Here is a 57,671-nt window from a genome sequence, read left to right as displayed (position 1 = left end):
TCGCCCTGCTCGACGGCGAAGCCGATTCCGTCCACCGCGGTGTGGTCGCCGTAGCGCTTGACGAGGTCTTGTACCTCGATGATCGCCATGCCGTAGAGCCTGCCGCCGGCGGGGACGCGCCGGATCGACCACGGGGGCGGAGATCGTCGCGGACGCGGTAGACCCTCGCCATCCTCCGATCGGAGGATGGCGAGGGTCGTGGGCGGGCGGGTATGGGCCCTTCACCGCTCCGGGTCGGTCAGCCCCGATTGCCAGCGCTCGCGGCGTTCCTCGGCGCTCTGGTCCCACCACGGGGCGCCGCGCTCGCCCAGCGCCACCTTCGCGGCGTGAACCCGGCTGCGCGCCCGCGCTTCCGCTTCTCCGTCACCCGCGCGCAACGCCGCACCGACGTCACGCCGGGCCGCCATGAGGGTCCGCCTCAGCTGCGCCGCCACGTCCTCCGGGATGTCGGGATCGGTGGCCCGCCACCGCCTGCCGTTGATCACCACGTACCGGCCGTCCGGGGTGCGCTCTTCCACCTCGCCAGGATCGCCCAGGCCGAGCGGGTGCGCAGGCGGGAGCGGCCACCGTCCGCCGTCTGGTCGCACTCGCGGCAACCCGGCCCACGGCGCCCCACGGCCTGCTTAAGGTGTCGGAATGGCGGAGGACGGGTTCGTCGAAGTGCACGGGGCCAACCGGGGCAACAACGTGTTCCTGCGCCTCTTCGCCGTGGCGCTGATGGTCGCCGGACCGATCGTCTACGCGGCCAACGACGGCGCCACCGGCGGCATCGTGCTCACCGCGGTGCTGCTGCCGTTGGGCATCGCCGTGTGGCGCGGCATCACGCGCGCCAAGCGGCGGCTGCTGCGCCTGGACGAGGTGGGACTGCCCGCGACCGCCGCGGTCCTGACCGTGGAGCCGATCAGCGAGGACTCCACGATCCGCGTCCGGCTCCTGATCAGGGGCCCGGACGTGCCCGAGTTCATCATCGAGCACGACGCCAGGTACCACCCCAGCCTGAAGCCGGGGAACAAGCTCGTCGCTGCGGTCGATCCCGACAACCACCGCGACTTCGAACTGGACTACTAGGGAACGCCGTGACGCCCTGAGCTGCGACCAGGGGTTCAATCCGACCTGCCCGCAGGTGTGCGAAGGGTGGGCCGGCGCAGCGCCACCAGCAGCTCATGGGGAGTCGCCCGATGAGCCCATGTGCACGCGGAGCGCGTGGTAGAGGTCGTACCGGGCCGAGGGACCGGTCAGCAGTGCCCGGCCGAGGAGTTCTTCCGCCCGCGCGAGGCGCTTGCGCAGGCCGTGCGCGGAGATCCCCAGGGCGGTGGCGACCGGGGCCGTTCGCAGGTCGTGCCGGAACCAGGTCCGCACGGTGGTCAGCAGCGCCCGCCGGTTGGCGGCCAGCAGCGGGGACAGCTGGGCCTCGGCCCAGTGCCGGACCTCCGGTCGGTCGAACAGCGCGTCGAACCCGACCACCTCGGCGGTGGCGTCGAGGTGCGGGCGCTCGTCGATCAGCTGCAGCGCCAGGTGCAGCTCGGCCTGGACCGCGAACCGGGTGAGGTCGCGGTCCAGTTCGGCGCCGATGTGCTGCAGGCGTGCGGACAGGGTGTTGCGGTGGATCTTCAGCTGCGACGCCGCCCTGGTGCCGAACTCGAGCCACGACAGCAACGTCGCCAGCAGCTCGAAGGCGTCGGGGTCCTGGGGCCGCGCGGGCCGGTACGCCAGCAGCGGCGCGAGCGTGCTCGCGGCCCAGGTGGGACCGGCGTGGCCCAGCAGCTCGCCCAGCTCGCCGCGGGGCGAGAACCGGGCGTACCGCTCGGGCCGGTGGCGGGCCACCGACAACGCGTGGAACGCCTGCTTGTACCCGACCGGGATGTTCCGCAGCGCCACCGGCAACCCGACGCCCATCCGGGTGCCGGGCACCGCCTCGACCAGCTCCCGGACCAGGCGGGTCGGTGGCGACGGCGTCGGGTCGGGACGCCGTTCGCCGTCGGGCTCGGCCGGCGCGATCACGATGACGTGCCCGCTGTAGACCGGGCACGGCACTACCCAGGCGGCCTCGCCGAACACGTCCCGGCACCGCGGGGAGAGCCTGCCGCGGGACTCCGGCGCGCTCTCGATGACGTAGACCCGGGCCAGGTCGGGCAGTGCCGGGCGGAGGACCGCCGCGGTCCGCCGGGCGCCGGACACGTCACCGACCATGAGCAGGTGCAGCACCGCTTCGCGCACCGTCGCGTCGGCGGCCTGCAGGCGCTCGGCCCGCTGCTCGGCGACCGCCGCGCGCCGGCACAGCAGGAGCGGGTCCACCGCGGCGGCCAGCAAACCCCGGTGCTCCGCGGTCAGCGGACCCCGGCGCGCGACGACGAGCACCGGCCGCGCGGGCGGCGGACCCACCGGCAGCACGGCGACGTCACGTCCGTCCGCGTGCACCGCGGCGGCGTCGACGTGCCCGGCGCGCACGCGGGCGACGTCCTCGCCGACCACGCGGAGAAGGCGCTCGGCGTTCGAGGGGACCGCGACCACCTGCTCCTCGTCCGACCCCGCGAGCACGACCTGCCCGGCGAGCCTGCGGGCGAGCAGTTCCAGCACCCGCCGCACGCCGTCCGGGCCGGCCGCCGCCTGGCACAGCAGCCGCAGGTCGTCGTCGGCGCGGCGGCTCGTGGTCGTCCGCGCGGGCTGGCTCGGCACTCCGGGCAGCTCCCTGTACGTGGCCTGTCCGCCCTGGACGGGTGGCGCGGTGGGGCTGGCGCAGCGGGAGGTGACCGAACGCCGGGCGCACTGTGCAGAGCGACACTGGGGCGGCTCGGCTCGGGAGTCTAGCGTTCCGGGTGACCGGGACCGGCCAGTGGAGGTCGGCCCGGGCGCCCGGGAGCGCGGTGCCGGAGGGGACCGGTTCGCCACCGGGCGTGACAGGGGGAGACCCCCGGGCATCGGTGGGGAATGCCCGGGGGCGCCTGTCGCCGCGCTCGGGCGCGCACTTCGGTCACGCGCGGCTCGGCGCGGTCAGGTGTCAGCCCGGTCAGGTGTCGACGCGGTCAGGCTTCGATTCGGTCAGGCGTCGGCGAGGTCGGTGTCGGTGTCGGCGGGTGCGCCGAGCAGTGCCAGGCAGTGCCGCCACATCGTCTCCAGCTGCGCGGGGTCGTTGAGCAGCTTCGCGAAGAGCACCTGGCCCTCCAGCTGCGCGACGATGGAGCGCGCGGCATCACGGGCGTCCGCGGCGGCGGGGGCGTGGCCGTCCTGGCGGGCGGCGGTGACGACCTGTTCGACCATCCCGATCTGCGCCTCGAAGATCTCCTGGAGCCGGTGGCGGATGGTGTCGTCCGAGGTGCTGAGTTCGAGGGCCAGGTTGCCGAACAGGCAGCCGACCACGGAGCCGCCGGTGCGCTGGGCGGTGCGCTGCACCCGCTCGGTCGCCTCGAACAGGTCGCGCAGGCGCCGCAGGGGCGGCCGGTCGGACCCCAGCGCCTCGGCCCACTGCCGCCGCTGCACGGCCCAGTGCTCGTCGATGACGGCGAGCGCCAGTGCCTGCTTGGACTCGAAGAAGTAGTAGAAGCTGCCCTTCGGCACGCCGGCGGCGGCGCAGATCTGGGCGACGCCCAGCGCCGAGTAGCCGTGCGCCCCGATCAGCGACTCGGCGGCCGTGAGGATCTTGTCCCGTGCGTCGCTCGTCCGTCCCACGCTTGCCAGTATACGACCAGTCGTCTAGCTTGATAGTTGACCGGTCGTCTAGTAGATGGGGAGAGGGTCGTGGAGCAGAAGGTCGCAATCGTCACCGGCGCGTCGCAGGGCATCGGGGCGGCGCTCGTGGAGGCGTACCGGAAGTCGGGTCACGGCGTCGTGGCGACATCGCGTTCGATCGCGCCGTCCGATGAACCGGACCTCGTGACCGTTCGAGGCGACATCGGGGACCCCGGGACGGCCGAGCGGTTGATCGGGCAGGCGTTGGACCGGTTCGGCCGGGTCGACACGGTGGTCAACAACGCCGGTGTCTTCATCGCCAAGCCGTACACCGAGTACAGCGAGGACGACTTCGCCGCGAAGGTCGCGGTGAACCTGGCCGGCTTCTTCCACGTCACGCAGCGCGCGCTGAAGCAGATGGAAGCGCAGGGGAGCGGCCACATCGTCACGATCACGACGTCGTTGACCGACCACGCCATCGCCGGCGTCCCCTCGGCGCTCGCGTCGCTGACCAAGGGTGGGCTCAACTCGGCGACGAAGTCGCTGGCGATCGAGTACGCGGCTCGCGGCATCCGGGTGAACGCCGTGTCGCCGGGGGTGATCGACACGCCGATGCACCCGGCGGAGCACCACGACCTGCTGAGCGGCCTGCACCCGGTCGGCCGCATGGGTCGGGTCGCCGACGTGGTCGACGCCGTGCTGTTCCTGGAGTCCGCGCCCTTCGTGACGGGCGAGATCCTGCACGTCGACGGCGGCCAGAGCGCCGGGCACTGATCGCGAACCACAACCGGAAAAGGGGAAACCGCAATGCCTGTCGTGACCATCCAGGTGACCAGAGAGGGCTCCACGCCGGACGCGTCGTCCGTGACCGAGGCGGAGAAGGCCGCGCTCATCAGCGGGGTCAGCGAGGTGCTGCTCGACGTGCTGGGCAAGCCGCTCGACTCGACGTTCGTGATCATCGAGGAGGTGGAGTCGGCGAACTGGGGCTGGGGCGGCCTGCCGGTGGAGCGGTTCCGCGAGCAGCGGAGGCGTGACCAGGCCGGGTGAGGACGGGCGAAGTCGCCACCTGTACGGATCGGGTCGACTGGTTGTACCGTGCGTGACGGGCCGCCACCCTCCGCAGCAAGGGGGCGTTCGCCATGACCTGGAAGCGCAAGCTCCGCGTGATCGGGGCCGGTGCCGTCGCGTTGTCCGTGCTCGGGAGCCTGGTCGGGGTCGCCCGGGCCGCGCCGGGGAGTTGGACGTCGGTCCAGCCGGGCGTCGGTTCCGGCGGGTGCGACGGGGTGCGGGCCACGGTGGCGCTGGACGCCGCGGGCAGCCTCACGCTGGGCGCCACGTGGGAGTGCCGGACCGCCCTGCTGCCCGCGCCGATCGGGTTGGCGACCGCGGCCGCGGACTTCACGTCCGGGTTGGCGTTCGTCGAACGCGTCGACACGCCGGTGTCGTACAGCTACTCCGTGGTCGCCGGGAAGTCGAGGAACCGGTCGCGGACGGCCACCGAGACCCGGCTGGTGTTCGCCAAGGGCGCCGGCCGGTTCACGGTCGTGGTGCGCACCTCGCGGGACGGGGTCGCCCTGCGGTACGAGCTGCCCGGCAGCGCCACCGTGTTGCGGGAGGCCACGTCCTTCGAGGTGCCGGGTGACGCCGTGGTGTCGCTGGCGCCGTTCGGCGTCAACCACGAGAACAACCACGTCACGTCCACCGCGTCGGCCGTCGCCGACGGCGAGTACGACATGAGCGTGTTCGCGCAGCACCCCAACGGCGCGCGGGTGCTGCTCGCCGAGTCCGGTGTGGACGGTGGGTACTCCGGCGGCCGGTTCACGCACGCGCGCGGCGGCGGGCGGTTCGCGGTGAAGCTGGCCGACGCGCAGGTGGCGCGGACCGGCGCGTTCGCGACGGCGTGGCGCACGGCGGCGATCGGCACCACGGCGGCGGTCGTGGAGTCCACGCTCGTGGACGACGTGGCGCCCGCGTCGAAGGTCGCCGACACGTCGTGGGTCCGGCCGGGCGTCGCGGCCTGGCCGTGGCTCGACGGCTTCCACGACACGCAGCGCAACCTGCCGAAGCTCAAGCAGTGGGCCGACTACGCCTCGTCCCAGGGGTGGCCGTACCTGCTGGTGGACGACGGCTGGAAGGGCGTCACGTGGATGCCCGAGCTGGTCGCCCACGCGCGGGCCCGCGGGGTGGGCATCATGCTCTGGTACCACTGGCAGGACCTCGACACCGAGGCCGAGCGGGACGCGGAGTTCGGCCGCATCACCGGGTGGGGCGTGGTGGGCGTGAAGATGGACTTCATGGACTCCGAGACCCGCGCCCGGCACCAGTGGTACGACGCGGCGCTGGCGAGCACCGCCCGGTACCGGCTGATGGTCGACCTGCACGGCTCGCGGCTGCCGGTCGGCGTGCACCGGACGTGGCCGCACGTGCTGACCACGGAGGACGTGCGCGGCGAGGAGTACCCCGGCGGGCGCACGATCGACCACGTGGTGGCGATCCCGTTCACCCGCGGCGCGCTCGGCCCGGCGGACTACTCGCCGATGAGCTTCCAGCAGGGCAACCCGAACAGCGACGCCGCGGAACTCGCGCTGGGCGTGCTCTACGAGAGCGGCATCATGCTGCCGGGCGGCCGGGTCAGCGACTACCAGGCGCGGCCCGAGGCGCAGCGCTGGATGCGGCTGCTGCCGACCACGTGGGACGAGACGCGGTTCGTCTCCGGCGACCCGGCCACGGGGGCGGTCGTGGCGCGCCGCGACGGCGACCGGTGGTTCGTCGGCGCGGTGCGCAAGGGCGCGGCGGGCACGACCTCCTACCCCACCTCGTTCCTCGGGTCGGGCACGTGGCACGCCGAGATCACCGCGGACGGCCCGTCCGGCCTGGTCCGCACCAGCCGGGTGGTCCAGGCGGGCGAGGTGTTGAGCGTGGCGTCGGCCGCCAACGGCGGTCACGTCGTGAAGCTCACCCGCGCCGTCACCGCGCCGACCGGCGCCCGCGTGCTCACCAACACCGGCACCGGGTTCGTGGTGGACGTGCACGACGCGGGCGCGGCCGACGAGGTGGCGGTGATCGGCTGGCCGGCCAACGGCGGCGCGAACCAGCGCTTCACCCTGCTCCCGCTGGGCGACGGCTACGTGCGCCTGGTGAACCAGAACAGCGGCAAGGACGTCGTCGTGCACGGCGCGTCGCGCGACGCGGGCGGCAAGGTGGTCCAGTACTCCTACGAGCCGGGCGCGAACACCAACGACGAGTGGCTGCTCGAAGACGCGGGCAGTGGCCGCTACCGGTTGGCCAACCGCTTCAGCGGCCTGTACCTGACCGTGCCCGCGGCGCAGGGCGCCCAGTTGGAGCAGCGGCCGCACGACGGCGGCGCCCGGCAGACGTTCACGATCAGCTGATGCCCGCCGCGACCGGGGCGAGTAGTCGGATCAGGTGGGAAGTGCGGCCGAATGGAGGTCTCTGCGTCATATGACGCACTCGCCGTGGAGCGCTGCCGGTAGAACGACGGGACATCGGCGGACCACGGGCGAGGGAGGTTGCCATGGCGGGGCGCCAGGGGCACGCGGTGCACCGGTCGGTGGTCGTGGTGGACGTGGCCGGGTTCGGCGACCCGGCCCGGACGCTGCCGCACCAGGTCACCGCCCGCAAGGGGCTGTACGCGGTGGTGGCGGGGGCGTTCGAGGCGGCCGGGGTGCCGTGGGAGGCGTGCTACCACGAGGACCGCGGCGACGGCGCGGTGGTGCTGGTGCCGCCGGAGTTCCCGAAGTCGTCGTTGGTGGAAGTGCTGCCCGAGGCGCTGGTGCGGGCCGTGCGCGGGCACAACAACACCAGCCACGAGTCGGCCCGGCTCCGGCTGCGGGTGGCGGTGCACGCGGGTGAGGTGGTGTTCGACGGGCACGGCATCACCTCGACCTCGTTGACCACCGCGTTCCGGCTGGTCGACGCGCCGCCGTTCAAGCGGGCGCTGGCGGACTCGCCGGGCGTGGTCGCGGTGATCGTGTCGCGGGCGGTGTTCGACGAGGTGGTGCGGCACTCGGCGGTGCTGGACCCGGCGACCTTCCGGCCGGTCGAGGTGGCGGTCAAGGAGGTCCGGGAGACGGCGTGGGTCGCGCTGCCCGACCACCCCTGGCCGGCCGCGCCGCCACCGGACCCGGACGAGACCGAGGTGGAGCTGGCCGGGCGGTTGGTGGAGGCCATGGCGAGCGGTCGCGCCGACCTGGCGGAGGACGTGGCGGCCCTGCTCCGGCGGGCCGGCGCGACCAGGGGGGACCGGGTGGCCGCCGAGGTCGACCGGTCCACCGCCCGCCTGCGGGCCGCCCGCGGGTCCGACCGGGAGCGGGAGGTGACCCGGCAGGAAGCCGCCTGGGAGGTGATCCTGCGCGACCTGCTCGCCGACCACCCCGAGGCCGCGGCGGAACTGCGCGCGCTCGCGGCACGGGGCCGGAACCCGGCGTCGGGGGCGCCTGTGGTGACGACGTACCGGCAGGACGTGGCGGGCGGCGCGGCCGGCGCGCAGGGACCCGGCGCCACCGCGATCGTCAACAATCACCACGCGCCGAACCCGACGCCGTGATCGGAGGCCGTCGTGCCCGAGGACCACTACGAGCAGCACGTGGCGCCGGGGGCGGCCGGGGCCGCCGGGCCGAACGCGACCGCCACGGTGCACAACCACTACGGCACGCGCCGGCACACCCTGGAGGACTTCCCCGAACCCGCCACGGCGGCCGGCACGTGGCTGATGGCGCAGCCGAGCCGGCTGCTGGACGTGCGCGCCCACGTGGTGGACTTCCTCGGCCGCGAGGAGGAGCTGGAGCGGTTGCGCGCCTGGCGCGACGGCGACACCCCCTGGTCCGCGCTGCTGCTGCACGCCCCCGGCGGGCAGGGCAAGTCCCGGCTGGCCGCGGAGTTCGCCGCCCACTCGCGTGACGCGGGCCTGCCCGCCGCACGGCGGTGGCGGGTGGTGCAGGCGCGCCTGGACGCCGGGCCGGACGTGCGGGCCGTCACCGAGGCCGCACCGGTAGGGCCGGGGGTCGTCGTGATCGTCGACTACGCCGACCGGTGGGCGCACAGCGAGCTGGAGCGCCTGCTGTCCGACCCCGTGCTCACCCGGTCGCGGCGGACCCGGGTCCTGCTCATCGGGCGGACGGTGCGGTGGTTCGCGGCGCTGCGGGCCGTCCTGGCCGACCGGCGCGCCGAGGCGGGCGACCTGCCGCTGGCGCCCCTGGCGCGGGACCGGACCGCCATGTTCGCCGCCGCCCGGGACCGGTTCGGCGCGCCCGACCTCTACGACCTGCCCGACCCCGGCGCGGTGCCCGTGCCCGCGGGCCTGGCCGACCACCCGGACTTCGGGCTGACGCTGACGGTGCACATGGCGGCGCTGGTCGCGGTGGACGCCCACCGCCGGGGCGCCAGGGCGCCGACCACGCCGCACGAGCTGTCGGCCTACCTGCTCGACCGCGAGCACCAGGCGTGGCAACGGCTGTTCGACGCCGCGCGGCAGGGTCAGGACTACACCACCCGGCCGTCCGTCATGGCCAAGACCGTGTTCACGGCGGTGCTCACCGGCGCGGTCGCCCACCGGGACGGGATCGCGGCGCTGCGGCTCCTGGAGCTGCCGGGGCACCCGCAGGACCTGCTGCTCGACCACCGCTTCTGCTACCCGCCCACCGATCGCGGCCTGGTGCTGGAGCCCCTGTACCCCGACCGGCTGGCGGAGGACTTCCTCGCGCTGCTGATCCCCGGGCACGACGTCAGCGCCTACGACCCGGACCCGTGGGCCGGCGACGTGCCCGCCGCCCTGGTGGGGGAGCCCGGCGCGCTGCGCGCGACCGTGGCCGCCCGTGCCGTGACGTTCCTGGCCTCGGCGGCGGAGCGGTGGCCGCACATCGGCGACCGGACGCTGTACCCGCTGCTCCGCCTCGACCCGGGCCTCGCGGTCGAGGCGGGCAGCGCCGCCCTGGCCGCGCTGGCCGCCATCCCCGGCCTGCCGCCGGACATCTTCACCGCCGTGGACGGCCACCTGCCGCTGGACCGGCACGTCGACCTCGACGTCGGCGCCGCCGCGATCGCCGACGTCATCGTCCCCTACCTGCTCGACCACGCCACCGACCCCGACATGAGGGCGAAGCTCCACGGCCACTACAGCAACAGGTTGGACGGGGCCGGGAGGCGCCGTGAGGCCCTTGACCACTCGCTGCGCGCCGTCGCGCTGCTCGAAGGGCTCGTCACCACCGATCGCGCGACGCACCTGCCGTCCCTCGCCCTGCTCCTCGGCAACCACGCCACGCGGCTGGCCGACGTCGGGCGGTTCGACGAGGCCGCGACCACGTCGCGCCGCGCGGTCGACCTCTACGACGAGCTGGCCGCGGCCGACCCGGCCTGGCTGCCCGGACTCGCCCTGGTGGTGGGCAACCACGCGAACCGCCTGGCCGCGCTGGGGCAGCACCAGGACGCCGTGGCGCACTCCCTGCGCGCGCTCCGCCTGCACGAAGCCCTGGTGGCGGAGGACCGCGCCACCCACCTCCGCGGCCTCGCGCCGGTGGTGCGCAACCACTCGCAACGGCTGGCGGAGTCACAACGGCCCGAGGAAGCGCTGGCGTTCTCGCAACGCGCGGTGGACCTCTACGCGGAACTGGCCGCGACCGACCGGAGCGCGTTCCTCCCCGACCTGGCGACCGCTGTGGGCACCCACGCGCAGCGGTTGGGCGGACTGGGCCGGCGCGACGAGGCACTGGAGTGGTCCCGGAGGGCCCTGGAGCTGGCCGAGGAACTGGCCGCCGCCAACCGGGAGGCCCACCTGCCCCGCCTGGCGGCTGCCACCGAGCACCGCGCGACCACCCTGCTCCTGAGCGGGCGGCTCGACGAAGCGCTGGTGGTGTCGGAACGCGCGGTCGGGCTCGTCGGCGAACTGGTCGAGGCCAACCGCGCCGCCCACTCCTCCGGGTGGACGAGGGCCCTCGTCACCCACGCCGTGCGGCTCGCCACGGGCAGGCGGCAGGACGAAGCGCTGCGGTACTCGCACCGCGCGGTCGAGTCGGCCGAGGACGGCGCCCGCGCCGACCTGGCCGGCGCGCTGTGGGGCTACGCCGTGGTGCGGGACCTGCTGTCCGCCGACCTGGAGAACGCCGCGCTCGCGGGCAGCCGGGCACTCGCCCTCTACCGGGAGCTGGCCGCGACGGAGCCCGAGACGTTCGCCGTTCCCCTGCGCACCGCCGCGACAACGCTCGGCAAGGTGCTCCGCGCGCTCGGGCGTGAACCGGAAGCCGGTCTGCTGCGCCACGAATTCGGAGGAGTGGGATGAAGGGCAACCCGATCCGGCCGGCCTGGCTCGTCTGGCCGCTCCTGGCCGTGGTGCTGGTGGGGTGCGGTCGGCGGAACGGGCCCGACCGCGACGACGCGCCGGCCCACGGCTCGGCGTCGGTCAGCGCCACCGACGACGCCGAGGAGCCGTTCGACCTCGGGGAACTGCCCGTGCCCGACTTCGACCCCGACTCCGCTCCCGAGGTCGACAGCGAGGTCGACAGCGACCCGGGCAGCGAGGAGACCGGGGCGGCGCCGGTGCCCGAGCCCGAGCCGGTGCCCGAGCCGGAACCGACCGACCCGGTGGAGGACGCGTTCCGGGCGGTCCAGCCGGGGGTGTGCCTGCCGGTGTACCGGGTCGGCAGCGACTGGACACCTTCCGTCCCGCCCGCCCCGGTGCCCTGCGACAGCTACCTGGCCGGGGTCTTCCGGGTGACCTCCACCGGCAGCGCGTCGTGCCCGACGGGCGTCGGGGAGGACGGGTGGAGCCACCACTCGGCCATCACCGGCAACACCACGACCCTGTGCCTCGACCGCGTGTGGGTGCGGGACCACTGCGTGCTCGCCGTGTGGTCCGGGGACAGCGGTTCGACCATCGGGACTTCCACAGCGGTGGACTGCCACGCCACCCGGGTTCCCGTCCCGTACAACAAGGTGCTCATCATCGCCGCCGTGTACCGCGCGCCACCCGGCGCCGGTGCCGAGCACTGCCGCACCGGTCCCCACGACGCGCGCCGGTACTGGTCGCTGGTGGCCAACGGCGGCAACACCCTGGTGTGCTTCACCGACGTCTGACGAGCCCGGGGACTACCGGGGGCGGCGGACCTTGATCAGGTCCACGTCGGTGGCGGAGGCGCGCATGTCGCGGAAGTCCACGCCGAACTCCTCGACGGCGCGGGACGCGAGGGCCAGCGCGCGGTCGCACACGGCCCGGTCGGTGGCCTCCACCTCGGCGCGCAGCTGCACGCGGAAGCTGAAGAAGTCCAAGGACTTGTCGTAGGACAGCGCGCCCCGCTCGGAGAAGCCGTTGGTGAGCACCCCGTGCCGCTCGACCTCGGCCAGCAGCCGCGCGCGGCCGGCGTCGTCGAGGTCGGTGAACCTGCCGCGCACCATGACCCGGTAGGTGTGCTCCACCACGTGCCGTCCCCCGCTCGTCCGTTGGTGGGTGCATCGTGGGACACCGGCCGGGCGGACCGCAATCGACTTAACCGGCCGCGCCCGCGCCCCGATCAGCGGAGGGCCGCTGCCTCGGCCCCGATCGTGGTGTCCGCGCCGTGGCCGGTGTGGACGACGGTGTCGGGCGGCAGGACCAGCAGCCGCGTGGTGATCGAGCGGACGATGGTCCCGTGGTCGGAGTGGGACCGGCCGGTGGCGCCGGGGCCGCCCTGGAACAGGGTGTCGCCGGTGAACACCGCGTTGAGGTCCGGGACGTGGAAGCAGCACGCGCCGGGGGCGTGGCCCGGTGTGTGCAGGACGTGCAGCTCCGTGCCCGCGACCTCGACCACCTGCCCGTCGGCCAGCTCGCCGTCCGGCTCGCGGTCGGGGTGGGTGAGGTCCCACAGCACCAGGTCGTCGGGGTGCAGCAGGACGGGCGCGCCGGTGGCGTCGGCCAGGGCGGGCGCGACGCGGACGTGGTCGTCGTGGGCGTGGGTGGCGAGGATCGCCCGCACCGCGCGGCCCGCCACGACCTCCAGGATGGCGTCGACGTCGTGGGGCGCGTCGATGACGACGCACTCGGCGTCGTCGCCGATCACCCAGACGTTGTTGTCGACGTCGAAGGTCTGCCCGTCGAGGCTGAACGTGCCGCTGGTCGTGGTGTGGTCGACGCGGGCCATCAGAACAGCACCACCGAGCGCAGCACGTCGCCGTGGTGCATCTTGGCGAACGCCCCCTCGACCTGGTCGAGCGCGATGGTCTCGGTGACGAACGCGTCGAGGTCCAGCCGGCCCTGCCGGTGCAGGTCGATCAGGTACGGGAAGTCGCGGGACGGCAGGCAGTCGCCGTACCAGGAGGACTTGAGCGCGCCGCCGTGCGAGAACAGGTCGATCAGCGGCATCTCCAGCCGCATCTCCGGGGTCGGCACGCCGACCAGCACGACGGTGCCGGCCAGGTCGCGGGCGTAGAACGCCTGCTGCCAGGTCTCCGGCCGGCCCACCGCGTCGATCACGACGTCGGCGCCGAAACCGCCGGTCAGCTCCTTCACCCTGGCGACCACGTCGTCGGACCCGGCGTCCACGGTGTGCGTCGCGCCCAGGCCGCGGGCCCACTCCAGCTTCCGCGGGTCGAGGTCGATCGCGATGATCGTGGTCGCGCCGGCGATCCGCGCGCCCGCGACGGCCGCCGAGCCGACGCCGCCGCAGCCGATGACGGCGACGCTGTCGCCGCGACCGACGTTGCCCGTGTTGACCGCGGCCCCGAAACCGGCCATCACGCCGCAGCCGAGCAGCCCGGCGACGGCGGGGGAGGCGTTCGGGTCGACCTTGGTGCACTGGCCCGCGTGCACGAGGGTCTTCTCGGCGAACGCGCCGATGCCCAGCGCGGGCGAGAGCGGCGTGCCGTCGGCGAGCGTCATGGGCTGGGACGCGTTGTGGGTGTTGAAGCAGTACCAGGGCTTGCCCTTGCGGCAGGCCCGGCAGGCGCCGCACACGGCGCGCCAGTTCAGCACCACGAAGTCGCCCGGCGCGACGTCGGTGACGCCCTCGCCGACCTGCTCCACGACCCCGGCGGCCTCGTGGCCGAGCAGGAACGGGAACTCGTCGTTGATGCCGCCCTCCCGGTAGTGCAGGTCGGTGTGGCACACGCCGCACGCCTGCACCCGCACCACCGCCTCGCCCGGTCCGGGGTCGGGGACGACCACGTCCACCACCTCGACCGGGGCGCCCTTGCCCCTGGCCACCACACCGCGAACCGTCTGAGCCACGAAGATCCTCCACACCGCGGGCACACCTGCTCCTGCCACCGTAGAGGCAGTCCGGCGGGATGACACCTCGGTCGGGCCGGGGCCCCGGCCCCGAGGGCGGGCGCGGTGCCGGCCCACCGCGTGGCGCACCGCCGGACGTCGAGGTGCCGGGAAGGCGCTCGGCGTCGTCACCGCCACGCGGTGACGGTGACCTCGTCGCCCACGGCGACGTGGCCGGGGGCGAGCACGGCCGCCTTCAGGCCGAAGCTCACGCCGCCGGGTTCGCGGCGGTAGTCGGCCAGGGTGCGCAGCGGCTCCGGGCCGACGCGCACCCCGGTCGTCTGGTCCACCAGGGTGACCGCGCAGCGGATGGCCCGCTCGCCGAAGCCGACCTCGACGCCGCCGACCGCCATCCGGGCCACCCGGTCCTCGGTGTGCGGCTCGGGCCAGCCGCTGATCACGACGTTGGGCCGGAACCGGTCCATCGGCACCGGCTCCGCGCCGCGCGCCGCGATCCGCGCGTTCAGGTCTTCCAGCGTGGACAGCGAGAGGACCAGCAGCGCGGTCGGGTCGGACCCGCCGCGGGCCCGGTTCGCCCGCGCGGGCTCGCGGACCAGGCGAACGGGCTTGCGGATCGCGTCGGACAGCCACCCCGCCACCTCGTCGCCCTGGTCGACCCCGGACCCCGGCCACTTCTCCACCGCCACCGGTCGGCCCGGCCCGTCCTCGGTCACGTCCAGCACCAGCTCACCGGCGCCGGGCGCGCTCAGCGCCAGCTTCGCCCCCGAGTCCAGCAACCGCGCCCGGACCGCGGCCAGCCGGGGCGCCTCGCCCTGCCAGACGATCCCGCCGTCCGGCCCGACCGGCGCGAACAGCCGGTCGTCGGGCAGGCCGGTCGTGGTGACCTCGGCCCGTTCCACGGCGACCCCGCCACAACCCTTGACCGGGTACGACACGAGCGCGGAAACAGTTGCCACGCGGTCAAAGTACTCGGGACCGGCCCGCCTGATCGCGGTTTCCGAGACGCCGATCGTCGCCCGGCCCGGCGCGGCGGGTGGAGTTGGTTCGTTCGGCGCACTACCGTTGCGGGGTAGGCTGGTGTTTTCGGACGTCGGCTGTGTGGCACCCGTGGGTATTCGTGCCGTCCACTCCGCGTGAACGGTCGGGGCTTGGACGGGGTTGGCGGATGAGCGGTGCGCGGAGCGCGGAGACGCGGCTGCGGGTGTTGGAGGCGGTCACCGACAGCACGCTGCGCGAACTGGACCTCGACAAGCTCTTCGAGGTGCTGTTGTGGCAGGTCAAGGACCTGTTGGTGGTGGACACCGCCACCGTCCTGCTGTCCGACCCCAGCGGTGAGCACCTGGTGGCCAAGGCGACCTACGGCCTGGAGGAAGAGGTCTTCCAGGGCACCCGCATCCCGGTGGGCACCGGCTTCGCCGGCCGGGTGGCCCGGCTGCGCGAACCCGTGAAGCTCGACCACGTGGACGAGTCGACGGTGATCAACCCCCTGCTGTGGGAGCGGGGGCTGCGCGCCATGCTGGGCGTGCCGATGGTGGCCCAGGGCGACCTGGTCGGCGTCCTGCACGTCGGCAGCACCACGGCCCGCCGGTTCGGCGACGAGGAGGTCGAGCTGCTGCGGCTGGTGGCCGACCGGCTCGCGATGGCGGCGCACGTGCACCGGTCGCGGTCCGAGCGCGCGGCCGCCGCCACGCTCCAGGACAGCCTGCTGCCCGGGCGCCTGCCCACCGCTCCGGGTTGGGAGGTGGCGGCCCGGTACGTCCCCGGCACCGACAGCGGGGTCGGCGGCGACTGGTACGACGTGTTCACCCTGCCCGGCGACCGCATCGGCCTGGTCATCGGCGACGTGGTGGGCAACGGGCTGCCGGCCGCGATCGTCATGGGACGGCTGCGCAGCGCGCTGCGCGCCTACGCCCTGGAGTTCGCCGACCCGGCGGACGTGCTCGGCAAGCTCGACCGCAAGGCCAGCCACTTCGAGGCGCACACCATGGCCACGGTCGCCTACGCGGTCATCGACAGGACGACGTCGCGGATGGACCTGGCGCTGGCCGGCCACCTGCCGCCCGTGCTCGCCCTGCCCGACCGGGGGACCGCGTTCGTCGACGCCCCGCTCGGCCCGCCGATCGGCTACGACCTCGGCATCACCGGCCGCCGGGCCACCCGCGTCGACCTGCCGCCCGGCGCGCTGGTCGCGCTGTACACCGACGGGCTGGTGGAGCGCCGGGGACTGGACCTGGACGAGCAGCTGGAGATGCTGCGGCAGGCGGTGGCCCCGGTCACGCCGGAAGCGGCCTGCGTCCGGGTCATGGCCACCCTGGTCGGCGACCGGCCCGCCACCGACGACATCGCCCTGGTGGCGATCCGGCACACCCCCTGAGCCGTGCTCACGGGTCGGGCGCGTCCGACGTCGCGGTCCTGATGAGCCGCGCGACCCGCTCGACGGCAGGCGTGCCGCGCTCCGCCGAACGGGCCAGCAGCAGGTCGATGGTCACCGGAACGCGCAGCGGCACGTAGGACACGCCGCGCAGGCCCAGGCTGCGGACCGGTTCGGGCACCAGCGCCACGCCGACGCCCGCCGCGACGAGGACGGCGAGGGTCGCGGTCTCACCGACCTCGCGCACCTTCGGCTCGAAGCCCGCGCGCGAGCACGCGTCCAGCACGCAGCGGTGCATCGCCGACCGCTCGCCCGACGGGTGGACCACGAACGTCTCCCGCGCGAGGTCGGCGAGGTCCACGTCCCGCTGCCCGGCCCGCGGGTGCGTCTCGGGCAGGACGGCCACGAGGTGTTCCGAGCGGAGCCGGTCGTGGGCGATCGAGGGGCGGTCGTGGGCGGACGGCCGCACGAGCGCCAGGTCGTACTCGCCCGCTTCGAGCCCGCCGAGCAGTTCGGGGGTGAGCAGTTCGCCGCGCACGCGCAGGTCGATACCGGGGTGGCGGGTGCGGACGAGGTGGGAGAGGCGGGGCAGCACGTCGTAGGTCGCCGTGCCGACGAAGCCGACCGACACCCGGCCCGTCGAGCCGCCGGCGAGCGCGGCCATCTCGTCCACGGCGCGGTCGACGGCGTCCGCGATCCGGCGGGCGTGCTCGGCGAACCGCTCGCCCGCCTCGGTGACCTCGACCCGCCGGGTCGAGCGCTCGAACAGCCGCGCGCCCAGTTCGGCCTCCAGCTGCTTGACCTGCTGGGAGAGCGCCGGCTGGGCGATGTGGCAGCGCGCGGCGGCCCGGCCGAAGTGCCGCTCCTCGACCAGGGCGAGGAAGTACCGGACCGTCCGCAGTTCCATGAAGGCCGATCTTATCGGCCTGGCTTATCAGTTGATAGGAACCGAGACTTGGACACGATCGTTCCGAGTGCCTACGGTCGGGCGCATGACCGACTCGTTCCTGTACGCGGCAGCGCGGACCCCCTTCGGGCGGTTCGGCGGCGCGCTCGCCGAGCACCGGCCGGACGACCTGGCCGCGACGGCGCTCCTGGCGGTCCTGGACAAGGCGCCGTCCCTGGACCGGGCCCGGATCGGGGACGTGGTCTGGGGGTGCGCCAACCAGGCCGGCGAGGACAACCGCAACGTCGGGCGGATGGCGGTGCTGCTGGCCGGGCTGCCGGTCTCGGTGCCCGCCACGACGGTGAACCGGCTGTGCGGCTCGTCGCTGGACGCGGCCATGGCGGCGTCCCGCGCGGTCGAGTCCGGTGACGCCGACGTGGTGGTCGCGGGCGGGGTCGAGTCGATGACCAGGGCGCCCTGGGTGCTGCCCAAGCCGTCGCGGGCGTTCCCGGTGGGCGACCTCGCCGCGCCCTCCACCACGCTGGGCTGGCGGCTGGTGAACGACCGGATGCCCGCGGAGTGGACCACCGGGCTGGGGGAGTGCAACGAGCTGTTGGCCGAGGAGTTCGGCGTCGACCGCGAGCGGCAGGACGAGTTCGCCGCCCGCTCCCACCGCACCGCGCACGCGGCGTGGGAGGCCGGGTTCTACGACGACCTGGTCGTTCCCGTCACCGGTTCGGCCGGTGAGGTGACCCGCGACGAGGGTATCCGGCCGGGGTCGACCGCCGAGGGGCTGGCGAAGCTCAAGCCGTCCTTCCGGTCCGGCGGCACGATCACCGCCGGCAACGCCTCGCCGCTCAACGACGGCGCCGCCGCCCTGCTCATCGGGAGCGGGACCGCCCCGCTCGGGATCGACCCGCTGGCCCGGATCGCCGGTCGGGGCGCGTTCGCGCTGGACCCGCGGCGCTTCGGGTACGCGCCGGTCGAAGCGGCCGACCTCGCCCTGGCGCGGGCGGGCGTCACCTGGGACCAGGTCGGCGCGGTGGAGCTGAACGAGGCGTTCGCCGTGCAGTCGGTCGTGTGCGTGGACGCCTGGCTCCGCCGGGGCCTGACCGATCCGGAGGTCGTCAACGCCAAGGGCGGCGCCATCGCGATCGGCCACCCCCTGGGCGCTTCCGGCGCGCGGGTCCTCGGGACCCTGGCGCACCGGTTGCGCGAGACCGGCGACCGGTGGGGCGTCGCGGCGATCTGCATCGGCGTCGGGCAGGGGCTGGCGGTCGTGCTGGAGAACGTCTCCGCGCGAGGCGCCGGCCGATGACCACGATCTGCGGCTCCGCGGCCGAGGCCGTCTCGGGGATCGAGGACGGCAGCACGGTGCTGGTCGGCGGCTTCGGCTTGGCGGGGATGCCGGTCGCGCTCGTCGAGGCCCTGATCGACCAGGGCGCCACCGACCTCACGGTCGTCTCCAACAACGCGGGCAACGGTGACACCGGGCTCGCCGCCCTGCTCGCCGCGCGCCGGGTCCGCAAGGTGGTGTGCTCGTTCCCCCGGCAGTCCGACTCGTGGGTCTTCGACGGCCTGTACCGGGCGGGCGAGATCGAGCTGGAGCTGGTGCCCCAGGGCAACCTCGCCGAGCGGATGCGCGCGGCGGGGGCGGGGATCGGCGCGTTCTACTGCCCCACCGGCGTCGGCACGCCGTTGGCGGAGGGCAAGGAGACGCGGGAGATCAACGGCCGCACCCACGTCCTGGAGCACCCCATCGCCGGTGACGTGGCGCTGATCGCCGCGCACCGCGCGGACCGGATGGGCAACCTCGTCTACCGCCGGACCGCCCGCAACTTCGGCCCGGTCATGGCCACCGCCGCGACCACGACGATCGCGCAGGTCCGCGAGATCGTCGAGATCGGCGAGCTGGACCCGGAAACCGTCGTGACGCCGGGCATCTACGTCAACAGGGTGGTGGCCGCATGAGCCTGGACGGCACGGGTGAACCGCTGACCGAGCACCAGTTGGCCGCCCTGGTGGCCCGCGACATCCCGCCGGGCTCGTTCGTCAACCTCGGCATCGGCCGGCCGACGCTGGTCGCCGACCACCTGCCGCCCGGCTCGGGGATCGTGCTGCACACCGAGAACGGCATGTTGAACATGGGACCGGCCGCCGTCGGCGACGAGGTCGACCCCGACCTGATCAACGCCGGGAAGGTCCCGGTCACCGAACTGCCGGGCGCGGCCTACTTCCACCACGCCGACTCGTTCGCGATGATGCGCGGCGGTCACCTCGACGTCTGCGTCATGGGCGCGTTCCAGGTCTCGGCCACCGGCGACCTGGCCAACTGGCACACCGGCGCCCCGGACGCGGTGCCGGCGGTCGGTGGCGCGATGGACCTGGCGACCGGCGCCAAGCAGGTGTTCGTGATGATGACCCTGTTCGGCCGGGACGGCACGCCGAAGCTGGTGCCCGAGTGCACCTATCCGCTGACCGGCCTGGCCTGCGTGTCCCGCGTCTACACCGAACTGGCCACCTTCGACCTCGGGCCCGGCGGCGTGGTGGTGCGCGAGACGTTCGGGATCGGCTTCGAACGGCTGGCCGAGCGGCTGGTCGTGCCGCTGCGCCGCCCGCCGGCCTGAGCCCGGGGTGACCGGGCACGCGCACGCGTCGGCCCGCCGGGGGGACCGGCGGGCCGAGTGACGTAGTGGTGTGCGTCAGCTGTGTGCGCGGTGGCCCCGCTTGGTGACGACGTGGTAGATGCCGAGCACGACCAGCGAGCCGAGGATGGCCAGCAGCCAGGTGCTCAGGTCGAAGAAGCTGCCGATGTCGGAGCCGAAGATCGCGCGGCCGATGAAACCACCGATGATCGCGCCGACGATGCCCAGCAGCATGGTGATGACGATGCCGCCGGGGTCCTTGCCCGGCATGATGGCCTTGGCGATGGCGCCGGCGATCAGGCCCAGAACGATCCAACCCAGGATGCCCACAGTCAGTGCTTCCTTGTCCTCGTGCCACGCCGTCTCCTGCGACGCGGCGTGATCGTTACGAGGACCGGGTGCCCACCTAGCGCGGATTTCACACCTGTGGCGGGCGCTCTGCGGCGTTGATCACTGGAGGGTTTCAGGGCGAGCAGGTCCGCTCCGCCCGACGCGACCACCGGTTGACCCGCGTCAGGTACAGCCGACGGGTCAGCGGTCCGCCGGCCGCGGCGACGAGGTCGGCCGCCCGCGGGCGGACACCGAGGCGCAGCAGCGAGCGCAGGTGCGCGACCCGCGTCCGCACCGGATCGCCACCCCGCTGGAACCGCCGCCACTCGCGCGCCCGTGTGAGGTCGTCCGCCCCCGCGAGCCGCACGGCGAACGCCAAGCGCGCGCGGCGCACCGGCGCCGAGGCGTCCGGGTCCTCCCGGTCGAACCGCCGGTTGACCGGGTCGGCGCAGAACCGGTGCTCCGGCCACGTTCCCGTGGACGGCGGCGTCGTCGCGACGACGAGGGGCGCGGCCGGGTGGGTGGTCGGCCACCGGGGGTCGACGGCCAGCCCGCACCACCAGCACAGCGCTCCCGGGTCGACCTCCGTCGGCGCCGCCCCCTGCCGGCGGCCGGAGGCGGAAGTCGTGATGTGGACGGCGAACTCCATGCCTCGCAAGCTACCTCCGGCCGACCGGCCGGGCAGCCGGGATGATCACGGCGCGCCGGAAGTTCGGCAGAGGTGATCGGCTCCACTGGTCACCCACCGTCCACCTCGGACCGCTCGTCCCCGCTGAGCACTCGTCCGCCGCACCGGTCACCGGGTCCCGGGACCGCCGCGGCCGGTCGGCCGGCGACGCGGACGGCAATCCCGCCGAGTGGCGCGCCGCAATTCACCGTTTCCGGAGAAGTCCTCCCGGAGGGCGCTCGGAACGCCGCTGTTCTTCGCTGTGAAGGTGAAGCGGACTGCTGAGCAGTTCTCCGGCGTTCTGCGTCAACTGACCTTGTTCGTTGCTGTTTGCGCTGGTAATGGGCCTGCGGCAGGGTGCTTTCGCGGTTGCCAAGACGGTGGATCGTGGCCATCATGTGGCTGTATCGAGCCCCAGTGGTCCGGAGAGGTGCGCCGATTGCGGTGATCGGCGCACGCATTCACAACCCCTCGTCCGGACGTGTCGGATTCGCGTGTCGCGCCGCCCGGAAATCCGGGACGGCCGCCCCTGGTTCCCGGGACGCCGGGCTCGACAGGCTGCACGAGGACACCAGTGAACCGGAGGAAGAGTCGATGACCGCACCCACCGAAGACCGAGGACAGCTCTCGCACCCCGTCCTGGGGGACCTGGCCGAGTGGTACGGGGTGTTCCGCCTCTACGCGGCGCTCGCGCCGGTGGGCAACCCGCACTTCACCGGCGCCCACGCCACCGCCGCGCCGGTCGGCCCGGAACGCGTCGCCGAAGGGCTGGTCTGGTTCGAGTCCCGGTACGGGGCGCTGGTCGGGGCCGGGCTGCTGCCGGACCTGGAGACGATGCGCGCGGCGCTGAGCACCGCCAAGGGGGAGGTGGGCATCGAGGTGCACCGGCACTCGCACGTCGCGGGCGACGACGGCGGGACGGCCCTGCCCGTCGACGGGGCGGAGGTGCCGGGCGCGGTCGAGTTCGTCTACCGGGACGTGGTGGCGCACGACGAGGGATCGCCGTGCCACAACTTCTGGCACTGGCTCAACGGCACGTCGTGAGGTCGGGCGGGGGCGGGGTTCGCAGGCTCGGAGCGGGGGGACGTGTCGTGGAGAGAGCGTTGGAGGAGCGGGAGGAGCGGCGGCGCGGCCGGGTGGCGCTCCTCGCGCGGCTGCTCGCGGTCGGCGCGGTCGGCCTGGTCGCGGCGGCGGTGGCGCTGCGCGTCGGCGGGGCCGCCGCGCCGTCGCACCCGCACAGCTGGTTCATCGCCGTCGTGTACTGCCTGCTGGGGGAGCGGGTCGTCGCGCACGCCCAGCGCAACCCGGTGGGGTGGTGCCTGCTCGCGACGGGCGTGAGCGGCGCGCTGGCGGTCGGCGCGACCGTGCTGCCCGACCAGCGCTGGTTGGCGTGGGTCGGCGCGTGGGCGTGGTGGCCGACCTACTCGCTGCTGCCGGTCGTGCTCCTGCTGTTCCCCACGGGCCGCCCACCCGGTCGGCGCTGGTGGGCCGCCGTCGGGGTCGCGGCGCTCGGCGTGCTCCTGCCCGTCATCGGCATCGGGTGGGCGGCCTGGGGCGACCCGGCCTCGTTCTGGCAGCAGGTCTTCACCGGCACCGCGCGGAGGGGTGTGCCGGTGGCGGTGGCGGCGGTCGGGTTCGCCGCGTTCGTGGCGGCCCTGTGCGCCGCGATGGCGTCGCTGGTGGTCCGCGGGTGGAGGGCGCCACGAGGAGCCCAACGCCGCGGCGTGTGGTGGGTGCTGGCTGGTTCGGTCGTCTTCGTGCCCGCGCTGGGGCTGGAGCTGGCGTTCGGGGAGGCGTGGGGCGCCTGGCTGGCCGCGGCGGCGGCGTTCCCGGTGGCCGTGGTGATCGCGATCATGCGCTACGGCCTGTACGACATCGAGCTGATCCTGCACCGCACCCTGCTGTACGGGTTCCTGGGCGCGCTGCTGATCGGCGTGTACTCCGCCGTCGTCCTGGTCACCACGATGAAGGCGCCCACCGACGAGAACGTGATCGCCACCGTCGTGGTCGTCGCGTCGCTCGCGCCCCTGTACAAGGTGCTGCTGCGCGGGGTGAACCGCGCGCTGTACGGCGCGCGGTCCGATCCCTACGGGGCGCTGGTCGAACTCGGCCGCACGCTCGCGCACCCGATGCGCCGGCACGAGCTGCTGCCCGCCGTGGTGACGTGGGTCGGCAAGGGGTTGAAGCTGCCGTACGTGGCCGTGCACCTGGACCTGCCCGACTCCGAGCCGTCGGCCGTGCACGGCGCGGCGACCGGGTCGGCCAGGCACTCGGTGGTGCTCAAGCACCAGGGCCGCAGGATCGGGCTGCTCGTGGCCGAGGCCCGGTCGAGGGGCGAAGCGCTCGGCCGGCGGGACGTCAGGCTGCTGGAGGACATGGCGGGCCAGGCCGCCCCGGCGGTGCACTCGGCGCGGATGGCCCTGGCCCTGGACGAGGCCGACGCCCGGTTCGAGCGCGAGCGGCGGGAGGAGCTGCGCCGGATCGGCAACGACCTGCACGACTACATCGGACCGAGCGTGGTGGGCATCGGCAAGCAGATGGGCGTGGCGCTGCGGACGCTGGACCAGACCGGCTCCCGCGCCCGCGCGCTGATCGAGGAGGCCGTGGAGGACCTGGAAGCGCTCACCGGCACCGTGCGGCAGGTCGTGCGCAACGCCCGCGCGCTCGACCTCGGGCCGAACCTGGCCCAGGCGGTCCGCCGGCGCGCGGAGAGCTTCGCCGACGACGTGGAGGTGCACGTGACCGCGACCGGCAGGCTCGACGACGTGCCGCCCGCCGTGGCCCGGGCCGCGTTCCTCATCGCCGGTGAGGCGCTGCTCAACGTCGTCCGCCACGCGGAAGCCGCGCAGTGCCGGATCTCCTTGACGCGCAACGGTTCCGCCCTGGAGGTCAGCGTGGCCGACGACGGCCGGGGGATGCCCGAGGAACTGCCGTTCGGGATCGGGTTGGCGTCCATGAAGGAGCGCTGCACCGGGCTCGGTGGCGACTTCTCCGTCGACCACCTGGCGCCCGGCACCCGCATCACCGCCCTCATACCCTTCGAGATGACTTGAGCTGCGCGGGTGGCGCGGCGTCGGCGCAGCCGCCGCGTCGCGCACGCGCTGGGAGCGCTACATGACGCAGAGCGAGTACCGGGTGCTGCTGGTCGATGACCACCCGATCTTCCTCAAGGGGGTCCGGGGCGAGCTGGAGGGCGCCCCGGACATCGTCGTGGTGGGGGACGCCGGCAACGCCGAGGACGCCGTCGCGTCCGCCCAGCGGGAGCTGCCCGACGTGGTGGTCCTGGACCTCAGGATCCCGCTCGCCCCGGACGCCGACCCGGTGCTGTGCGGGGCCGCCGTGATCCGCCGCATCGCCGAGGTGGCGCCCGAGAGCAAGGTGCTGGTGCTGTCCATGCACGAGGAGCTGGAGCACGTCCTGGCGGCCGTGAAGGCCGGCGCGCACGGCTACCTCCGCAAGGAGGAGAAGGCCCTGGTTCAGGCGGTGCGCGCCGTCGCCGAGGGCAAGATGGTGTTCGACCCGCGCGTCGGGCGGGCCCTGCTGACCATGCCGGTGGCCGCCGCGGACGGCGAGCTGCCGCTGAACCTGACCCGGGCCGAGTACAAGACCCTGCGGCTGGCGGTCAGGGGCCTGACGAACACCCAGATCGCCGGCGAGATGCGACTAACCGCGAAGACCGTCGCCAACCGCGTGCTGGACATCCAGGGCAAGCTGCAGGTGCGCACCCGGCACGAGCTGGTGGAGAAGGCCAGGCAGCACGGCATCGGCGACTCCCCGGGGTGAACCCGGAAACGCGGGACGGCGCACTGCTTGTTCCCGGGAAACGGGGATGGGCAGGGTTTCCGGCATGGTGAACGCGACTGCACGACACCCGCTGTACCGCATCGCGCTCGGTGTGGACATGGAGGGCTCAACGGCCCGCGGCAACCGGGAGAAGGCGGCGCTGCGGCAGGTGATGTACGACGTCCTGCTGGACGCCATGGCGGCGCACGGCGTCGGCGAGGACGACATCGACCGGCTGGTGGACCTCGGTGACGGCGTGCTCGTGCTCATCCGGCCGTCGGACCGGTTGCCGAAGACGCTGCTGCTGGGTTCGGTGGTGCCCGAGCTGAGCGGCCTGCTGGCGCTGCACAACGCGCGCCGGCCGGACCTGCCGCTGCGCTTGCGGGCCGTGGTGCACGCGGGCGAGGTGCACTACGACGAGCGCGGCCAGTACGGCCAGCTGCTGGACGTCTCGTGCCGCCTGCTCGACGCGCCCCGGCTCAAGCTGGCGCTGCGGGAGACGGCCGAACCCCTGGTGCTCGTCGTCTCCGACGACCTGTACCGGGCCGTGGTCCACCACGGTTACGAGGGGATCGCGCCGTCGGCCTTCGCGCCGTACGTGAACGTGCAGATCGGGTCCGAGCCCAGGCAGGGCTGGGTGCACGTGCCGGACTCGTCCTCACCCCGCGGGCGGGACTAGTGCCACGTGGCGCCCTGCGACGGCCCGCGCTGGACGTCCGCCTGCCGGAGCAGCTGCGTCGCCTGGTCCTTGGCCAGCCGGTTGGTGAGGCCGCAGAACGTGCACTGCGTGGTGTACCTGGTCTTCACCGGGATCAGCGGGACGAAGAAGAGGGTGAACTTGGTGACCGCCCTGTGCAGGGGGTGCGCCGACCGGTTGCCGCACCGCGGGCACAGCAGGGCCAGCATCGCCAGGGCGAACACCTTGGTCCGCAAGCCGAAGATGATCACGCTGGCCGCCTTCCCGTCGACTCGTCCTGGTACCAGGGTCGCACAGGACGGCCTCCGCCGTGGTTCGCGGCGGAGGCCGCGCTCGGCGGTCCACTGTCGACGGTACTGTTCGGGGCGCGCGCTTCGCGTGCCGGCGTGTCAGCCGTCGTGCCGGCGGTGACCACCCACGCCCTCGTCGTCCGCCCCGTGCCAGAGCGCCGGGTCGTACGGGGTGTCCGGCACCACGACGACCTCGCGGTCCAGGTCACGAGCGGTGACGGGCAGGCTGGAAGCGGCTTCGTCGACGTCCGCGGCCAGGCGTTCGACGTCGCCGACCAGGCGGCGGACCGCCGGGTGGGCGGAGTGCCGGCGCAGGGCCGCGGTGTGGGTCCTGGCCTGTTCGACCAGGGCGCGCAGGGCGATGAGGTGGTGGCCGGTCACGGGTCGCCTCACAGGGGGATGTTGGAGTGGCCGCCCCGACCCGCGGGCGCGTCGGCCAGCGCCCCGGCCAGCCGGGCACGGGTCTGGCCGGGTGGGATGACCTCGTCCACGACGCCGAGCGCCAGGGCGCGGTCCACGCCGCCCGCGATGCGCTGGTGCTCCTCGACGAGCCGCGCCCGCAACGCCTCCCGCTCCGACTCCGCCACGGCGGCCAGCTTCTTGCGGTGCAGGATGCCGACGGCCGCTTCGGTGCCCATGACCGCCACCTCGGCGCCCGGCCAGGCGAAGACCGCCGTGGCGCCCAGCGAGCGGGAGTTCATGGCGATGTAGGCGCCGCCGTAGGACTTGCGCAGGATCAGCGTCACCCGCGGCACGGTCGACTCGGCGAAGGCGTGCAGCAGCTTCGCGCCGCGCCGGACCACGCCACCCCACTCCTGGCCGACGCCCGGCAGGTAGCCCGGCACGTCGACCAGCACCACCAGGGGCACGCCCAGGGAGTCGCACATCCGGACGAACCGGGCGGCCTTCTCGGCCGACAGCGAGTCCAGGCAACCGCCCTTGCGCAGCGGGTTGTTCGCGACCACGCCGACCGACCGGCCGCGCAGCCGGCCGAGGCCCACGACCACGTTCGGCGCCCACGTGGCCTGCAGCTCCTCGAACACGCCGTCGTCCAGCAGGCCGGTGACGACCGGGTGCACGTCGTAGGCGCGCCTGGCCGACTCCGGCAGCAGGGCGGCGAGGTCGTGGTCCGGCTCGGGCGTCGGGTCGACCGCGCCGGGGTGGGTGAAGAACCCGACCAGCCGGCGGACCCGCAGGTACGCCTCGGCCTCGGTGGGGACGACCAGGTGCGCCACCCCCGACTTGCGGCCGTGGGCGACCGGGCCGCCGAGGCCGTCCATGTCGATCACCTCGCCGGTCACCGAGCGCACCACCTCCGGCCCGGTCACGAACAGCCGCGCGTCCTCGGACATCACGACGACGTCGGTCAGGGCCGGCCCGTACGCGGCGGCGCCGGCGGCCGGGCCCAGGACCAGCGAGACCTGCGGCACCACGCCGGACGCCCGGGTCATGGCGGCGAACATGCGGCCGACGCCGTCCATCGACTCGACGCCGTCGGCGAGCTTCGCGCCGCCCGAGTGCCACAGCCCGATCACCGGCGCGCCCTCGACCACCGCGGTGTCGATCGCGGTCACGATGTGGCGGGCGCCCGCCGCGCCCAGCGCGCCGCCCATCCTGGTGGCGTCCGTGCAGTAGGCGATCACCGGCGCGCCGTCGACCCGGCCGCGCACCGCGGTCACCCCGCTGTCGTCCGGCGCGTGCAGGGGCGTCGCGGAACCGGGGTCCAAGAGGCGGCCCAGCCGCACGGCGGGTGCTCGGAAATCGGCCTGGAGGTCTGCTGATCCGGTCTGCGCGGCCAAGGTCTGCGCCGTCATCTGTCCCCCGGTCGTGACGCTGGTCAGGTGGTCCGTGCACCGGTCGCCCGGCGTTTCGGAATATGGCCGCCGGCGCGTGACGGCGGCAACCCCAGCACCACCCCGGACCGACCCCTGTGCCCCCCGACGACCCCGAACAGGGGCCGGAGAGGGGTGGTCGGCCCCGGGGGCCGTGGCTAGCTTCGGTGGCACCGATCCGCATCCGTGCTGACGCACCGGTGCGCCCCGACCGGCGGTCATCCGCCGCCGCGGGCTGATTGTGCTCCGGTAATCCGAGAGGCGGCTATGAGCTCACTGTCCGAAGTGTTGCTGCGCGGCGCGGCGCCCGAGGAGATCGCGCGCACGCCGGTGCCGGACGACTACGTGGCGGCGCACCTCCGCGTCGAGGACTGCGACATGTTCCGCGGTGTCGAGGACAAGGACGTGCGCAAGTCGCTGCGCGTCGGCCCGGTGCCGATGCCGGAACTGGCGCCGGACGAGGTGCTGGTCGCGGTGATGGCGAGCGCGGTCAACTACAACACCGTGTGGTCGGCGATGTTCGAGCCGATCCCGACGTTCCGCTTCCTCAAGCAGTTCGCCCGCCAGGGCGGCTGGGCGACCCGGCACGACCTGCCCCACCACGTGGTCGGCTCCGACGGCGCCGGAGTGGTGGCGCGGGTCGGCTCCGGGGTGCGGCACTGGAAGCCGGGTGACCACGTGGTGGTCAGCCCGGCCTACGTGGACGACCAGGAGCCCGCGACCCACGCCGACGGCATGATGGGCGCCGAGCAGCGCGCCTGGGGCTTCGAGACGAACTTCGGCGGCCTCGCCGAGTACGCGGTGGTGCGGGCGAGCCAGCTGATCCCCAAGCCCGGCCACCTGACGTGGGAGGAAGCCGCGACGAACCCGCTGTGCGCGGGCACCGCCTACCGGATGCTGGTGAGCGACCGCGGCGCCCGGATGAAGCAGGGCGACGTGGTGCTGATCTGGGGCGCGGCCGGCGGCCTGGGCGCGTACGCGGTCCAGTACGTGAAGAACGGCGGCGGCATCCCGGTCGGGGTCGTCGGCTCCGAGCGCAAGGCCGAGGTGCTGCGCAGGCTCGGCTGCGACATCGTGATCAACCGGGAGGAGTTCGGCCTGACCGACGACCTCGGCGACGACCCGGACCGGGTGGTCGAGGTCGGCAAGCGGCTGGGCTCGCTCATCCGCGACCGGGCCGGCCGCGACCCGGACATCGTCTTCGAGCACGTCGGCCGCGCCACGTTCGGCCTCTCGGTGTTCGTCGTCCGCCGCGGCGGCGTGGTGGTGACCTGCGGTTCCAGCACCGGCTACCAGCACGTCTACGACAACCGCTACCTGTGGATGAAGCTCAAGCGGGTGATCGGCAGCCACGTGGCGAACCTCCAGGAGCAGTGGGAGGCCAACCGGCTGGTGCAGAGCGGCCGGGTGGTGCCGACGCTGTCGGCGGTGTACCCGCTGTCCGAGGTCGCCGAGGCGACCCGCGTGGTGCAGGAGAACCGGCACATCGGGAAGGTCGCGGTGCTGTGCATGGCGCCGGAGCCGGGGCTCGGCGTCACCGACCCGGAGCTGCGGGCGCTGATCGGCGAGGACCGGCTGAACCCGTTGCGCGGCATGACACCCGCGCTGGGCGAGAGGTGAGCGCCGTGGCCATCGGCATCCTGGGCACCGGGTCCTACGTGCCCGAGCGGGTCGTCACCAACGAGGAGGTCCACCGGCTGGTGCCGGACGCGCCGCCGGAGTGGATCGTCCGCAAGACCGCGATCGAGACCCGCCGCTGGGCCGCCGCCGACGAGGCGACGTCCGACCTGGCCGCGCACGCCGCGCGCCGGGCCCTCGACCACGCGGGCATCCCGGTCGAGCGGATCGACCACGTGATCGTCTCCACCTCCACCGGCGACTACCCGCAGCCGCCGACCGCGACCCTCGTGCAGCACCTCATCGGCGCGCAGGGCGCGGCCTGCCTGGACATCAACGCGGTCTGCGCCGGGTTCGTCTACGGCCTCGAACTGGCCCGCGCGCTGGTCACCGCCAAGCCCGGCTCGCACGCGCTGGTGATCGGCGCCGACGTGTACTCGCGCATCCTCGACTTCGGCGACCGGCGCACGTCGGTGCTGCTCGGCGACGGCGCGGGCGCCGCGGTGGTCGGCGAGGTGGCGGACGGGCGCGGCTTCCTGGACGTCGAGCTGAGCAGCTTCGGCGAGGCCCAGGACCTGATCAAGGTCGAGGCGGGCGGCAGCCGGCACCCGACCACGGTGCGGACCGTCACCGACGGCGGGCACTTCTTCACCATGCAGGGGCGCGGCGTGCGGGACTTCGTGATGGACAACGTGCCTCCCGCGCTGGAGAAGCAGCTCGCCCGCACCGGCGTGACGGCCGACGACGTGGACTGCTTCGTGCCGCACCAGGCCAACGGCGTGCTGCTGCACGACCTGGTCGAGCGCTGCGGCCTCGGCAGCGCGCACACCCACCGCGTGGTCGAGAAGTACGGCAACGTCGGCAGCGCCTCGGTGCCGGTGGCGCTGGACGACGCGGTCAAGTCGGGCCGGATCGCCGACGGCGACCTGGTGCTGCTGGCCGCGTTCGGCGGCGGCATGTCGGTCGGCACCGGCCTGATCCGGTGGTCGTCGTGACCGGGGCCGCCCCGGGGGCGACCGGCGTGCGGCGGGTCGGCGTGGTCGGCTGCGGGCAGATGGGCGCGGGCTTCGCCGAGATCTGCGCGCGCCGCGGCCTGGACGTCCTGGTGGCCGCGTCGAGCCAGGAGTCGGCCGACCGCGGCCGGGAGCGGCTCGGCCGGTCGCTGGACCGGTTGGTGCGCAAGGAGAAGATCTCCGAGGCCGAGCGGGTCGACGTGCTCGGCCGGGTCGCGTTCACCACCGACCTCAAGGACCTGCGCGACCGCGAGTTCGTGCTGGAGGCGATCGCCGAGAGCCTGCCGGAGAAGGTCGAGGTGTTCGCCACGCTGGACGCGGTGGTGGAGGACCCCGATGCGGTGCTCGCGTCGAACACGTCGTCCCTCCCGATCATGAAGCTCGGCCGCGCCACCGCCGACCCGTCCCGGGTGATCGGGGTGCACCTGTTCAACCCGGTCCAGGTGATGCCGCTGGTCGAGGTGGTCGCCTCGCTGCGCACGTCGGCCGCCACCACCGCCCGGACCACCGCGTTCCTGGTGGACGGGCTCGGCAAGCAGGTGGTGCACGCCAAGGACCAGGCCGGGTTCGTGGTGAACTCGCTGTTCGTGCCGTTCCTGCTGGCCGCCGTGCGGATGGTCGAGGTCGGTGTGGCCGGTGCGGAGGACGTCGACCGGGGCATGACGCAGGGCTGCGGCCACCCGATGGGTCCACTCGCGCTGGTCGACCTGATCGGCCTGGACACGATCGCCGCTGTCGGCCACGCCATGTACGAGGAGACGAAAGAGCCGCTGCACGCGCCACCCGCCCTGCTCCTGCGGATGATCGAGGGCGGTTTCCTCGGTCGCAAGAGCGGGCGCGGCTTCTACGAGTACGCGAGCTGAACCGCTTTGTCCGGAAAGGGAGTCATGGCTGACGGCGTGCTGCCGACGTTCTTCGACAGCGTCGACACCGGTGTGCTGGACTGGGCCGCGCTGCGCGCGTTCCCGGAACCGGACCGCTCGGCCGACGCGCTGGTGGAGGAGGTCGGCGCGCACGTCGCCGCCGTCGTCGACCCGGGCGAGGTCGACCGGACCGGCGCGCTGCCGGACGGCCTGGTCGACGGGTTCCGCGAGCGGGGCTGGCTGCTGCTGGCCAACGACAAGGAGCTCGGCGGGCTCGGCCTGTCCTACCAGGGCGCGTTCCGGGTGATCGAGCGGGCGGCGCGCTGGTCGGTCCCGGTCGGCCAGGTGCTGGGCGTGCAGAACGGCGTCGGCGCGGCGGCCCTGCTGCGGGCGCTGCCCGAGGGCCCGCTGGCGGACTTCGTGCGCGCCAGGCTGGCGGACGGCGCGCTGTCCGGGTTCGCCGACACCGAGCCCGCCGGGCAGAACAACAGCCGGCCCGGCCTCACCGCCACCCCGACGCCGGACGGCCGCGGCTACCTGCTGCGCGGGCAGAAGCTGTTCATCGGCAACGGTCCGGTCGCCGACCTGCTCGGCGCGTCGGTGCTGGTGGTCGACGGCGACGAGCGCCGGGTGGGCATCTGCTACTTCGACACCGCCTCGCCGGGGTTCCGGGTCCGGTCGCGGTTGGAGTTCATGGGCAGCAGGGGCCTGCCGAACGGGTGGCTGGAGTTCGACGACGTCCACGTGCCCGCCGAGCACGTCTGGGTCGAGGGCGAGGGCGTCGGGATGCCCGGCTCGGTCGCCATGGTCGCGCTGGTCGGCAGGCTGCTGTTCACCGGGGCGCCCGCGCTCGCCATCGCCCGCTCCTGCCTGGAGTGGTCGCGCGAGTTCGTCGCCCGGCGACGGGTGGACGGCCGCGAGCTGGTCGCGCACGACCACGTCCGGCGGATGCTCGCCGCCACCGCGGCCGACGCGTTCGCGATCGACTCGGCGATCCGGTGGAGCCTGGCCTCCGACGGCCTCACCGACCGCTGGTGGGAGCGGTTCGTCGCCAAGAACCTGTGCGTGCGGGCCGGTTGGCGGGCGGTGGACCGCACGGTGTCGCTGCTCGGCGGCGAGGGCTTCGAGACCGCGGCCAGCAAGGCCAGGCGCGGCGCGACGCCGTCGCCGGTGGAGCGCGCGCTCCGGGACGCCCGCGGCCTGCGGGTGGCGGGCAACATCGACTTCCGGCTGGACGAGCAGGTCGCCAGGCTGGCCCTCGGCCGCCGCTACGACCGGGGCGAACCCGCGCCGAAGCCCGCCGCGACCGCGCTCGACGCCGACCTGTCCGCCCTCAACCGGGCGCACCTGGCCGAGGCCGCGGCGCAACTGGCCCAACTCCACGAGACCACCGAACGCCTGGTCGCGGACCACCCGGACCGCGCCGACCTGTTCGCCCGCCAGCACACCGTCACCGCGCTCGGCGCGATCGCCGGCGAGCTGTTCGGCCTCGTCGCCGTCCTGTCCAGGGTGGACGGTGAGCGGGACGCCGCCGCGCAGCGGCTGGCCGAGGTGCACGGCGACGCGGCCCGCGAGCGGCTGGCGGGGTGGTGGCGGCAGCTGGCGGAGCGGGACGAACCCGACTTCGCGGCGGTCGGCGCGGACGTGCTCGCGGGCACGGCGGCCGAACTCTTAGACCGGATCTGACCAGACCCCGACCGGAGGCGAGACGATGTCCGCGGTAGACGTCGGCACGGCAGCGTTGCCCGAAGTGCTCGACGGGTTCGACCTCACCGACCACACCAGGTTCGCCGACGGCGTGCCGCACGAGGTGTTCGCCCGGCTCCGCCGGGAGGCGCCGGTGCTCCGGCACCCGCCGGGCACCTCCGCGGACGGCGACCCGTTCTGGGTGCTCACCCGGCACGCCGACATCGTGGCGGCGGCGTCGGACCCGGTGTTCTCCACCCAGGGCGGGCCGGGTCGGGCCGGTGGCGGCTCGCACCTCGAAGACCTGCCCGCCGGGGTGCTCGCCGGCGTGCTGATCGGCATGATGGACGACCCGCGGCACGCGCGGATGAAGGACGTGCTCGCGCCGGCGATGGCCGGGCCCGCCGCCGCCCGCTACGCCGAGCGGTTCGCGGACCTCGCCGACGCGCTGGTCGGCGGCGCCGTGCGCGCGGGCCGGGTCGACTTCATGACCGACGTCAGCGAGCTGTACGCGGTCCGCGCGATCGCGACCGTGCTGGGCGTGCCCGAGGCCGACTGGCCGCTGCTGGAGCGGTGGGGCGCCGACGTGCTCGGCTTCGTCAACCGGCGCACCGGTGTGGTGGACGACTTCTCCCGCGCCACCTTCCAGGAGATGCAGCGGTACTTCACCGACTTCGTCCCCGCGCGCCGCGACGACCGGGCCGTCGACCTGGGCTCGGCCCTGGCCCGCGGCGAGCTGGCCGAGGGCGGGCCGATGACGGACCGGGAGCGCGAGGCGAACCTCGCCCTGATGTTCATCACCGGGCTGGAGCAGCCGCGCAACACGTTCGCGGGCGCCGTGCTCACCTTCGCCGAGCACCCCGAGCAGTGGCGCCTGCTGCGCGAGGACCGCTCGCTGCTGCCCACCGCGATCGAGGAGGTGCTGCGCTGGAACCCGCCGAACCCCTACAACCGGCGCACCGCCACCCGTGACGTCGAGCTGCACGACCAGGTGATCCGGGCAGGGGAGAAGGTGACCTTCTGGTGGCCGTCGGCCAACCGGGACGAGGCCGCGTTCGCCGACCCCGCCACCGTGGACATCACCAGGAACCCCAACCCCCACCTGTCCTTCGGCGCGGGGCGGCACGCCTGCCTCGGCGCCGAGGTCGCGCGTCGGCAGATCGGGATCGCACTGGAAGCGCTGCTGGACCGGGTCGAGGAGATCAGGCTGACCGGCCCGGTCGTCCACGCGCCCAACAACAAGCACACCGTGATCCTCCGGATGCCGGTCGAACTGGTTCCCGCGAACGCGTCCGAGCCGTCCACCAGGAAGTAGAAGAGGAAGTCCATGACCGAGGCGTCCGTCCTCTCCAGCGACGAAGACCTGCCCGACGTCCTGCCGTACGACCCGTGGGACCCGAGCTTCCACGACGACCCCTACGCGGTGTTCGACCGGATCCGCGAGACGCACGGGCCGGTGGTGAAGACCAAGATCGGATTGGCGCTGCTCGGCTTCGACGAGGTGTCGGAGGCGCTGCGCCACCCCCACCTGGGCCGCGGCAACGGTTCCGGGGCCACCGAGGGCATGATGCCCACCGACGAGGGCCCGCAGCGGGCGTTCATGTTCATGGACCCGCCGGACCACACCCGGATCCGCAGCCTGGTGTCCAAGTCGCTCACGCCCCGGCTGGTCGAGCGCGTCCGGCCGAAGGCGACCGAGTACGTGGCCGGCCTGATCGCCGAGGCGCAGCGCAAGGGCGGCGTGGTCGACCTCGCGCCGACGATCTTCCGGCCGCTCGGCGCGTTCGGGATGAACACCCTGATGGGCGTGCCCGAGGAGTACCTGGCCGAGTCGATCGAGATGGCCACCGACGGCGGTCGCGGCCTCGACCCCGAGTACACCCTGCCGCAGGAGTCGGTCGACGCCCGCAACCGGCTGCGCGACTGGATGGGCAAGCTCAGCAAGGACCTGATGCACCTGCGCCGGGAGCAGCCGGCCGAGGACCTGATGACCGAGATGGTCCAGGCGGAGGAGCAGGGCGACCGGCTGACCGGCATCGAGGTGATCACCACCGCGATGAACATCATGCTGCCCGGGTTCAGCGCGCCGCAGGCGATGATGGGCCTGGCCACGCACGCGCTGCTGAGCAGGCCGGACCAGCTCGCGTGGTTCCGGGCCAACCCGGACAAGGTCGCCGACGCGGTCGAGGAGCTGATCCGGTTCGACACCGCCGTGCAGATCGTCAACCGGACCGCGCTGCGGCCGGTCGAGATCGCGGGCCACCAGCTGGCCGAGGGCCAGGAGGTCTACATGCTCCTCGGCGCGGCCAACCGCGACCCGCGGGCGTTCGCCGACCCGAACGAGCTCGACCTGTCCCGGCCGGTCAAGCGCAACGTCGGCTTCGGCCACGGCATCCACTTCTGCGTCGCCGCGCCGGTCGCCCGCCTGCTCACCCAGGTGGCGCTCTCCGAGTTGGTGAAGTACGAGCTGACCCCGACCACCGACGCGCCTCCCTCGAATGGCGCACTGGCGATCCGCAGTTACACGGAACTCCCGGTCGTGTTCGGTGAGCGGCGCTTCGGCTGACCGATTTCCGGTAGGCTCGATCGCGCACTCCAATCAGCACGAAAGGGCGAAGCACCCGAGATGAGCGTTGACGTCGACGGACTGGTGAAGAAGTACATCGAGGCGTGGAACACCACCGACCTCGACACCCGGCGGTCGCTGCTGGGCGAGGTGTTCACCGAGACCGGTCGCTACACCGACCCGCAGGCCGACGTGACGGGCGTCGAGAACCTGGTCACCCACCTGACCGCTGAGCGCGCGGCGTTCGGCGACCTGATGTTCGACCTGGTCAAGGTGGTCAGCGTGCACCACGAAACGCTGCTGTTCACGTGGCGGCTCGGCGTGCCCGGCGGCGACCCGGTCGCCACCGGCTACGACGCCGTGATCGTCGCCGAGGGCAAGTTCCAGCAGGTCTACGGGTACTTCGACTGACCTTCCAGGGTCACCGAGCAGGCCACCGGCTCCCACAGCCGGTGGCCTGCTCGCGTGTAGGGGACCCCTGTCCCACCCCTCGGTCGAAATAGGGGTGGTCGGGGTTGCGAAAACGCCCCCCTAGCACCCCTCATTCGCCGCGGCACCGTGGTCCGGCTATCCGGGCCCGTGGTAGAAAAATCGGGGAAACAAATTCCCACGGTCGCGTCGGCGCGAAGGAAGAATCGAATGACCTCGACTCCGCAGGGCTCCGCCTTCCCGCAATACCCGAAAGAATTCTTCCACGAGTTCCTGCTGGCGGCGGCGGCCACTTCGCCGGACCGGCCGGCGGTGGTGGAAGCGGCGGGGGCCGACGAACTGCGCACGGTCACGTACCGCCAGCTGGAGCGGCAGGTGTTCGCCTACGCCGTCGAACTCGGCGAGCTGGGCCTGGAGATGGGCGACCGGGTGGTGGTCGAGTCCGACACCTCGGCGTCGGCCATCGCGCTGGTGATCGCCTGCTCGTCGCTCGGCCTGACGTTCGTGCCGGTCAGCCCGCAGGCGCCGGCCAAGCGCCTGGAAGCGATCATCGAGGCCGCCGAGCCCGCGCTGCACCTGCAGGCCGTCGGCGGTGGCCGCGAGGACGTGCCGGAGCACGTCGGCGCCGGCGTGTTCGGCCCGGACCTGCTCGAACTGCACCGCAAGCCGACGCCGCGGCCGAGGTCCCGCCGCGAGGCGGTGAGCACCGACCCGGCCTACATCATCTTCACGTCCGGCACCACGGGCAGGCCGAAGGGCGTGGTGATGAGCCACCGCGGCGTCACGTCGTTCTACCGCGGCATGCTCTACCACGGCATCGTCGACTCCGACGCGCGCGTGGCCACCACCTCGCCGCTGCAGTTCGACTTCTCGCTGCTGGACATCGGCCTGGCCCTGGGCAGCGGCGCGACGGTCGTGCCGGTGCCGCGCGACCGGCTGTACTGGCCGCGCCGGTTCCTCCGCTTCCTCCGCGACGCGGGCGTCACCCAGGTGGACGGCGCGCCGTCGATCTGGCGCCCGGTGCTGCGCCACGAGCCGGAACTGCTGGCGGAGCTGGACATCAAGGGCGTGCTGTACTCCGGCGAGGAGTTCCCGCTGCCCGAGCTGCGCCAGCTCCAGTCGCTGCTGCCGGGCGCGCGGATCGTCAACTGCTACGGCTCGACGGAGTCGATGGCGGCCTCGTTCACCGACGTGCCGCGGCCGTTGCCCGAGGACGCGGGCATGACGTCCATCGGCTTCGCCCACCCCGGCGCGGAGATGATCCTGATCGACGAGGACGGCAGGCCGGTCCGCGAGCCGGGCGGCGTGGGGGAGATCTACCTGCGCAGCTCCGCGCTGTTCCTCGGCTACTGGGGCGACCCGGAGGCCACGTCCCGCGCCTTGGTCCCGGACCCGCTCAACCCGCGCTCGGGCCAGCTCGCGTTCCGCACCGGCGACCTCGCCCGCCGCGGCGCGCACGGCGAGCTGTACTTCGGCGGCCGGATCGACTCGCAGGTCAAGATCCAGGGCAACCGGGTCGAGCTGGGCGAGGTCGAGCGCAAGCTGCTCGACCACCCCGGCGTGGCGGCGGCGGCCGTGCTGCTGCTCGACGGCCCCGGCGACGAGCCGGTGCTCAGCGCCTTCATCACCATGGACTCGGAGTCCCGCGCGTTCGACAAGGTGCAGCTGCGCGCGCACTGCGCGGAGGAGCTGCCGGAGTACATGATCCCCCAGGAGATCCACGTGCTGGAGCAGCTGCCGGTCACCACCAATGGCAAGGTCGACCGCAAGGGCCTCGCGGCGAGGTTCGCCGCCACCGAGGGGAGCACCGCGTGACCGGCCCCGCCATCGCGCCCAACCTGGCGCTGGACCAGCTCGTCAACCGCCGCCGCGCCCAGGGCGAGTCGATCGTCCACCTCGGCTTCGGCGAGTCCCGCCTGCCGGTGTTCCCGCCGCTGGCCGAGCACCTGGCCCGCGGCGCCCGCCGCATCTCCTACGGCCCGGTCGCGGGCGACCAGGCGAGCCGGGACGCGGTCGCCGGGTACTTCGACCGGCGCGACCTGCCCACCGACGCCGAGCAGGTGGTGCTGGCGCCGGGCAGCAAGCCGCTGCTGTGGGCGGTCCAGCTCGCGGTGCCCGGCGACGTGCTGCTGCCGTGCCCGGCGTGGAACACCTACGCGCCGCAGGCCAGGCTGGCGGGCAAGACCGTGATCGAGGTGCCGATCCACCCCGACTACGGCGGCGTCCCCGACCCGGACGTGCTGCGCGAGGCCGTGCACACCGCCCGGCGCGCGGGCCACGACCCGCGCATCCTCATCCTGACCCTGCCGGACAACCCCACCGGCACCCTCGCCCCGCCCGAGCTGGTCGCCGCGCTCGCCGAGGTGGCCAGGGAGGAAGACCTCCACATCCTCTCCGACGAGATCTACCGCGACCTGGTCCACGACCCGGCCTCGGTGGTGCTCAGCCCCGCGGCGGTGGCGCCCGAGCGGACCACCATCACCACCGGGCTGAGCAAGAACCTCGCGCTCGGCGGGTGGCGCGTCGGCGCGGTGCGGTTCCCCCCGAGCCCCGAGGGCGACCTGATCCGCGCGAAGGTCACGTCGATCGCCAGCGAGGTCTGGTCGTCGCTGGCCGCGCCCATGCAGGACGTCGCCGCGTACGCGTTCGCCGAGCCGCCGGAGCTGGTGGCGCGGTTGCAGCGCAGCGCCCGGCTGCACGGCCGCGTCGCCTACGCCGTGTACGAGAGCCTGATCGCCGCGGGCGCGAGCTGCCGCCGTCCCACGGCGGGTTTCTACCTCTACCCGGACTTCGAGCCGGTGCGCGAGTCGTTGGCGCTGCGCGGCATCACCGACGCCAAGTCGCTCCAGCAGCACCTGATGGACGAGTTCGGCATCGCGGTGCTGTCCGGCGACCTGCTCGGCGACGACCCGGCGGCGCTGCGGTTCCGCATCGCCACCAGCCAGCTCTACGGCGACACCCCCGACCAGCAGCAGGAGGCGCTGGACGCCGGCGACCCGCTGGCCGTCCGGCACGTCTCGGGGGTCCTCGCCCGCATCGAGGAGAGTTTCGCGAAGTTGTGCCGCTGACCCGTTCCGGGCAGTGACGTCCGCACCACGGGTGCCGCGGTCACCACCGAGGTGGTGACCGCGGATTCGTCCTGCCGTCGACGACGCCGGCGCGGTTCCCGCCCGCGGTCGGGTGCACCGATCCCAAGGAGTGCCAGTGACTTTGGTCAACGACCGGGCGTCCACAGAGGACGTCGGTCGCCGCAGGTTCCAGGTCTACACGGTCAAGCAGCTCGACGGCCTGCTCGCCAGGGCCGGGCTGTCCGGGCCTGAGCGGCTGGCGGCCCGCGCGGTGGCCGCGGTGCTGCCGTTCCGCACCAACAGCTACGTGGTCGAGGACCTGATCGACTGGTCCGCCGCGCCGGACGACCCGATCTACCGCCTGGTGTTCCCGCAGGCCGACATGCTGCCCGAGGCGGACGTGGCCCACCTGTCCGAGCTGCTGCGCCGCGACGCGCCGATCGGCGAGCTGACCCGGGCGGCGAACCGGGTGCGGGCCAAGCTCAACCCGCACCCGGCGGGCCAGCTGCAGCTGAACGTGCCCAGCTCGGACGACGGGCCGCTGTCGGGCGTGCAGCACAAGTACGACGAGACCGTGCTGTTCTTCCCCAAGCAGGGCCAGACCTGCCACGCCTACTGCACGTACTGCTTCCGGTGGGCGCAGTTCGTCGGCGAGCCGGACCTGAAGATGGCCGGTGACGACGTCGACCAGCTGCGCGACCACCTGCGCGCGCACCCGCGGGTGACCAGCGTGCTGTTCACCGGCGGCGACCCGATGATCATGACCGCCGCGGTGCTGCGCCGCTACGTCGAGCCGCTGCTGGAGCTCGACCAGGTCGAGTCGATCCGGATCGGCACCAAGTCGCTGGCGTACTGGCCGTACAAGTTCGTCACCGACGCCGACGCCGACGAGACGCTGCGGCTGTTCTCCGACGTCGTGGCGTCCGGCCGGAACCTCGCGTTCATGGCGCACTTCACCCACCCGCGCGAGCTGGAGCCGCCGGTGGTGGCCGAGGCCGTCCGGCGGGTGCGCGAGACCGGCGCGGTCATCCGCACCCAGGCGCCGCTGATCCGCTCGATCAACGACGACCCGGCCGTGTGGGAGGCCATGTGGCGCAAGCAGGTCGCGCTGGGCATGGTGCCGTACTACATGTTCGTCGAGCGCGACACCGGCCCGCGGGACTACTTCGCGGTGCCGCTGGCGCGGGCCTACGACGTGTTCCGCGAGGCCTACCGCAACGTCTCCGGGCTGGCGCGCACCGTGCGCGGGCCGTCGATGTCCGCCACGCCGGGCAAGGTGTGCGTGGACGGCGTGCTGGAGCTGAACGGCGAGCGGGTGTTCGCGCTGCGGATGATCCAGGCCCGCGACGCCGAGCTGGTCGGCAAGCCGTTCTTCGCCGAGTACGACCCGGCGGCGGTGTGGCTGGACGACCTCAAGCCCGCGTTCGCCGACCGCTTCCCGTTCGACGAGGTCTGACCCCCCGAGCACAAAGAAGTCCCCCTCGGTGTGATCAGCACCGAGGGGGACTTCGCCGTCGCGCCCTGGGGGAGTGGAGCGACGGGCCGCGCCCGAGAGTGGTGTCGTCGCACCTGGGGGTGTGCGAGAGACCACGCCCGGGGCGCGGTGGTCGGGTCAGTCCGCGGCCGGCGACTCGCGCCGGACCAGCTCCACGATCGAGTCGATGGTGCGGAAGTTGTCCAGCCGCAGCTCGTTCTCCGGGACGCTGATCTTGAAGGTCCGCTCCACGAACCGGACCAGCTCCATCGCGAACAGCGAGTTCACGTAGCCCAGCGCGAAGATGTCGTCGTCGTCGGCGATCTCGGCCTGCGGGTAGCGGGCGGTGATGAACTCGCGGACCGTGCCGTTCGGGTGCGTGATCATGGTGCGGCCTCCTCAGCTGCCCGCGGGCGCGTTCGCCCACGTCGGGTCCTGCGTGATCTCCACGACCGCGGCGGAGTAGGCCCAGCCGTTGCCGACGCCGCACAGCACGACCTTGTCGCCCGCGCCGACCTCGCCGGTCTCCAGCAGGTGGTTCAGCCCGGCGATCTGGTCGCCCGCGCCGAGGTGGCCGACCGTGCGGCCCCACGGCCAGGTGGTGCGCGACTCGTCGATGCCGAGCGCCTTGCGCGACTCCCAGTCCTGGAGGATGCGGCCCACGTGCGGGAACACGAACCGGGCCACCTCGTCGACCTTCACCTCGGCCTCGTCCAGCGCGGTGAGCAGCGACTCCTCCTGGTGCCGGGTGATGCTGCCGATCACGGTCAGCAGGTCGGCGCCCTTGGCGAAGTACTGCTCCTTGCGCTCGCGCAGGTCCACCGGCCAGCCGCTCTCGCCCGGGTAACCGGTCCACGGCCCCTCGCCGCGGTAGAGCTGTTCGTGCGTGGCGTCACCGATGATGACCGAGGACAGCAGCCTGGCCAGGCCGGGCTCCCGGGACAGCACCAGGCTCGTCGCGCCGTCGGCCAGGATCAGGCCGTTGTCCGCGCGGTAGCGGTCCCAGGCGGGCTCGGGGAACTTGTCGGCCGTGGTCACCAGGGCCGCGGCCGGTCCGGACGCGGCGGACAGGTACGCGGCGGCCAGGTGCAGCGCCGCCATGCCGCCGTTGGACGCCTGGCGGATCTCCACCGCGTTCGCCCGGCCGGGCACGGCTTGGCCCTGCACGTAGGAGGCGGGCGCGAACTGGTCGACGCCCTGGTGGCCGACGTGCGCGTGCAGGATCAGCTCGACCTGCTCGGGCGACACGCCGGAGCGCTCCAGCGCGCCGCGGGCGGCGGTCACCGCCATCTCGACCGGCACGTCGCCCTCGTCGGCGATCCGGACACCGGCGAGGTCGTCGGAGATCGCCTCGTCCGCGTCGTAGCGCCCGGCGGCGACCGCGTCGCGGACGTCCTCGGCGCGACCCAGCCACATCGCCGAGCCGCGCAGGTGCACATCGGACCATTTCATCGTGGCTACCCCAAGTCCAATCGTGAAAGTGTGAAGTGGCCGAATCGCTCCGCAGTCGCGCGGGAATGGGCCGAAGGCGTGATTCGGAACCGGCGACTCGACGTTACGAGCGGCCCGCCCCTATGGGCAACCCCGCTGTTTCCCAAGGGGTACCACCCCTATGCGCCGCGGAGGGGTCCGGAAATTCCTCGACCGGGTGCGATCGGGGGCGACCGGCGGTCGGTCTCAGGTCGCGGTGCGCGCGTCGGCCGGCTGCGGGCAGCTCAGCCGCACCGACTCGTCGGGCGTGAGGTCGGCGCCGTGCCGGAGGGCGGCGACCCGTTCGTCGTCGGCCAGGCCCGCCCGGACGGCCGCGCCGATCCGGATGACGTCCTGGCGCTCCGCCTCGGGCAGGGGGGCGTGCACCGAGGTCCGGGTGGCGTCGGCGGTGCCGAGCAGCCGCGCGGCGTCCCGGAACGCGCCGGCCGCGGCGCGCGCGCCCGCCAGGCCCTCCAGCGCCAGGGCCACCGCGCGGGGGTCGCCGGTCGCCCGCGCGGCCTCGTAGCCGTCCAGGTGCAGGCGCAGCGCCTCGTCGGCCGCGCCGCGCTGCTCGGCGACGAAGCCCAGTTCGGCGAGCAGCAGCGCGTCGCCGTGGTCGGGGGTGCGGTCCGGGGTGAACCGCATCAGGGCCCGCAGCTTGCGCTCGGCCAGCTCGAAGTCGCCGCGCCGGCGCGCGCCCAGGGCCAGGCCCATCTCGGCGAACAGCTCGCCGAGCCGGTTGCTCTGCTCGGCCGCGAGCCGCCTGGCCCGCTCGTGCAGCTCGTCGGCCTGGGCGTAGTCGCCGGTCAGCAGGGCCACCCGGCCCATCCGGGACAGGCTGTGCGACACCTCGGTCCACAGCCCCAGCTCCTCGGCGGTGCGCAGGCCGTCCCGGTCGAGCCTGCCCGCCGCGACGTAGTCGCCGCTGATCGCGGCCAGCGACCCCAGCGCGTCCACCGCCTGCAGCCGGCCCCAGCGGTCGCCCAGCTCGCTGAACAGCGCCAACCCGGCCTCGCCGTGCCGCCGCACCGCCCGCAGGTCGCCCCGGAACAGCGCGTGCAGGCTCTGCGTGGTCAGCGCCGCCGCCGTGCCCCAGCGGTCGTCGCTCTCGCGGAACCGGACGTACGCGCTGCGCACCAGCGCCTCGCTGTCCTCGATGCCGCCGGTGGTCAGGTGCGCGAAGCCCAGGAACCACTCGGCCCGCGCCCGGCACCGCGGGTGGTCGAGCCGGTCGAACCGGCGCAGCACCTCGTCCGCCCGGTCCCGGCCGCCGGGGTCCGCGCCGACCAGCATCGCGATCCCGAGCCGCCACGCCGCCACGTTGGCCGCCGCCGCGTCCGCCTCGGTCGCCAGGTCGAGCGCGCAACCGGCCCACCGGTGCGCCTCGCCCAGCCTGCCGCGCAGCACCCAGTACCAGGACAGGGCGTTGACCAGGCGCAACGCCATCGGCGCGTCCCGGCGGCGCACCGCGCTCTCCAGCGCGGAGCGGACGCCGGCGTTGTCCGCGTCGAGCCCGCGGATCCACTTCTGCTGCTCGTGGCCGCGCAGGTGCGGCTCGGCCCGCTCGCACAGCGCCGTGTAGTACTCGTCGTGCCGCAGCAGCACGGCGTCCGCCTCGCCCGCCTCCCGCAGCCGCTCCAGCGCGTACGCGGCCACCGAGCCGAGCAGCCGGTAGCGGGTGCCCGCGCCGGTCTGCGCGGTCGCCACCAGCGACCGGTCCACCAGCCGGGCCAGCAGCGGCAGCACCGCGCGCGGCGCCAGCTCGCCGAAACCGGCCACCGCCTCGGCCGCCTCCACCGTCCAGTCGCCGCTGAGCAGCGCGAGCCTGCGCAACGCGGTCCGCTCGGACGCGGTGAGCAGGTCCCAGCTCCAGTCGATCACCGCGCGCAGCGTCTGCTGCCGGGCCGGCGCGCCGCGCAGCCCGCTGTCGAGCACCCGGAACCGGTCGTCCAGCCGGGCGGCCAGCTCGGCCGGGTCCAGGGCGCGGACCCTGGTGGCGGCCAGCTCCAGCGCCAGCGGGATGCCGTCGAGCTTCGCGCAGACCGAGGCGACCGCCTCGGCGTTCTCCGCCGTCAGCGCGAACCCCGGCGCGGTCGCCGCGGCCCGCTGCACGAACAGCCGCACCGCGCTGCTCTCGCGCAGCCGCTCGACCTGCCTGGTGCTGCCCGGCAGGTCCAGCGGCGGCACCGGCCACAGCACCTCGCCCGCCAGGCCGAGCGGTTCGCGGCTGGTCGCCAGCACCTTCAGGTCCGCGCCCGCGCGCAGCAGCGTCGCGGCGAGTTCGGCCACCGGCTCCAGCAGGTGCTCGCAGTTGTCCAGGATCAGCAGCATCCGCTTGTGCCGCACCGCCGCGCTCAGCCGCGCGGGCAGGTCGATCGGCGGCCCGTCGGTGAGCAGGCCCGCGCCGCTGGCGTCGTCCCGGACGTCCAGCGCGCCCGCCACCACCTCGGCGACCTCGGCCAACTCGGGTGGTGACGCCGGCACGCCCCGGTGCCTGCGCTCGGCCAGCTCCACCAGCCACACGCCGTCGGCGAACTCGTCCACCAGCTGGTTCGCCGCCTCCACGGCCAGCCTGGTCTTGCCGACACCGCCCGGCCCGGTGAGCGTCACCAGCCGGTTCGTGGCCAGCAGCCGCCGCACCGCGTCCACCGCCGTCGAGCGGCCGACCAGCTCGGTCAGCGGCACCGGCACGTTGTGCCGCGGCCGGGCGACCGACGTCGCGGGCGCCGCGGGCGAGTCGAGCGCCGGGTCGCGGGTCAGGATCGCCCGGTGCAGCGCGACCAGGCCGTCGCCGGGGTCCAGGCCGAACTCGTCGCGCAGCCGGGCGCGCAGCGCCGCGAACTCGGTCAGCGCGGCGCTCTGCCTGCCCGACCGGTACAGGGCCAGCAGGTGCGCGGCGCGCAGCCGTTCCCGGAACGGGTGCAGCACCACCAGGTCGTCCAGGTCGCCGACGAGGAGGCGGTGCTCGCCCAGCCGCAACCGCGCCTCGGCCCGCTCCTCGACCGCGGTGAGCCGCAGCTCCTCCAACCGCGCGGTGGCCGCGCGGGCGAAGTCGTCGTCGACGAAGTCGACCAGCGCCGGACCGCGCCACAGCGCCAGCGCGTCGGCCAGCACCGCCGCCTTGACCTGCGGGTCCTCGCTCGCGTACGCCCTGGCCGTCAGCTCGGCGAACACCTCCGCGTCGACGGCGCCCGGCTCCAGCGCCAGCCGGTAGCCCGAGGGTTCGGTGATGAGCCGTTCCCGGCCGCCCGGCGTCAACACGTCCAGCAACCGGCGCACGTGGGACGCCTTGGTCTGCAGCGCGGCGGTCGGGTTCACCGGGTGCCGGTCACCCCACAGCGCCTCGACCAGCCGAGCCGTGGAGACCGTGCGGCCCTCGCCGAGCAGCAGCGCGGCGAGCAGGACGCGGACCTTGCGCTCCGGCACCCGCACCGGCTCGCCGTCGTCTCCCCGGACGGAGAGGGGTCCGAGAAGTCCGAAACGCATGATTCCACGCTAGCGGGTGATCACGTGGTCGTCGCAAGGATTCCGCAAGATCACCGAAAGGCGGCCGGGGTTCCCCCGAAAGGCACTTCGGCCACGCTGGCCCAGCGGTACCGCGAACCGGTTGTGCGCGCACCCGTCGTGGGCGCGACCCACGCCGGTGGTACCCACCGAACGGCCGCGCCAACCGCGGCGGTCAGCCGAGGAACAGAAGGATTCACGATGTCATCCACCACCCCGCCCGAGGCACCCGACCGGGCAGGCGCCCGCGAGTGGGTGGGGCTTGTCGTCCTGGCACTGCCCACCCTGCTGCTGGCCCTCGACATGAGCGTGCTGTACCTGGCCGTGCCGCACCTCGGCGCGGACCTCCAGCCCAGCAGCTCCCAACTGCTGTGGATCATGGACATCTACGGGTTCATGATCGCCGGCTTCCTGCTCACCATGGGCACGCTCGGCGACCGCATCGGTCGGCGCAAGCTGCTCCTCATCGGCGCCGTGGCGTTCGGCATCGCGTCCGCGCTGGCCGCCTACGCCAACAGCGCCGAGCTGCTGATCGCGGCGCGGGCGCTGCTCGGTGTGGCGGGCGCGACGCTGATGCCGTCGACGCTGGCGCTGATCAGCACGATGTTCCGCGACGACCGGCAGCGCGGCACCGCCATCGGCGTGTGGATGATGTGCTTCTCGGTCGGCACCGCGATCGGCCCGCTGGTCGGCGGCCTGCTGCTGGAGAACTTCTGGTGGGGCTCGGTGTTCCTGCTGGGCGTCCCGGTGATGCTGCTGCTCGTCGTGCTCGGCCCGCTGCTGCTGCCGGAGTACCGCGACCCGGACAGCGGTCGCCTCGACCTGGTGAGCGTGCTGCTGTCGCTGCTGGCCGTGCTCCCGGTGATCTACGGCATCAAGAAGCTCGCCGAGGACGGCCTGCAGGCCGTGCCCGTCGCCGCCATCGTCGTCGGCCTGGTGTTCGGCGTGGTGTTCGTGCGCAGGCAGCGCGGCCTGGACGACCCGCTGATGGACCTGCGGCTGTTCTCCAACCGCGCGTTCAGCACGGCGCTGGTGACGTTGCTGCTGTGCATGGCCACGGTCGGCGGCGCGGTGCTGTTCTACACGCAGTACCTCCAGTCGGTGCAGGGCATGTCGCCCATCCGGGCGGGCCTGTGGATGCTGCCGTCCGCGGTCGGCATGGTCGCGGGCTCGATGGCGACGCCGGTGCTGGTGCGCCGCATGTCGCCGGCCGTCGTGGTCGCCATCGGCATGGGCATCTCCACCGTCGGCTACCTGCTGATGACGCAGGTGGACCGCGTCTCCGGGCTGCCGCTGCTGATCACCGGCGTCACCGTCGCGTTCATCGGCACGAGCTCGCTGCTGGTGCTCGGCACCGACCTCGTCGTCAGCTCGGCGCCGCCGGAGAAGGCCGGTTCGGCCGCGTCGATGTCCGAGGCCAGCTCCGAGTTCGGCGTGGCGCTCGGCGTGGCCACCGTCGGCACCGTCGGCACGGCCGTCTACCGCAGCCAGGTCGAGGGCGCGATCCCGGCCGACCTCGACGCGGAGTCGGCCGAGGCGGTGCGCGACTCGGTGGCCACCGCGAACGAGGCCGCGGCCGGGCTGCCCGACCTGCTGAACGCGGCGCGCGACGCGTTCACCGAAGGGCTCAACGTGGCCTCGTGGATCAACGCGGGCATCACGGCGGTGCTGGCCGTGCTCGTGCTCGCGGTGCTTCGGCGATCCGCAGGTGGCGCGGCGGAGGCCGGCGAGGAGTCGGTCCCCGACACCGTCGGCGCCGTCGAGGAGCGCAGCGCATAACAATAGGCCGGTGTCCTGTCGATTCGGTGCATTCCCGCCCGGGGATGTGCCGAATCGGCGTTTCCCGGTATCACTGAATGTGCTGGTCGGTAACCCCCTGGGCGGCGCAACCGCCATTGGTGGCAGTGTGTTACCCGTTGACCGCGAGGCCCGGTGGTGCCATGTTGTGCATTAGGGGGTTCGGGCACCGGCGCGAATACTGGGGCTTTCGTCCGCGACGCTGCAGTCGAATGCACGATGTGAGGCGACGCCGAGTGCACTGACCCTGTTTTGACGCTTGGGGGAGTAGAACATGGGCAAGAGCGCGTTGTTACGCTGGCAACAACCAGCCGGAATCGAAGTCGCACAACCGACCTTGCACGACCGCGCACGGCAGCTGTCCGTGCTGCACGACCTGCTGGCCGCCGCCCGGTGGGGCAACACCAGGATGGCCGTGGTCTCGGGCCCGGCCGGGTTCGGCAAGTCAGAACTGCTGCACGCGTTCGCCGGTCAGGCCGTCGCGGCGGGCGCCGCGCACGTGTCGGCGACCGCCTTCCGCACCGAGCAGGCGGTCCCCTTCGGGGTCCTGGCCCAGCTGTTCCGGTCCGCCGACCTGCCGTACCACTCGGCCGCGGACGTCGTGCCGCTGGTCAACGACAACCTGTCCGCGGTGCTGTCCCAGGACGGCAGCTCGCCGATCGCCGGGCGCATCTTCCACCGGGTGCACCTGGCGCTGCACGAGCTGGTGGAGCACGCGTCGGCGGGCGGCCCGCTGGTGGTCGCCATCGACGACATCCACCACGCGGACACGCCGTCGCTGCGCGTGCTGTCGGCGTTCGTCCGCCGGGTGCGGTCGGCCAGGCTGCTGGTGGTGCTCGCCGCGCCGGACGGCAGCCAGCTGCTCGACCTCTCGTTCCAGGCGGAGATCCCGCCGGCGCCGTACTCGGTGTCGGTGCCGCTGGAACCGCTGACGCCGCGCGGCGTCGAAGCGCTGCTCGACCAGGAGTTCGGCCGACCCGCGGCGCAGCGGTGGGCCGCGGACGTGCACGCCATCACCGGCGGCAACCCGCAGCTCACCAGGGGCCTGGTGGAGGACAACCGGGCATCCGCCGACGGCGAGCACGACGTCGTCGTGGGCAACCGCTACGGCAAGGCGCTGCTGTGCGGGCTCTACCGCAGCGACCCGGTCGGGCTCGCGGTGGCCCGCGGCATCGCGGTGCTCGGCGACGCGGTCACCGAGCGGCTGCTGAGCCAGCTCGTCGGCCTCGACCTGGGCACCACCCGCTGCACCCTCGACGCGCTCGACATGCTCGGCGTGGTCGACGGCGTCCGGTTTCGGCACCCCGAAGGCGCGGAGGCGGTGCTCCGGGCGATGACCCAGGACGAGCGGGTCGAGCTGCACCGCAAGGCGGCGGACCTGCTGGTGCAGCACAACGCGCCGTCGTCGGTGGTGGCCGAGCACCTGCTGGCCGCCGACCACGTCGGCCGCGGGTACGCGCTGCCCGTGCTGCACGAGGCGGCCGAGCACGCGCTGGCGGGCGAGGACCTGGAGCGCGCGCTCGACCTGCTGCGGCTGGCCGCCCGGTGCGACCCGGACCACCCGGCGAGCGTGGTCACCTCGGCCATGCTCGCCAGGGTCGAGCTGCACCTGGACACCTCGGCGGCGGCGCGCCGGGTGCCCGCCCTGATGCGGTCCATCCGGTCGGGCACGCTGTACGGCCAGCACGCGGGCCAGGTCGGCGTGCTGCAGATCGCGCTGGGCGACCGCGCGGGCGCGCAGGAGACGCTGCGCACCGTCGCCGCGTCGTGGCAGGAGGGCGACGCCGACACGGCCGCGGTGGTGGACCGGTTGCGCACCTGGCTGGCGGTCGTCCACCCGGCCTCGGTCGAGGTCGAGCCGGCCGACCGGCACGCGCCGGCCGTGCCGCTGACCTACCCGGGCAAGCAGGCCGCGCAGCTGATGTGGGAGATGTTCACCTCCGGCCCGTCGGCCAGGACCACCGAGGCGGCCAAGCGGTTGCTCCAGATGTCCAAGGTGGACACCGGGTCCGCGGTGGAGGTGGTGGTCGCGCTGTTCGCGCTCGCCGCGGCGGACGACGTGACGGCGGCGGACCGCTGGGCGCGCGGCTTCCAGGCCGAGGTGGACGCCAACCCGTCGCGGTTCCGGCGGGCGGCCTTCGCGGCGGGCCGGGCGGAACTCGCGCTGCGGCGCGGCGCGGTCACCGAGGCGGGCCGGCAGGCGGAGGCGGCGTTCTCGATCGTGCCGCCCGAGCACTGGGGTGTCGGCGTCGGCCAGCCGCTGGGCGTGCTGCTGCGGGTGTGCGCGCTGACCGGGCGGCACGACCGGGCGGCCGAGCTGCTGCGGGTGCCGCTGTCGGCCGGCGTGTTCGAGTCGCCGCTCGGCATGGGCTACCTGCGGGCCAGGGGCCGCTACCACCTGGCGGTCAACCAGCCGGAACTCGCGTTCGAGGACTTCACCACGATCGGCGACCGCGTCACCGAGTGGGACTGCGACGTGCCCGCGCTGTTCCCCTGGCGCGGTGACGTGGCGCGGGCCGCCCTCGCCCTGGGGCGCGTCGAGCAGGCGCGGGCGCTGGCGGCGGCGCAGCTGGAGCTGTGCCGGCCGCACGAGCACCGGCTGCTCGCCGAGTCGCTGTGGGCGATGGCCTCGTGCAGCCCGGTGCACCAGCGGCGCGACCTGCTGGAGCAGGCGGCCGAGCTGCTGCGCGGCTCGGCCACGCCGATCGAGCTCGCCGGGGTGCTGTCCGACCTGGCGGCGGCGACGCGCGCGGTCGGGCAGGAGAGCAAGGCGCGCCTGCTCGACTGGCACGCGGGCACGGTCCTGCGCGCGACGGGCGCCGAGGCGGTGGTGGTCGACCCGGAGGCCGAGGAGCCCGCCGAGGACATCCCGTCCGGGCACCCGGTGGCGGAGCTGCTGACCAACGCGGAGACGCGGGTGGCGGCACTGGCCGTGCGCGGCCTGAGCAACCGGCAGATCTCCGCCCGGCTGTTCATCACGGTCAGCACCGTGGAGCAGCACCTGACCAGGGTCTACCGCAAGCTCAACGTCAAGAGCCGGTCCGACCTGCCCGCCGACCTCGCGGTCGAGCAACTGGGCGTCCGCGCCAGCTAGCACCGCACCACCCCTCACCGGCCACCCGCGTCGCACCTGCCCAGGTGCCTCGCGGGTGGCTTTCTCCATTCCCCTTTCGATCAATTCACCCCTACCACCTCCCCTTTGCCCCGGGCGCTGCCGGCTAGGGGTGGCTGAGGGGTTGGCGCTGTTCCCGGCCGTGCATAACGTTGGGCCCACGGGCGTCGCCGGTCAATTCGACTCGACAAATTCTCGCCGTGGAATTCGGAGTCGGTTCCGCACGCCGTTCCGCCTTGGGGCGATCCGGACGTAAGGAAAGACATGCCCAGTGAATCTGCGGTCGAACCCGTCGCTGTCGTCGGGCTGTCGTGCAGGCTTCCCGGCGCGGACAGCCCGGCCGCCTTCTGGCGGCTGCTCACCGGCGGCCGGGACGCCGTCGCCGAGGCGCCGCCGGGACGCCCGGAGGACGTCACCGGGTTCCGCGCCGGTTTCCTCGACCACGTCGACGGGTTCGACCCCGCGTTCTTCCGGATCTCACCGCGCGAAGCCGCCGCGATGGACCCGCAGCAGCGGCTGGCGCTGGAGCTGGCCTGGGAGTCCGCCGAGGACGCCGGGCTGACCGCGCGGCGGCTCCGGGACGTCGACGCGGGCGTGTACGTGGGCGCCATCGCGAGCGACTACGCCCAGCTGGCGCACGACCGGGGCGCGATCACGTCGCACACGCTGGCCGGCCTGAACCGGGGGATGATCGCCAACCGGGTGTCCTACGTGCTCGGCCTGCGCGGGCCGAGTGTCGTGGTCGACTCCGGCCAGTCGTCGTCCCTGGTCGCGGTGCACACGGCGGTGCAGGACCTGCGCGCGGGCGCGTGCTCGGTCGCGTTCGCGGGCGGCGTCGGCCTCAACCTGGCGGCGGAGGGCTTCCGGACCGCCGAGCGGTTCGGCGGGCTGTCCCCCGAGGGCCGCGCCTACACCTTCGACGCGCGGGCGAACGGGTACGTGCGCGGCGAGGGCGGCGGCGTGGTCGTGCTCAAGCTGCTGCGGGACGCCCTCGCCGACGGCGACCACGTGCGGGCGGTCATCCGGGGCAGCGCGGTCAACAACGACGGCGGTGGCGACTCGCTGACCACCCCGCGCCAGGGCGCGCAGGAGGACGTGCTGCGCCGGGCGTACCGGGCGGCCGGCGTCGACCCGGCGCTGGTGCGGTTCGTCGAGCTGCACGGCACCGGCACGCCGGTCGGCGACCCGGTCGAGGCGGCGGCGCTGGGCGCGGTGCTCGGCGCCGGGCGGCCGGCCGACGACCCGCTGCTGGTCGGCTCGGTGAAGACCAACATCGGCCACCTGGAGGGCGCGGCGGGCGTCGCGGGCCTGATCAAGGCCGTGCTGTGCGTCGAGCACCGGATGGTGGTGCCGAGCCTGAACTTCGAGCGGCCGAACCCGGCGATCGACTTCGACCGGCTGGGCGTCCGGGTGGTCGTGGAGACCGCCGAGCTGGCCGGGGACCTGCCGGTCGCGGGCGTGTCGTCGTTCGGGATGGGCGGCACCAACTGCCACGTCGTGCTCAGCGGCCACGAGCCGGCCGCCGAGGCCGCGCCCGGCGCGACGCCCGCTCCGACCGCCGCGGTCGTGCCCCTCGCGCTGCACGCGCACAGCGCCGAAGCGTTGCGGGCCCAGGCCGCGCGGCTGCTCGACCACGTCGACGCGACCCCCGGCGTGACGCCGGTCGACCTCGCGCACTCGCTGGCCACCACCCGGTCCACGTTCGCGCACCGCGCCGTCCTGCCCGCCCACGACCGGACCGAGCTGCGCGAGCGGCTGGCCGCCCTCGCCGCCGGCCGGCGCGCGCCGGGCACCCACACCGGGCAGGCCAAGCCGCGCGGCCTGGCCGTGCTGTTCTCCGGGCAGGGCAGCCAGCGGACCGGCATGGGCGTCGGCCTGGCCGCCGATTTCCCGGTTTTCCGCGCCGCCCGGGACGCGGTGCTGGCGGAGTTCCCACCCGCGTTGGCGACATTGGGCGACGTCATGTCCGGCCAATTCGCGGGGGCCGACCGGCTGGACCGGACGGAGTTCACCCAGCCCGCATTGTTCGCCTTCGAAGTCGCATTGTTCCGGTTGTTCGAATCGTGGGGTCTGCGCCCGGACGTCCTGATCGGCCACTCGGTCGGCGAGATCGCCGCGGCGCACGTCAGCGGCGTGCTCGCGCTGGCCGACGCCTGCCGGCTGGTCGCCGCCCGCGGCGCGCTGATGCAGGCGCTGCCGCCCGGTGGCGCGATGGTCGCGGTCGAGGCGTCGGTGGACGAGGTGCGCCCCACGCTGGCGCCGGGCGCGGAGGTCGCCGCCGTCAACGGGCCGCGCGCCACGGTGCTGTCCGGCGTCGAGGACGCGGTCGCCGAGGTGGCCGCCGGCTGGGCCGAGCGCGGTCGGCGGGTGCGCAGGCTCGCGGTGAGCCACGCGTTCCACTCGGCCCTGATGGACCCGATGCTGGACGAGTTCCGCGCGGTCGTCGGCGGGCTGGCGTTCGACGCGCCGCGGATCCCGATCGCGTCGAACCTGACCGGTCGGCTGGCGTCGGGCGAGTTGGCCGATCCGGAGCACTGGGTGCGGCACGTGCGGGACGCGGTGCTGTTCCGGGACGGGGTGCGCGCGGCGGAGGCGGCGGGCGCCGAGGTGTTCGTGGAGGTCGGCCCCGAGGCGGTGCTGACCGGCGCCGCCCGCGACAGCGTGGTCGGTGACGGGCGCCTGTTCATCGGCTCGTCCACGGCCAAGCGGCCGGAGACCGAGGCGCTGCTGGACGCGGCGGCCCGGCTGCACGTCGCCGGGGTCGACGTCGACTGGACCGCGGTGCTCGCCGACGCGGGCGGCCGGCGCGTCCCGCTGCCCACCTACCCGTTCCAGCGAGGCCGCCACTGGCTGGACGGCCCGACCTCGGCGGTCCCGGAACCCCGCCGCGCCGCCGACGCGCACGCACCGGTCGCCGAACCGGCCGACCGGTCCGTCCCGTCGGCGGTACGGGACACCGCCGAGCAGGTCGCCGACGTGGTGCGCGCCGAGGTCGCCGCCATTGCCGGCCTGACCTCGGCGCGCGAGCTGGACACCACCAAGCCGTTCAAGGACCTCGGCTTCGACTCGATCATGGGCGTCGAGCTGGGCGACCGGCTCAGCGAGGTCATCGGCCGCGGCCTGCCGTCGACCCTGGTCTTCGACCACCCCACACCGGACGCCGTGATCGCCTTCCTGAGCGGCGCGACCGGCGCCGTGGCGCAGGCGCCGACCGCGCCGCCGGACGACGACCCGATCGTCATCATCGGCATGAGCTGCCGCTACCCGGGCGGGGTGAACTCGCCGGAGGAGCTGTGGTCGCTGGTCGCCGACGGCCGGGACGCGATCTCCGGCTACCCGACCGACCGGGGCTGGGACCTGGCGAACCTCTACCACCCCGATCCCGAGCACGCCGGGACGTCCTACGCGGCCGGCGGCGGGTTCGTGGCCGGGGTCGGTGACTTCGACGCGGAGTTCTTCGGCGTTTCGCCGCGCGAGGCGTTGGCGATGGACCCGCAGCAGCGGTTGTTGCTGGAGGCGTCGTGGGAGGTGTTGGAGCGGGCGGGTGTCGACCCCCGGTCGTTGCGGGGTTCGGACACGGGTGTGTTCGCGGGCTTGATGTACCACGACTACGGCGACGGCTACGACCGGCTGCCGACGAACCTGCAGGGCCACCGGATGACCGGGTCGGCGGGCAGTGTGGCGTCGGGTCGGGTGGCGTATTCGTTCGGGTTCGAGGGTCCTGCGGTGACGGTGGACACGGCGTGTTCGTCGTCGTTGGTGGCGTTGCACTTGGCGGTGCGTTCGTTGCGGTCGGGTGAGACGTCGTTGGCGTTGGTGGGTGGTGTGACGGTGATGTCGTCGCCGTTCACGTTCGTGGAGTTCTCGCGTCAGCGTGGGTTGTCCGCTGATGGTCGTTGCAAGGCTTTTTCGGCTGCTGCTGATGGCACGGGTTGGGCCGAGGGTGTCGGCGTTCTACTGGTGGAGCGTTTGTCGGATGCTCGCCGCAATGGTCATCGGGTGTTGGCTGTGGTGCGTGGTTCTGCGGTCAACCAGGACGGCGCCTCGAACGGTCTGACCGCACCCAACGGACCTTCGCAGGAGCGGGTGATCCGCCGGGCGCTGGCCGACGCTCGACTGTCCACTTCGGATGTTGACGTGGTGGAGGCGCACGGCACGGGCACGCGGTTGGGTGACCCGATCGAGGCCCAGGCACTCCTGGCGACCTACGGGCAGGACCGGGATCGTCCGCTGTGGTTGGGGTCGATCAAGTCGAACATCGGTCACACGCAGGCGGCGGCGGGCATTGCCGGTGTGATCAAGGTGGTCATGGCGATGCGGCACAACGTGCTGCCGCGCACCCTGCACGTGGACCAGCCGTCTCCGCTGGTGAACTGGGACAGCGGCGCCGTCTCGGTGCTGACCGAGCCCGTCGGGTGGCCGGCCGGTGACCGGCCGCGTCGCGCGGGTGTGTCGTCGTTCGGCATCAGCGGCACCAACGCGCACGTCGTCGTGGAGGAGCCGCCCGCCGAGGACGTCGCCGAACGCGCACCGCTGCCCGCTGTGCCCGTGGTGCTGTCCGCGCGCAGCGGAACGGCGCTCCGCGCGCACGCCGCCCGGCTCGCCGAGTCGATCACCGGGTCGGACCCGGTGGACTTCGCCCACACCCTCGCCACCCGTTCACCCCTGGAGCACCGGGCCGTCGTGGTCGGCTCGACCGTCGACGACGTGCGGCGCGGCCTGGTCGCGGTCGCCGAAGGCGACGACGCCGTCGTCGGCGGGGCGAGGTCCGGGGTGCGGACCGCGTTCCTGTTCACCGGGCAGGGCAGCCAGCGCCCCCGGATGGGCTGGGAGCTGCACCGCGACCACCCGGTGTTCGCCGCCGCGCTGGACGAGGCGTGCGGGCAGGTCGACGTGTGGCTGGAGGGGCACGTCGAGCGGCCGTTGCGGGAGGTGCTGTTCGCCGAGGACGGCACGCCGGACGCCGACCTCCTAGGCGCGACCGTCTACACGCAACCCGCGTTGTTCGCGCTGGAAGTGGCGCTGTTCCGGCTGGTCGAGCACCTGGGCGTGCGACCGGACTTCCTGGCGGGCCACTCGGTCGGCGAGATCGCGGCGGCGCACGTGTCCGGTGTGCTCTCCCTCGCCGACGCGGCGGCGCTGGTCGCCGCGCGCGGCCGGTTGATGCAGTCGCTGCCGCCCGGTGGTGCGATGGTGGCGATCGCCGCCACCGAGGAGTCGGTGGCGCCGCTGCTGGCGCCGTGGCCGGGGCGGGTGTCGATCGCCGCGGTGAACGGGCCGTCCGCCGTGGTCGTGTCCGGCGCGGCGGAGGCCGTCGCCGACGTCGCCGACCGCGCGGCGGGGGCGGGCGCGCGCACCAAGGCGCTGCGGGTGAGCCACGCGTTCCACTCGCCGCTGATGGAGCCGGTGCTGGACGAGTTCCGCGCGGTGCTGTCCGGGCTGTCGTTCCACGACCCGGTGATCCCGGTCGTGTCGACGGTGACCGGCAAGCGGATCGGCGACGAGATGTCGAGCCCGGACTACTGGGTCAACCACGCGCGGCAGGCCGTGCGGTTCCACGACGCGGTGCGCGCGTTGCAGGCCGAGGGCGTCACGGCGTTCCTCGAACTGGGCCCGGACGGCGTGCTCACCGCCGCCGGCCGCCACAGCGCGCTGTCCGGTGACGAAGGCGGTCCCGAGTTCATCCCGTCGCTGCGCAAGGGCCGGCCGGAGGTGTCCGCCGTGCTGGGCGCGGTGGGCCGCCTGCACGTCCTCGGGCACGACGTGCGCTGGCCCGCGTGGTTCGCCGGCAGCGGCGCGCGGTTGGCCGACCTGCCGACCTACCCGTTCCAGCGCAAGCGGTTCTGGCTGGACCGCGTCGACCCGCCCGGCTCGGCGTCCGCGCTCGGCCTGCGACCCGCGGAGCACCCCCTGCTGGGCGCGGCGGTCGACGTGGCGGGCACCGGCGGGCTGCTGTTCACCGGTGTGCTGTCGACGGCCGGGCAGCCGTGGGTGGCCGACCACGTCGTCGGTGACACCGTGCTGGCGCCGGGCACGCTGTTCCTGGAGCTGGCCGCGCGGGCGGCGGACGCCGTCGGCCTGGCGGGCGTCGCCGAACTCCTGCTCGAAGCGCCCCTGCCGCTGGGCTCGGCCGGTGAGGCGCGGGTGCAGGTCGCGGTCGGCGCGCCCGAGGCGGACGGTCGCCGCTCGGTGACCGTGCACTCGACGTCCGGCGACGAGTGGACCAGGCACGCCACCGGCTACCTGGCCGACGACGTGCCGACGGCGGTCGAGCCGGTCACCTGGCCGCCGGCGGGGGCGGAGGAGGTGCCGGTCGAGGAGCTCTACGACGGGCTCGACGCCGCCGGTCTGCGCTACGGCCCGTCGTTCGCCAACGTGCGGCGCGCGTGGCGGTCGGGCGAAGAGGTGTTCACCGAGGTCTCGCTGCCCGAGGACGTGGACGGCTCGGCCTACCGGATCCACCCGGCGCTGCTGGACGCCGTCCTGCACGGCGCGGGGGCGTTCGGCTTCTTCACCGACGAGGGCGCGGTGAAGCTGCCGTTCGCGTGGAGCGGCGTCACGGTGCACGGGGCAGGGGCGCGCGCTGTGCGGGCGCGGCTCACCCGTGCCGGTGCGGACGCGGTGGCGATCCGGGTCGTCGACGAGGCCGGCGCGCCGATCGCGACGGTCGAGTCGCTGGCCGTGCGCCCGGTCCCGCACTCCCGCCTCGCCACCACCCGGACCCCGCTCACCCTGGAGTGGACCCCGCTGCCGACGCCCGCCACCACGCCCGACCGGCTGGTGCTGGCCGAGGACGCCGACCTGGCTTCCGCCGCAACCGCGCCGGTCGTCGTGGCGCCGCTGTTCGACCTCCCCGACGCGCCCACCCCGGACGCCGTCCGGCACGCCACCCACCGAGCGCTCGCCCTCGTCCAAGCCTGGCTGGCCGACGAGCGCCGGGCCGACTCCCGGCTGGTGCTCGCCACCAGGGGCGCCGCCGGCGACGACGTGACCAACCTGCCCGGAGCGGCCGTCTGGGGCCTGGTGCGCAGCGCGCTCCGCGAGAACCCGGGCCGGTTCGCCCTGCTCGACGTGGACGACCCGGCCGCCGTGCACACCACCGCGCTGCCCGACGACGAGCCGCAGGTGGCGGTCCGCGCCGGTGTCGCCCACGCGCCCCGGTTGTCCCGCGCCACCCGCCCCGGGCAGCTCCCGGCCCTGGGCGACGGCACGGTGCTGGTCACCGGCGCCACGGGCGCGCTCGGGGCGCTGGTCGCCCGCCGCCTCGTCACCGCGCACGGCGTGCGCCGGCTCCTGCTGACGGGCAGGCGCGGCCCGGCGGCCGAGGGCGCGGCCGGGCTGGTCGCCGAGCTGACCGGGCTCGGGGCGCACGTCGACCTGGTCGCCTGCGACGTCGCCGACCGGGACGCGCTCGCCGCGCTGCTCGCCGCGATCCCGGCCGACCACCCGCTGACGGGTGTCGTGCACACCGCGGGCGTGCTGGACGACGGCGTGGTCGGCGCGTTGACCCCGGACCGGGTCGACACCGTGCTGCGGCCGAAGGTGGACGCGGCCTGGCACCTGCACGAGCTGACCGGCGACCTCGCCGCGTTCGTGCTGTTCTCTTCGGCCTCGGGCGTGTTCGGCGCCGCCGGCCAGGCGAACTACGCGGCGGCGAACGCCTTCCTCGACGCGCTCGCGGCGCACCGCCGG

The 57,671-nt window shown here is 73.9% G+C and carries 45 protein-coding genes (2 of these 45 running past the window's edge); 28 read left to right on the top strand and 17 right to left on the bottom strand.

Translation table 11 applies throughout. From position 1 onward, the window contains the following. Positions 1–89: the beginning of an ABC transporter ATP-binding protein gene (locus AB0F89_RS30570; RefSeq protein WP_367129112.1), read on the bottom strand. 820 nt of this gene lie to the left of the window's left edge; 89 of the gene's 909 nt are visible here — the first part of the coding sequence; the start codon lies at positions 87–89; its stop codon lies off the left edge, out of view. Between the two features lie 132 nt (positions 90–221). After that, the gene (locus AB0F89_RS30565; protein ID WP_367129111.1) at positions 222–518 is read right to left on the bottom strand and encodes a hypothetical protein; all 297 of its coding nucleotides are present in this window, start codon (positions 516–518) and stop codon (positions 222–224) included. A gap of 118 nt (positions 519–636) precedes the next feature. Here AB0F89_RS30565 and AB0F89_RS30560 point away from each other — a divergent pair, with 118 nt between their 5' ends. Then, the gene (locus AB0F89_RS30560; protein WP_367129109.1) at positions 637–1,068 is read left to right on the top strand and encodes a hypothetical protein; all 432 of its coding nucleotides are present in this window, start codon (positions 637–639) and stop codon (positions 1,066–1,068) included. 93 nt (positions 1,069–1,161) lie between these two features. On the opposite strand, the gene AB0F89_RS30555 is transcribed toward AB0F89_RS30560, so the two are convergent. Together AB0F89_RS30555 and AB0F89_RS30550 are read right to left on the bottom strand one after the other, a co-directional pair. Continuing rightward, entirely contained in the window at positions 1,162–2,676 is a 1,515-nt protein-coding gene (locus tag AB0F89_RS30555) for a helix-turn-helix domain-containing protein (RefSeq protein ID WP_367129108.1), read from the bottom strand. Between the two features lie 363 nt (positions 2,677–3,039). Further along, positions 3,040–3,666 carry a TetR/AcrR family transcriptional regulator gene (locus tag AB0F89_RS30550; protein WP_367129107.1) on the bottom strand — a complete coding sequence of 209 codons (627 nt, stop codon included), beginning with the start codon at positions 3,664–3,666 and terminating at the stop codon, positions 3,040–3,042. A 69-nt stretch (positions 3,667–3,735) separates the two neighbouring features. On the opposite strand from AB0F89_RS30550, the gene AB0F89_RS30545 reads away from it, so the two are divergent. The 6 genes from AB0F89_RS30545 to AB0F89_RS30520 all read left to right on the top strand — a co-directional run bounded on the left by AB0F89_RS30545 (position 3,736) and on the right by AB0F89_RS30520 (position 11,754). After that, complete coding sequence (locus AB0F89_RS30545) at positions 3,736–4,440, top strand: SDR family NAD(P)-dependent oxidoreductase (RefSeq protein ID WP_367129106.1); 705 nt, start codon at positions 3,736–3,738, stop codon at positions 4,438–4,440. A gap of 42 nt (positions 4,441–4,482) precedes the next feature. Next, positions 4,483–4,713, top strand: a complete 231-nt coding sequence (locus AB0F89_RS30540) for a 4-oxalocrotonate tautomerase family protein (RefSeq protein ID WP_367129105.1) — start codon at positions 4,483–4,485, stop codon at positions 4,711–4,713. Positions 4,714–4,805: 92 nt separating this feature from the next. Beyond that, positions 4,806–7,058, top strand: coding sequence for a glycoside hydrolase family 97 catalytic domain-containing protein (locus AB0F89_RS30535; protein WP_367129104.1), 2,253 nt, complete (start codon positions 4,806–4,808; stop codon positions 7,056–7,058). A 143-nt stretch (positions 7,059–7,201) separates the two neighbouring features. After that, positions 7,202–8,233 (top strand): hypothetical protein, encoded by a 1,032-nt coding sequence (locus AB0F89_RS30530; protein ID WP_367129103.1) that lies wholly within the window; start codon positions 7,202–7,204, stop codon positions 8,231–8,233. Between the two features lie 12 nt (positions 8,234–8,245). Next, positions 8,246–10,960 (top strand): hypothetical protein, encoded by a 2,715-nt coding sequence (locus tag AB0F89_RS30525; RefSeq protein WP_367129102.1) that lies wholly within the window; start codon positions 8,246–8,248, stop codon positions 10,958–10,960. After that, positions 10,957–11,754 (top strand): hypothetical protein, encoded by a 798-nt coding sequence (locus AB0F89_RS30520; protein ID WP_367129101.1) that lies wholly within the window; start codon positions 10,957–10,959, stop codon positions 11,752–11,754. The genes AB0F89_RS30525 and AB0F89_RS30520 overlap by 4 nt, the downstream gene beginning before the upstream one ends. A 12-nt stretch (positions 11,755–11,766) precedes the next feature. Here AB0F89_RS30520 and AB0F89_RS30515 read toward each other — a convergent pair whose 3' ends face one another. The 4 genes from AB0F89_RS30515 to AB0F89_RS30500 all read right to left on the bottom strand — a co-directional run bounded on the left by AB0F89_RS30515 (position 11,767) and on the right by AB0F89_RS30500 (position 14,835). Next, positions 11,767–12,096: a DUF6204 family protein gene (locus tag AB0F89_RS30515; protein WP_367129100.1), complete on the bottom strand. Its 330-nt coding sequence runs from the start codon at positions 12,094–12,096 to the stop codon at positions 11,767–11,769. A 92-nt stretch (positions 12,097–12,188) separates the two neighbouring features. Further along, on the bottom strand, positions 12,189–12,794 hold the full coding sequence (locus AB0F89_RS30510; protein WP_367129099.1) for an MBL fold metallo-hydrolase: 606 nt from the start codon (positions 12,792–12,794) through the stop codon (positions 12,189–12,191). Then, positions 12,794–13,879 (bottom strand): S-(hydroxymethyl)mycothiol dehydrogenase, encoded by a 1,086-nt coding sequence (locus tag AB0F89_RS30505; protein WP_367129098.1) that lies wholly within the window; start codon positions 13,877–13,879, stop codon positions 12,794–12,796. The genes AB0F89_RS30510 and AB0F89_RS30505 overlap by 1 nt, the downstream gene beginning before the upstream one ends. Before the next feature lie 167 nt (positions 13,880–14,046). Continuing rightward, positions 14,047–14,835, bottom strand: coding sequence for an MOSC domain-containing protein (locus AB0F89_RS30500; protein WP_367129096.1), 789 nt, complete (start codon positions 14,833–14,835; stop codon positions 14,047–14,049). 209 nt (positions 14,836–15,044) lie between these two features. Between AB0F89_RS30500 and AB0F89_RS30495 the strand changes: the two genes are divergently transcribed. Next, complete coding sequence (locus tag AB0F89_RS30495) at positions 15,045–16,253, top strand: PP2C family protein-serine/threonine phosphatase (protein WP_367129095.1); 1,209 nt, start codon at positions 15,045–15,047, stop codon at positions 16,251–16,253. Positions 16,254–16,260: 7 nt separating this feature from the next. Here the strand turns inward: AB0F89_RS30495 and AB0F89_RS30490 are convergent, their stop codons facing one another. Continuing rightward, the gene (locus AB0F89_RS30490) at positions 16,261–17,157 is read right to left on the bottom strand and encodes a LysR substrate-binding domain-containing protein (RefSeq protein WP_367129094.1); all 897 of its coding nucleotides are present in this window, start codon (positions 17,155–17,157) and stop codon (positions 16,261–16,263) included. A gap of 85 nt (positions 17,158–17,242) precedes the next feature. Between AB0F89_RS30490 and AB0F89_RS30485 the strand changes: the two genes are divergently transcribed. The 3 genes from AB0F89_RS30485 to AB0F89_RS30475 are packed head-to-tail and all read left to right on the top strand — an operon-like array spanning position 17,243 to position 19,763. After that, positions 17,243–18,454: an acetyl-CoA C-acyltransferase gene (locus AB0F89_RS30485; protein ID WP_367129093.1), complete on the top strand. Its 1,212-nt coding sequence runs from the start codon at positions 17,243–17,245 to the stop codon at positions 18,452–18,454. Beyond that, positions 18,451–19,107 (top strand): 3-oxoacid CoA-transferase subunit A, encoded by a 657-nt coding sequence (locus AB0F89_RS30480; protein WP_367129092.1) that lies wholly within the window; start codon positions 18,451–18,453, stop codon positions 19,105–19,107. The genes AB0F89_RS30485 and AB0F89_RS30480 overlap by 4 nt, the downstream gene beginning before the upstream one ends. Further along, positions 19,104–19,763 carry a 3-oxoacid CoA-transferase subunit B gene (locus AB0F89_RS30475; protein WP_367129091.1) on the top strand — a complete coding sequence of 220 codons (660 nt, stop codon included), beginning with the start codon at positions 19,104–19,106 and terminating at the stop codon, positions 19,761–19,763. The genes AB0F89_RS30480 and AB0F89_RS30475 overlap by 4 nt, the downstream gene beginning before the upstream one ends. A 75-nt stretch (positions 19,764–19,838) precedes the next feature. Here AB0F89_RS30475 and AB0F89_RS30470 read toward each other — a convergent pair whose 3' ends face one another. Further along, positions 19,839–20,111, bottom strand: coding sequence for a GlsB/YeaQ/YmgE family stress response membrane protein (locus AB0F89_RS30470; RefSeq protein WP_367129090.1), 273 nt, complete (start codon positions 20,109–20,111; stop codon positions 19,839–19,841). A gap of 133 nt (positions 20,112–20,244) precedes the next feature. Continuing rightward, positions 20,245–20,760, bottom strand: coding sequence for a hypothetical protein (locus AB0F89_RS30465; RefSeq protein ID WP_367129089.1), 516 nt, complete (start codon positions 20,758–20,760; stop codon positions 20,245–20,247). 612 nt (positions 20,761–21,372) lie between these two features. On the opposite strand from AB0F89_RS30465, the gene AB0F89_RS30460 reads away from it, so the two are divergent. The 4 genes from AB0F89_RS30460 to AB0F89_RS30445 all read left to right on the top strand — a co-directional run bounded on the left by AB0F89_RS30460 (position 21,373) and on the right by AB0F89_RS30445 (position 25,240). After that, positions 21,373–21,822, top strand: a complete 450-nt coding sequence (locus AB0F89_RS30460; RefSeq protein WP_367129088.1) for a hypothetical protein — start codon at positions 21,373–21,375, stop codon at positions 21,820–21,822. Positions 21,823–21,869: 47 nt separating this feature from the next. Next, a complete protein-coding gene (locus AB0F89_RS30455; RefSeq protein WP_367129087.1) occupies positions 21,870–23,831 on the top strand; it encodes a sensor histidine kinase in 1,962 nt (653 codons plus the stop codon). A gap of 61 nt (positions 23,832–23,892) precedes the next feature. Further along, the gene (locus AB0F89_RS30450; RefSeq protein WP_367129086.1) at positions 23,893–24,561 is read left to right on the top strand and encodes a response regulator; all 669 of its coding nucleotides are present in this window, start codon (positions 23,893–23,895) and stop codon (positions 24,559–24,561) included. Between the two features lie 64 nt (positions 24,562–24,625). Then, positions 24,626–25,240 carry a hypothetical protein gene (locus AB0F89_RS30445; RefSeq protein ID WP_367129085.1) on the top strand — a complete coding sequence of 205 codons (615 nt, stop codon included), beginning with the start codon at positions 24,626–24,628 and terminating at the stop codon, positions 25,238–25,240. On the opposite strand, the gene AB0F89_RS30440 is transcribed toward AB0F89_RS30445, so the two are convergent. The 3 genes from AB0F89_RS30440 to AB0F89_RS30430 all read right to left on the bottom strand — a co-directional run bounded on the left by AB0F89_RS30440 (position 25,237) and on the right by AB0F89_RS30430 (position 27,362). Continuing rightward, positions 25,237–25,509: a zinc-ribbon domain-containing protein gene (locus AB0F89_RS30440; protein WP_367129084.1), complete on the bottom strand. Its 273-nt coding sequence runs from the start codon at positions 25,507–25,509 to the stop codon at positions 25,237–25,239. The two genes, AB0F89_RS30445 and AB0F89_RS30440, sit on opposite strands and share 4 nt — an antisense overlap. Before the next feature lie 138 nt (positions 25,510–25,647). Then, positions 25,648–25,911, bottom strand: coding sequence for a hypothetical protein (locus AB0F89_RS30435; RefSeq protein ID WP_367139053.1), 264 nt, complete (start codon positions 25,909–25,911; stop codon positions 25,648–25,650). A gap of 26 nt (positions 25,912–25,937) precedes the next feature. Beyond that, on the bottom strand, positions 25,938–27,362 hold the full coding sequence (locus AB0F89_RS30430; protein WP_367129083.1) for an acyl-CoA carboxylase subunit beta: 1,425 nt from the start codon (positions 27,360–27,362) through the stop codon (positions 25,938–25,940). 285 nt (positions 27,363–27,647) lie between these two features. On the opposite strand from AB0F89_RS30430, the gene ccrA reads away from it, so the two are divergent. The 10 genes from ccrA to AB0F89_RS30380 all read left to right on the top strand — a co-directional run bounded on the left by ccrA (position 27,648) and on the right by AB0F89_RS30380 (position 40,078). Then, the gene (gene ccrA / locus AB0F89_RS30425) at positions 27,648–29,000 is read left to right on the top strand and encodes a crotonyl-CoA carboxylase/reductase (RefSeq protein WP_367129082.1); all 1,353 of its coding nucleotides are present in this window, start codon (positions 27,648–27,650) and stop codon (positions 28,998–29,000) included. A gap of 5 nt (positions 29,001–29,005) precedes the next feature. Next, positions 29,006–29,992: a 3-oxoacyl-ACP synthase III family protein gene (locus AB0F89_RS30420; protein WP_367129081.1), complete on the top strand. Its 987-nt coding sequence runs from the start codon at positions 29,006–29,008 to the stop codon at positions 29,990–29,992. Further along, positions 29,989–30,873 carry a 3-hydroxybutyryl-CoA dehydrogenase gene (locus AB0F89_RS30415; protein WP_367129080.1) on the top strand — a complete coding sequence of 295 codons (885 nt, stop codon included), beginning with the start codon at positions 29,989–29,991 and terminating at the stop codon, positions 30,871–30,873. Before AB0F89_RS30420 ends, AB0F89_RS30415 begins: the two co-directional genes overlap by 4 nt. 24 nt (positions 30,874–30,897) lie before the next feature. Beyond that, positions 30,898–32,559, top strand: coding sequence for an acyl-CoA dehydrogenase family protein (locus tag AB0F89_RS30410; RefSeq protein ID WP_367129079.1), 1,662 nt, complete (start codon positions 30,898–30,900; stop codon positions 32,557–32,559). A 25-nt stretch (positions 32,560–32,584) separates the two neighbouring features. Further along, on the top strand, positions 32,585–33,874 hold the full coding sequence (locus tag AB0F89_RS30405) for a cytochrome P450 (RefSeq protein WP_367129078.1): 1,290 nt from the start codon (positions 32,585–32,587) through the stop codon (positions 33,872–33,874). A 12-nt stretch (positions 33,875–33,886) separates the two neighbouring features. Beyond that, entirely contained in the window at positions 33,887–35,125 is a 1,239-nt protein-coding gene (locus AB0F89_RS30400; RefSeq protein WP_367129077.1) for a cytochrome P450, read from the top strand. 60 nt (positions 35,126–35,185) lie between these two features. Further along, on the top strand, positions 35,186–35,536 hold the full coding sequence (locus AB0F89_RS30395) for a nuclear transport factor 2 family protein (protein ID WP_367129076.1): 351 nt from the start codon (positions 35,186–35,188) through the stop codon (positions 35,534–35,536). Between the two features lie 228 nt (positions 35,537–35,764). After that, entirely contained in the window at positions 35,765–37,369 is a 1,605-nt protein-coding gene (locus AB0F89_RS30390) for a D-alanine--poly(phosphoribitol) ligase (protein ID WP_367129075.1), read from the top strand. After that, on the top strand, positions 37,366–38,622 hold the full coding sequence (locus tag AB0F89_RS30385; protein WP_367129074.1) for a pyridoxal phosphate-dependent aminotransferase: 1,257 nt from the start codon (positions 37,366–37,368) through the stop codon (positions 38,620–38,622). The genes AB0F89_RS30390 and AB0F89_RS30385 overlap by 4 nt, the downstream gene beginning before the upstream one ends. Before the next feature lie 136 nt (positions 38,623–38,758). Continuing rightward, positions 38,759–40,078: a KamA family radical SAM protein gene (locus AB0F89_RS30380; RefSeq protein ID WP_367129073.1), complete on the top strand. Its 1,320-nt coding sequence runs from the start codon at positions 38,759–38,761 to the stop codon at positions 40,076–40,078. Positions 40,079–40,234: 156 nt separating this feature from the next. Here the strand turns inward: AB0F89_RS30380 and AB0F89_RS30375 are convergent, their stop codons facing one another. From AB0F89_RS30375 to AB0F89_RS30365, 3 genes are all read right to left on the bottom strand, one after another. Further along, positions 40,235–40,483, bottom strand: coding sequence for an acyl carrier protein (locus AB0F89_RS30375; RefSeq protein ID WP_367129072.1), 249 nt, complete (start codon positions 40,481–40,483; stop codon positions 40,235–40,237). 12 nt (positions 40,484–40,495) lie between these two features. Next, positions 40,496–41,548 carry a ketoacyl-ACP synthase III family protein gene (locus AB0F89_RS30370; protein WP_367129071.1) on the bottom strand — a complete coding sequence of 351 codons (1,053 nt, stop codon included), beginning with the start codon at positions 41,546–41,548 and terminating at the stop codon, positions 40,496–40,498. Between the two features lie 225 nt (positions 41,549–41,773). Beyond that, positions 41,774–45,052 (bottom strand): BTAD domain-containing putative transcriptional regulator, encoded by a 3,279-nt coding sequence (locus AB0F89_RS30365; protein ID WP_367129069.1) that lies wholly within the window; start codon positions 45,050–45,052, stop codon positions 41,774–41,776. A gap of 219 nt (positions 45,053–45,271) precedes the next feature. On the opposite strand from AB0F89_RS30365, the gene AB0F89_RS30360 reads away from it, so the two are divergent. The 3 genes from AB0F89_RS30360 to AB0F89_RS30350 form a co-directional block, all read left to right on the top strand. Continuing rightward, a complete protein-coding gene (locus AB0F89_RS30360) occupies positions 45,272–46,849 on the top strand; it encodes an MFS transporter (RefSeq protein ID WP_367129068.1) in 1,578 nt (525 codons plus the stop codon). Between the two features lie 355 nt (positions 46,850–47,204). After that, positions 47,205–49,961, top strand: a complete 2,757-nt coding sequence (locus AB0F89_RS30355) for an AAA family ATPase (protein WP_367129067.1) — start codon at positions 47,205–47,207, stop codon at positions 49,959–49,961. Positions 49,962–50,243: 282 nt separating this feature from the next. Continuing rightward, on the top strand, positions 50,244–57,671 hold the 5' portion of the coding sequence (locus tag AB0F89_RS30350) for a type I polyketide synthase (RefSeq protein ID WP_367129066.1). It continues 663 nt past the right edge of the window; 7,428 of the gene's 8,091 nt are visible here — the first part of the coding sequence; its start codon is at positions 50,244–50,246; its stop codon lies off the right edge, out of view.

The sequence above is a fragment of the Saccharothrix sp. HUAS TT1 genome, from assembly GCF_040744945.1.
Classification (GTDB): Bacteria; Actinomycetota; Actinomycetes; order Mycobacteriales; family Pseudonocardiaceae; genus Actinosynnema.
Note: the sequence above shows the minus strand (reverse complement) of the source record. Positions and strands in the feature narration are given on the sequence as shown.

Excerpts from the sequence above, each read along its gene's own strand:
- AB0F89_RS30560 (WP_367129109.1), top strand. The coding sequence starts at position 637 with ATGGCGGAGGACGGGTTCGTCGAAGTGCACGGGGCCAACCGGGGCAAC.
- AB0F89_RS30535 (WP_367129104.1), top strand. The coding sequence starts at position 4,806 with ATGACCTGGAAGCGCAAGCTCCGCGTGATCGGGGCCGGTGCCGTCGCG.
- AB0F89_RS30530 (WP_367129103.1), top strand. The coding sequence starts at position 7,202 with ATGGCGGGGCGCCAGGGGCACGCGGTGCACCGGTCGGTGGTCGTGGTG.
- AB0F89_RS30520 (WP_367129101.1), top strand. The coding sequence starts at position 10,957 with ATGAAGGGCAACCCGATCCGGCCGGCCTGGCTCGTCTGGCCGCTCCTG.
- AB0F89_RS30510 (WP_367129099.1), bottom strand. The coding sequence starts at position 12,794 with ATGGCCCGCGTCGACCACACCACGACCAGCGGCACGTTCAGCCTCGAC.
- AB0F89_RS30495 (WP_367129095.1), top strand. The coding sequence starts at position 15,045 with ATGAGCGGTGCGCGGAGCGCGGAGACGCGGCTGCGGGTGTTGGAGGCG.
- AB0F89_RS30490 (WP_367129094.1), bottom strand. The coding sequence starts at position 17,157 with ATGGAACTGCGGACGGTCCGGTACTTCCTCGCCCTGGTCGAGGAGCGG.
- AB0F89_RS30485 (WP_367129093.1), top strand. The coding sequence starts at position 17,243 with ATGACCGACTCGTTCCTGTACGCGGCAGCGCGGACCCCCTTCGGGCGG.
- AB0F89_RS30480 (WP_367129092.1), top strand. The coding sequence starts at position 18,451 with ATGACCACGATCTGCGGCTCCGCGGCCGAGGCCGTCTCGGGGATCGAG.
- AB0F89_RS30475 (WP_367129091.1), top strand. The coding sequence starts at position 19,104 with ATGAGCCTGGACGGCACGGGTGAACCGCTGACCGAGCACCAGTTGGCC.
- AB0F89_RS30465 (WP_367129089.1), bottom strand. The coding sequence starts at position 20,760 with ATGGAGTTCGCCGTCCACATCACGACTTCCGCCTCCGGCCGCCGGCAG.
- AB0F89_RS30460 (WP_367129088.1), top strand. The coding sequence starts at position 21,373 with ATGACCGCACCCACCGAAGACCGAGGACAGCTCTCGCACCCCGTCCTG.
- AB0F89_RS30450 (WP_367129086.1), top strand. The coding sequence starts at position 23,893 with ATGACGCAGAGCGAGTACCGGGTGCTGCTGGTCGATGACCACCCGATC.
- AB0F89_RS30445 (WP_367129085.1), top strand. The coding sequence starts at position 24,626 with ATGGTGAACGCGACTGCACGACACCCGCTGTACCGCATCGCGCTCGGT.
- AB0F89_RS30430 (WP_367129083.1), bottom strand. The coding sequence starts at position 27,362 with ATGACGGCGCAGACCTTGGCCGCGCAGACCGGATCAGCAGACCTCCAG.
- ccrA (WP_367129082.1), top strand. The coding sequence starts at position 27,648 with ATGAGCTCACTGTCCGAAGTGTTGCTGCGCGGCGCGGCGCCCGAGGAG.
- AB0F89_RS30410 (WP_367129079.1), top strand. The coding sequence starts at position 30,898 with ATGGCTGACGGCGTGCTGCCGACGTTCTTCGACAGCGTCGACACCGGT.
- AB0F89_RS30405 (WP_367129078.1), top strand. The coding sequence starts at position 32,585 with ATGTCCGCGGTAGACGTCGGCACGGCAGCGTTGCCCGAAGTGCTCGAC.
- AB0F89_RS30400 (WP_367129077.1), top strand. The coding sequence starts at position 33,887 with ATGACCGAGGCGTCCGTCCTCTCCAGCGACGAAGACCTGCCCGACGTC.
- AB0F89_RS30395 (WP_367129076.1), top strand. The coding sequence starts at position 35,186 with ATGAGCGTTGACGTCGACGGACTGGTGAAGAAGTACATCGAGGCGTGG.
- AB0F89_RS30390 (WP_367129075.1), top strand. The coding sequence starts at position 35,765 with ATGACCTCGACTCCGCAGGGCTCCGCCTTCCCGCAATACCCGAAAGAA.
- AB0F89_RS30375 (WP_367129072.1), bottom strand. The coding sequence starts at position 40,483 with ATGATCACGCACCCGAACGGCACGGTCCGCGAGTTCATCACCGCCCGC.
- AB0F89_RS30370 (WP_367129071.1), bottom strand. The coding sequence starts at position 41,548 with ATGAAATGGTCCGATGTGCACCTGCGCGGCTCGGCGATGTGGCTGGGT.
- AB0F89_RS30365 (WP_367129069.1), bottom strand. The coding sequence starts at position 45,052 with ATGCGTTTCGGACTTCTCGGACCCCTCTCCGTCCGGGGAGACGACGGC.
- AB0F89_RS30360 (WP_367129068.1), top strand. The coding sequence starts at position 45,272 with ATGTCATCCACCACCCCGCCCGAGGCACCCGACCGGGCAGGCGCCCGC.